The following is a 57,671-nucleotide window of genomic DNA, read 5'->3' on the forward strand; positions in this document are numbered from 1 at the left end:
GTTTCGACGCAGAAAGCACCGAAGCGTTACTAGTAGAGGAAGAAACAGGATACTACGGAGCGTTACATCGTCCGTAATCATCGTGAGAAACATCATTGATTATACTACATGCGCTCTTAGCTCAGCTACGAGCAACACATCTTCGAATAACTACGAGTTGTTTCGACGCAGAAAGCACCGAAGCGTTACTAGTAGAGGAAGAAACAGGATACTACGGAGCGTTACATCGTCCGTAATCATCGTGAGAAACATCATTGATTATACTACATGCGCTCTTAGCTCAGCTGGATAGAGCATGGCACTTCTAATGCCAGGGTCGGGAGTTCGAATCTCTCAGGGCGCGCCATTTAAAATATTGGAAAATCGTCTGAGCATTTAAGAGAACTAACAATTTGTTAGTTCTCTTTTTATCTATATTTATATAAAAAACTAATATTTTTAACAGGTACGCTACCACCTAGGTAACGTATCTTTTTTTATACCTAAAAAGAAAACACTATGAATATGTTGCAAAACAATAACCATACTAAAAAGGGAAATATATTCATAGTGAGGTGTTTTTTTTGAAAAGTGAAGATATTCATTCGGTCTACATCGGAATTGATGTGGGATCAACAACCGTAAAAGCTACAGTTGTAGATCCTTCGACTAAGCAAATTCTTTGGTCGGATTACCAACGTCATCATACGAAACAGGCAGAAATGGTCCAAGAGTTTTTAGTTCGGATTGGAAATGAATTCTCTCATATAAAACGAGATCAAATTCGAGTCTTTATCACAGGATCCGGTGGTGGACCAATTGCCGAACATATTGGGGCAAAATTTGTCCAAGAAGTAAACGCAGTTACGATGACCGTGGAAGAATTACACCCTGATGTTGGTAGTGTTATTGAGTTAGGTGGCCAAGATGCAAAAATCATCATTTTTAAAGAGAATGAAGAAACAGGCGGTAAACAAGCGATCACCTCTATGAATGATAAGTGCGCATCAGGTACAGGGGCAACAATTGATAAATGTATGATCAAGGTTGGCTTACCTGAGAGTGAAGTTGCGAAGTTACAATTTGATGATACAAAGCTACATCACGTGGCTGCAAAATGTGGAGTATTTGCCGAAACTGATATTGTAAATTTAGTGAAAAGTAGCATTCCTTCAGCGGAAATCATGTGCTCACTTGCTGATGCGATTGTTATGCAAAATCTATCAGTGTTAACTAGAGGAAATACGTTGCGTCATAAAGTGTTATTACTTGGTGGCCCTAATACATATTTACCTTTTTTACAGCAATGCTGGCGTAAACGTATTCCTGAGGGCTGGGAAGAACGCGGCTACAATTATCCAAAAGATGTGCCAATTGAAGAACTTATTTTTATACCGGAAAATGCCCAGTTCTATGCTGCATTTGGGGCTGTAATGTATGGAATGCATGAACCTGCTGACGTTGGTATTTATAAAGGAATTGAAGATCTAAAAACGTTTATTATGCACGGTCGTAAAGCAAAGCTTGGTGAAAAAGCGGGTAAACCACTAGTAAACAGTGAAGAAGAATTAGAGCAATTTCGTATTCAATATAGTATTCCGAAATTTACTCCTGTTCAATTTAAAGAAGGAGAAAAAATTCAAGCTGTTATCGGACTTGATGGAGGTTCTACTTCCTCAAAAGCTGTCTTAGTAGATATGGATGGAAATATTCTATTAAAAGAATATCAACTATCCAAAGGAAACCCGATTCAGGATACTCGTGAACTACTAGGGAAAATAAGAGATAGAATTCACGAAAGTGGAGCAAAGCTCGAAGTAATGGGATTTGGTGCAACTGGTTATGCGGCTGACGTACTGGAGAAAACGTTAAATGCAGATGTAAACATAGTTGAAACCGTTGCCCATATGATGAGTGCTGTTCACTTCTTCGGTGATATTGATGTCATCTGCGATATAGGTGGTCAAGACATTAAAGTCTTATTTTTAAAGAATGGAGATATTCGAAATTTCCGTTTATCAAATCAGTGTTCAGCTGGTAATGGCATGCTTCTACAAGCGATGGCTGATCAGTTTGGAATTCCAATTCAAGAGTATGCGGATACTGCATTTAGTGCTGACCTGTCACCGAAGTTTTCTTATGGATGTGCTGTATTTTTAGATTCAGACCGAGTTAACTTCCAGAAAGAGGGTTATTCCAAAGAAGAATTGTTAGCTGGATTAGCTCTTGTGTTACCTAAAAACGTTTGGCAATATGTTGTCCAAGTTCCTAGGATGGCAGAGCTTGGTCGTAAATTTGTACTTCAGGGTGGAACTCAGCACAATCTAGCTGCTGTAAAAGCACAAGTAGATTACATAAAAGAGCGTGTTCCAGATGCTGAAGTGTATGTTCACCCACATACAGGTGAAGCGGGTGCGATTGGTGCCGCGATGGAAACGATCCGTGTTGTAAAACGAAAAGGGTTTTCAACATTCTTAGGTTTAGACTCAGCAATTGGTATGTCTTATGAGTCACGTAATGACGAGTCTACCCGTTGTAATTTCTGTCCGAACCTCTGTAGTCGAACATTTATTGATACGAAAACGCCAGAGGGACAAACGGCTCGTTATATCTCAGGGTTTAGTTGTGAAAAAGGAACGGTAGAAGATAAAGATGCATTAATAACATTAACGAGAGAACGTAACCAACTAAAGAAACACTATCCTAATTTAGTTGACTATGAAGCGAAGAAAATGTTTAAACGTTTTTATGATCAAAAGCCACTACCAGAAGCAACGACAGTTATTGAAGATGTGCAAGTAAAGCCTGGCCTCCTAGGGTTCGGTACGAAAAAGGTGAAATACACAAGAACCTTCCAGCGTTCTTCTGATGAAGCGTTAGAGCATCGTCAAAATTTACGAATAGGGATTCCGAAGGTACTTAATATTTGGTCAACAGCGCCATTTTGGCGGACCTACTTTGAGACTTTGGGCATACCAGAAAAACAGGTAGTGTTTAGTGATTATACAAGCGAAGAGATGTGGCAAGCTGGCGGAAAATATGGTTCGATTGATCCTTGTTATCCTTCAAAGGTTGCACAAGCCCATATTCATAACTTGTTATTTAAACATCACAAAGAAGAAAAACCGCTACATGCAGTTTTCTTTCCTTGTATTACCCATATAGAGGCTCATATGAAAAATGTAATTGACTCAGCAAGTTGTCCAATCGTCGCTGGGGCTCCTAACGTCATAAAAGCAGCCTTTACAAAAGAAACTGACTTTTTTAAAGAGAGAGATATTCAGTATTTTGATCCTGCTGTAACGTTTACTGAGCCTAATTTACTTAAAAAACAAATGTTTGAAGCTTTTCAGGATTTCCTTCAAGTTACTGAAGACGAAAGTGATTTTGCCGTTGACGAAGCTTGGCAGGCAATGCGAATGTTTGACGCTGAAATGCAGCAAAAAGGAAAAGAAATCCTCGAACAGGTGGAAGAGGAAAATCGCGTAGCGATCCTTATGATTGGTAGACCTTATCATTCTGATCCTGGTTTAAATCACAGTGTTTTAGATGAGTTTCAGGTATTAGGTTACCCGATTTTATCAATGCGCTCGATACCGAAAGATGAAGTATGGTTACGAAGGTTTTTTAAAGAGGATATTGAAAGCGGAAAAGTAGAACATGCCCTTGAAGTTACCGATGTTTGGCCAGAGAACTTTAGTTCAAATAGTGTACAGAAAGTGTGGGCTGCTAAATTTGCGGCACGTCATCCACATATAGCAGTTCTTGATCTATCAAGCTTTAAGTGCGGTCATGATGCTCCGACATATGGATTAATTGACTCAATTATCTCAACTGCGGGTACACCATACTCGGCATTGCATGATATTGATGCGAACAAACCGAGTGGTTCAATAAAAATTCGTGTAAAAACGTATGCTCACAGCTTAAGTCTAAATGAAGAAAGGCTCCAAGATTTAGCTCGTAAAAAGGCAGAACTTGAAAAATTAATTGAAAAGAAACGGAAATCACTAGAACGAAACCAACTACTTGAAGAAATGGACGAGCTATCTAGTCGCAAAGCTCAGTCATAAAGGAGGAATTGTGATGGATAAAGTTGCTGATAAGTTTGAACAGGAATTACAACGGTATCGTGAGGAACAAGAAGCAAAGCTTGGATTAAATGAGACAAAAAGTCAATGGTTTGATCCAGTACCGAGACAATTTTTTGCCAAAGACAAAGCTTCGACAACTATTTTGTTTGGTGGTTTGACGATGGCTCACGACTACTTGATCTCAGGCGGCTTAAAAGGAATTGGTTACAATGTGGCTCATTTAGAGTGTCCTGATACAGATGCATTGCGGTTTGGGAAAGAATTTGGAAATCGTGGTCAGTGTAATCCTACGTATTTTACAGTTGGAAATTTAATTAAGCACCTTACACACCTGCGTGATGTCGAAGGAAAATCAAAAGATGAAATTGTAAAAAACTACTTATTTGTTACAAGTGGCTCTTGTGGCCCATGTCGTTTTGGTACGTATGTAACAGAGTATCGCAAGGCTCTTCGTGATGCTGGATTTGATGGGTTTCGAGTACTTCTATTCCAACAACAAAGTGGTTTGAAGCAAGCAACGGGAGAAGAATCCGCGCTTAAACTAGACAGTTCATTTTTCATGACATTCTTAAAGGGTGTATTAATTGGTGATATTCTTAATGCAATTGGATATCGAATTCGCCCTTATGAAGTAGTTGAAGGAGCAACAAATGAGGCTCTGGAACGCTGTAAAAAGATATTATTTGATGCCTTTAGTGAAAGGAAGTCAATTATTAAGGCGATGTACCGTTGCCGTAGAATTTTAGCATCTGTTAAGGTGGATCGAACAATTGTCAAGCCAAAGGTAAGCATTATTGGGGAGTTTTGGGCGATGACAACTGAAGGCGATGGGAACTATCAATTGCAGAAGTTTTTGGAAAGTGAAGGAGCTGAAGTTGATGTTCAGTCGCTAACTGCCTGGATTTTGTTCCTGATATGGGAAGGTCGCTATGACACGAAGAAGCGGATGCAGCTTCGAAAAGATGATAGTGGGCGCTTTGGCTTAAAAGGGAAAAATCCAATGAAACGCCTTGCAATGTTGAAAGTAGCAGACTTTACTGTCAAAGCTTGGTTCCAAACTTATGCAAAAATTATGGGTTTACATGATTACCATTTGCCGGATATGGATGAAGTTGCTGAAGTAGCAAACAAACATTACAACAACCAGCTTCGAGGTGGCGAAGGGCATATGGAAGTGGGGAAACTTATTTTAAACGTGATGAAAAAGAAGGTCAATATGACTGTCTCTGTAAAACCGTTTGGTTGTATGCCATCTTCTGGGGTGTCCGATGGAGTTCAATCGTTAATTACGGAAAGGTATCCTGAAGCGATCTTCTTACCAATTGAGACAACAGGGGATGGAGCAATAAATGTATATAGCCGTATACAAATGATGCTCTTTAAAGCAAAACAAGCAGCACAAAAAGAATTTGCGGATGCACTAGCTATGAAAGGATTAACAGAAGAAGACTTGCGTTCATTTGAAACGAAAGAAACTTCTCACCCATTAGCAACAAGTAATCATGTAGTTGGCTGTACAGCTGCTAACATGGTTTATGGGGTTAATAAGTTTATCAAACGATTTCCTTTTAGAAAAACAAAACTAGAAGGAGCAAACTAACGATGAATAAAAAAGCAACTAGTTAAGCTGAAATCCTTAATTAGTTGCTTTTTATTTTGATTTATAGGTAGTTGTCCATTATAAAACTAGGCTTTCCTTTTAATTATTACCGTCTAACCTTTCAAGCAGGTCTTTAATTTGAGTAAGGTTAATTAGATTTAAAATAAATTTTAAAAGTCGTCGTTTTAAATCTCTCAAAGCAAGAGGATCAAGGTTGCTCGAATTCTTCCTCTGTTTTTGAAGTTGTTTTAATAAGCATAAGATTTTCTCTATCAGTGCCTCTATTTTTGCTTCAATCTTCTTAAGAAGGCATCTAAGAGTCTCAGCATCAACGAGAGTAGGCAATCGTAAATCTAATAAATTTTCGGATCTATTTATCGGTAATAAAGATTGTAGATTGAGTTGATCACCGAACCCCAAACTTCTAAAATTAACTTCACTTACCTCATCCTCTAATATAGATTGCAGCAAGCTTTTCAGTTTTTTATCAGACTGAAGTCCAAGTAGTTTTAATAGGTCTTGAAGAGTTGTCTTTTTCATCACATAATCTCCTTTCTTGTTTGATTTCCTTCTGTAACAGTATATTCAAGCTGCAATTACCTGTTCGAAAAATGAATTGAACGCTGAGGTTAAGAAAATCTTAATAGGATATAACGACAGTTAGTAATGAAGAAACTAGATGTTAAACTGACTTTATTGGTTTACAAATTTACAAATACGAAAAAAAACCACTAGTGGACTAGTGATTTTTAATACATTATCTATCCTTTATTAATAAGCTTATTCCATGTTTTGGTCTCAAGGTAATAAGTGGCTGTGGTTTCACATCATGGTGATCATCGGGTAAAGTCACTTGATATTGTTGAACAATACAAGCCAGGACTAACACGATTTCCATTAGAGCAAAGTGATTTCCGATACACACTCTAGGGCCACCTCCAAAAGGAAAGAAAGCATAAGTCGGTAAGGTTTTCATAAAGTCATTCTCAAATCGTTCAGGAACAAACTTTGTCGGGTCTTTAAAATACGTTTCGTCGCGGTGCATGACATATTGGCTGATCATCACTGTATCCCCTTTTTTTAACGAATAATCACCAATGACGACATCTTCATCGACTTCCCTTCCAATGACGTAGGCAGGGGGATATAACCGAAGAGCTTCCCAAACAATGTTCTGAGTATATAGTAATCTAGAAAAATGTTCAGGCTTTGGCAAACTAGAACCTACAACATTGTTTAACTCATCAAATAGCTTTGTATCAACCTCTGGGTGTGTCGCAAGCAAATAAAGCGTCCACGTTAGTGCATTTGCGGTCGTTTCATGTCCAGCGAGAAAAATTGTCATTAACTCATCCTTGAGTTGCTTATCGCTCATATGAGTATCGTCTGTTTCATCCTTGGCATCCATGAGTACACCTAGCAAATCTTCATGCTTTTCGTTGCATGCTCTTCGTTTCTTAATAATTTCATTGAGGACATCATCAAGTGCATGAATGGCTTTTTTTAATTTGCGGTTCTGTTTCGTCGGAACCCATAGTGGTAGCTTTACAATTTTCCTCATTCTCTTAATGCCGAGCTTCATGACGGCTTCCATCGGTTCACCGATGACATCTGCTCCTTCTTTAAACTCCATATTAAACATTGTTTTACTAATAATCCCCAAGGTGATGTTTAACATATCCTCTGATATAAGCCTTTCCTCGCCATTTTTCCATTTGAAAATATAATTTAGAGTGGTGTTAATCATATCTTCGCCGTAGCTTAAGATGTTTGATCTTTTAAACGATGGTTGTATTAGTTTTCGTTGCCTTCTATGAAATTCCTTTTCACTGGTTAATAGACCCTCTCCTACAACTGTTTTTAATGTTTGGATATCTTCTGACTTAATAAATGACTTTTGCTTTGTCACAAGTACTTCCTTAATTAATTCTGGGTCGTTAATAAAATAAAACTTTTGAAATGGACCTAAACGAAATTGTACAAAATCACCATATTCCTTTCTGAGATTGAGTAAAAACTTGAGAGGATTTGATTGAAATTCTTGTAAATTTCCTAATAGAAAGTTCCCTTTTGGCCCAGGAGGAGTTAACTTGGTCTGCGACATTCTCTTATACCCTCCAATGAATTTTTTTGATATCTATAAATCTACGAAATTGAACGTTCAGATAACCAGTCATCAAGTGATTTTGGTAAACGACCTTTTATTGCTAAGGTAGCGTGCCCACCTTTCTCTAGTTGGTAGGTCTTATCACGGCTTGAGACAAGCTCCATAATTGAAACTGTCAACTCTTCAGGGACTAAGTCGTCATCAGTGGTTGAAACGACTAATAAATTAGCATTAATATTTTTAAGATTGACTCTAGTTTTGTTAATGAGTAGCTCATTATTTACGAGCTTATTATCTAATGCTAGGTCAAAAATTAGTTGTTTCAAGGTTGCTCCAACAAAGGGGACATGGTCACTTGTCCATTTTTGAAATCTTTTCCACCTATCAACGTATTGTGTGTTGTCGGCATGTTCTAGCAAAGCTAGATAGGGTTTAATTGGAAGAGGTGAGGTTGCTAGTTTAATCCCTTTATCTATGAATGTTGGGGGAATAATACCGTAGTGATCAATAATCTTCTCAATTGTTCCCCTTTCCTCTTTTAACATGTTTCTCCAAGAAGCTGTTAAAGGTAATTGTTGAAAATCTACCGGTGTAACAAAGAGAATTAAGTTTTTAATTGGTTCATCGGCTACTGCGGCATAAATGGTTGCTAAGGTTCCACCTAGACAATAGCCAACGACTGTAATTTCGTTAGCTTTGGAATGTCTCAGTGTATGTTGTACAGCCTTTTTGATGTACTTGCTTATATAATCATCAAGAGTTAAATCCTTGTCTTCGTATCCAGCAACACCGAAATCTAATAAATAGACATCATAGCCATTCTTTGTAAATGCCTGTATCATACTTGAATTATGGCTTAAATCGAGAATATAAGGTTTGCTCACTAAAGAATAGATAAGGAACAATGGTACCTCGAATTTTCGTTCTTTGGCAGGATAATACCAGACTACTGCCTTGTTCTTTTTCCAAATGGCAGTTTTAGGCGTTTGCCCAACTTTTATTTCTGTGTCTTCAGATGTTAGCCCAAACTGTTGTTTTACGATTTTTTTAAACTCATTGCTTCTGTTAGTCACGTTTATCGCCTCTGCTATTTATGGAGTTTAACAACTCTATGATAGTATCCTGATTTGTAATGTTTCCTAATAGTAAGTTTGTTTTAAGGAGACGCCTTAATTCTTTTCGATCATTTCTTAGTTGATGATCTTCATTTGTTGTTTCTGGTAGCTTAGATGTAGTAGAAACATCTTGGTTTTGCAGTTGTTCTGTTAAGTGATAGATTTTTTCTTCTAATGCATCTATTTTTTCTTCAATTTGTAGTCCTATTTTTGCTATATTACTTACATCATTTTTCGTTGGTAAATTTAATTGTTGAGAGATTGTTTCAGTATTTTTTCTAAGTGATTGCAACGTGTTAGAGTGTTTATTTAATCCATGTTTGATTAACTCAACTGTTTTCTCATCTTCTAATATTGAGTGTAGACATTTTCGAATTTTTTTCTCGGAACGTTCACCGACAACTTTGACTAAATCCAAAAAAGATACCTCTTTTTTACTAGACATAATGCCTCTCCTTTCTAAACTTTTGTAACAGTATATTCAAGCTGTAATTACCCGTTCAAAAAATGAATAGAACGCCTGCATTAGGCTTAAGAAATAGAGGCATAGATTAATGGAGTTTGAAGATAATATAATTGAATTAGATGTTGTTAAGGAGCGATGGAAATGGATCATAGGCAATTAGAGCAGTTAGGTGAAGAACTACGGGGGATAGGACACAAACGAAGACAATTAGTGGAGCAAATCTATCAGGAAGTAAGTGATGGTGACCAACAAACTTCAAAAGAATTGTACCAGCAGTTAAGTAGTATATCTGATAAAGCAATAGAAATTATGGAAAAGCAAAAGGAAATGTTCGATGAAGAAGTTAAAAAGATGTAGTGTGGGATCCCATACTACATCTTTTTTGGAATTAAGAAAAAAATGAACAACCCCTAATCCTCATGAAAAGCTTTTTCCATTCATAAATCGAGATAAGGACAGAACTGTCCGAGACAAGTGAAAAAGTAAAATATGATTTCTAAGTACAATATATTGGCGACTTATGTAATAATAATCACCATATTCAGTAAGTGTTCAATACTTATACAATTATTTATAGACCTTTCAACAGTTGCAATTCTTCCCTATGTTTCCAGATCTCATTGAACTATAGTAAGAATTCGGTGGTTGTGATAAATTTAAGAGAATAGGACATAAGAAAAAGATAAAAAGCCATTTCCATAGGAGGAAATATGTTTTTTTCGTTACGTAATCGAATGTTTGTCATTTTTACACTTATATTAACGATACCATTTCTTGTTTTATCCATAATTATTCCAAGTTGGTTTACAACTATAATTGAGGATGAAACAATAAGCTCAACAGAGGATATGATGGATCAATACTCTTTTTACATTGATGCGATTACTGTACAAGCTGAAGATCTGGGAAAGCAGGTACTCGTCAATCAATCTACTCAACAATGGTTAAAATATGAAAAGAAAAATATTGAGGCCAATAGTTCTGATCGCTATTTACTGAGAAATGAGTTAAGAAACCAGTTAAATTCAATGGTCTTAAATAATTCTCATACAATGTCTGTATCGATTTTTTTGAATGATGGGACAGGAATATGGGGGGATCATCCGTTGCTAGAGGAAACAGAGTGGTTCAAAGACTTTTCAAATCATGATCAGCGTTGGGTAAAAGCACATACAGACTCGTATGGCCACAACGATATGGATGTCATCAATAGTTTTCTTATCCCTTTATTTGATATGAATACGCTAGACCTTTCTGGAGTTATAAAAGTTAACTTTCCTTCATTATTATTAAAGACTGCTTTGGGTAAAATTAAGCTTGGCGAAACAGGGCGTGCTCATTTATTAACTAGGCATGGTGAAAATGTATTATCAGGTGAGATTGAAACTCCTCAATACGTGTTGGAGCATAGCTTAACTCAAATAAATGAAAGTAAGCAAAGCAAAGGCTTAATTGAAACCGCTTATGATGGGGAAGAATATTACGTATTTTTTCAAAAGCTAACAGTTGGTGACTGGGTGTTATTTACTGAAATTACGAAATCTGAGTTGTTTTTTAAGGTAGATCAAATACAAAAGAGATTGTTAATGACAAGTGGTATCATTTTTATTCTAACCTTGATCGCTGCTTATTTACTCTCTACTAATATTGTAGGTCCCCTGGGAAAGTTAGCGAAAGCGATGGGATTCCTTGAAAGAGGAGAATTTTCTGAAGCGAAAGGTTTAATGCCAACGATTAAGTCAGATAACCATGAAGTTGGTTATTTAATTAAAGTTTTTCATCAAACGATTGATCGTCTAAACCATTTAATCAAAATTGAGTATGAAGCGAATCTTCGTAGGAAAGATGCAGAATACAAAGCCTTGTTGCTACAAATTAACCCGCATTTTTTGAATAATACGTTGGAAATTATTGGAGGTCTTGCGGCACAAGGTAAAAATAAGGACGTTATAAATGTAAGTGTTTACTTAGGTCGAATGATGAGATATTCGTTGAATACTCATAGTGATGAGGTGAAATTAGGTGAAGAAATCAATTATATTCGTAATTTCACGGATATTTTGAAGTTGAGATACGAAGACTCTATTTCTATTGAAATTGAGGAAGATCTAGAAACGAAACATGTGCAGATCATAAAGTTTGTAATCCAACCACTTGTTGAAAATGCTGTTAAATATAGTTTTATTGAAAATACCTTTGCTAAAATCAACATTCGAACAGAAAAGTGTGGCAATAAAACTTTGATTATCGTCGAAGATAATGGAATGGGCATGTCTAGTGAGGTTATTTTAGAGTTGATGAATGTAGATATCTACAATGAAACAAATGATGTTTTAGCTAGTAAAGGGACTAGCATCGGGTTGAAGAATGTCCTCGGTAGATTGAAGTTATATTATGGACAGAACTTTTCATTTAACATAGACTCTGAAAAAAATCGAGGTACAAAAATTACATTGTGTATTAAAACAGGGGGGGCTATACATGATGAAGGTATTAATTACAGACGATGAAATTCAAATTCGTAAAGGATTACGCATGAAGCTTGATTGGGAAAAGGAAGGTTTCCAAGTTGTAGCAGAGGCTGCAAATGGAAAAGATGCGCTAAATATTTTGAACGAAAATGAGATCGATATCGTTATTACCGATGTGCGAATGCCCATCATGGATGGAATTGAGTTTGTGAAGCAATGTCAGCTAAAATACCCCCATGTAAAAATGATCGTTTTATCAGGATACTCTGATTTTGACTACGCTAAATCAGCGTTACAAGCAGGAGTTAGAGACTACCTTTTAAAGCCTGTTGCTCCTGACGAACTACTAGATGCATTATCTAGAATTCGTGGAGAAATTGAAGAAGAAAAAAAAACTCAAATGGAATCGGAGCGAATCAATCGGCTAGTTCACAATCAGTTTGAGGAAATACGTGAACAATATCTACTTTATTTAGTTAAAGAGGATTGGTCTGAATTAAATATAACAAAAGATAGGTTACAACAGTTAGGGTTGGAAGATTTCTCGAATGACCATGTTAAAGTTCAATTTGTGACCGTGGAAATTCGAGATACAGAAAAAAATGAAAAAGAATTATGGCTTCCGTTTAAAATGCTCTGTAAGGAAATTGCCGAAGGGGCAAAAGGAACATATTCATTTTATGATACAAACTACGCAAATATGGTTCATTTTATTAGGCATCTAGATGAAGAGCCTTTAACTGCCTCATCGAGCTTTATTCAAGACTTACAAAGGAAAGTGAAACAGTTTTTAAAATTAGAAACGGTCATTGGTATTGGTAAGGTTGCAGTAGGATTATCCCAGTTTAAGAACGGATATATTTCAGCATTACTTTCTTGGAGTCAAAGTGAATTAGGTTCACATTCACAGGTGATCGATGGTTCAGCGACAAATGAGATGTTTGATTTTTCAATGGAATTGGAAAAAAGATTAATGAACACGATAGAAAACGTTGATCATAAGACTTTCGAAACAAACCTGAGTGTCATTCTAGGGGAAACCACGAACCAATCGATGATGAAATATTCTTTTGTTGCGAACCGGGTGTTATTTTTGTTAGGTTCCCTGACCAGAAAATACGATATCGATTCAGTTGAAATCAATAACTTGATTTGGAATTGCCAGCAAAGTATCTGGGAGCTCAATTCACAAAATAAAGTAAACGAACAGCTTGTTGATTTAGCTGGTTTGATTATTGAGAATGTGATAAAAATTCGAGCGTCATCTAATGGCGCAGAAATCGTTGAAAATGTCCGACGTTTTTTGGAGCAACATTACGGAAGCGAAATTTCCTTATCTCTATTAGCGGAACACTTCCATATAAATAGTGCATATTTATCGGAAATTTTTAAATCACAAGTAGGACAAACCTTTAGTGATTATTTAATTAATTTACGTATGGAAAATGCGAGGCAATTTTTAAAAGATCCACAATTAAAAATTATTGATGTGGCACATTTAGTCGGTTTTTCAAATTCCGGATACTTCAGTACAGTATTTAAAAAATACTTTGATCAAACGCCCGTTGAATATCGGAAATCGTTAAATCATGTTAAGTAACTTGAAGGAAAGGACAATTATATGAAAAATAAGCTTGTTTTGATCATAGTTACCTCCATTGTACTTATTTTCACAGGATATACATTGTCTTTTTTCTCAGTCATTTTCACCGATTCGAATGACGAAAATGCAAATGAAAATCTAGAAGTAACTCAAATAGAGTTAACCTTTTGGAGAGCTAATGGGACGAATTTAGAAAATCGTGCCTACAGTGAGCTGATCTCGAACTTTGAAAAAGCGCATCCTAATATTAAAATTAAGATGGAATTAATTCCTTATGGTAATTATGAATTGAAATTAAGAACGGAAATTGCTGCTGGTAATCCCCCTGATATTATGGCTATCGATAGTCCAAACTTGGCTTTGTATGTAAATTCAGGATCGCTTTTATCCATTGACGAAAAGATGAGACAAGAAGGGAATATTATAGATATACCAGCAACAACTCTTAATGGTATGATCTTTAATAATGAGATTTATTTAGCCCCAATTGTAGAATCTGGTTTAGCGCTTTTTTACAGTATGCAATTATTCAGAGATGCGGATCTGCCATTTCCACCAAACGATCCATATCAACCGATGACCTGGGAGGAAGTCTTAGAGATTGCTAAGAAAATTAATCAACCAGAGAATGGCGTATATGGAATTGACCCAGCACAAGGTTTTGCTGATGGAGAAGCACCAGCTTATTTTAAATTACCGATCCTTTGGCAATTTGGGGCTGAAGTGTTAAATTCGGAGGCAACTACTGCAGACGGATTTTTAAATTCCAATGAGGCATTGGCAGCATTACAATTTTATCAAGATTTATATCACAAATATCAAGTTGCACCGATTGAATCACTTCCAAATCCATTAGTAAATGGAAAAGTTGGTATGACAGTTCTAGGTTCTTGGTATTTAGAAGACTTAAAAAGGAACTTTCCTGACTTTAAATTAGGCGAGGATTTTGGAATTGCCCCTTTACCGATTGGTAAAAATCAAGTTGCACCAAATGGGGGCTGGGCGCTCGGAATATCCTCAAAAACAAAATATCCTGAAGAAGCGTGGCAATTTATTCACTATTTGACGAATGTTGATGGAGCTAAGAAGTATGTGGAAATTACTGGGGATTTACCTGCTAGATACTCAGTAGCTAATCAATTTCCTGAACTGAATGAATACCCTAAAAATATCTTTGTGATCCAAGCTCAAAACTTTGCGAAAAACCGCCCGATTACTCCGGTCTATCCTGTCGTCAGTGAGGCAATTAAGACACTGTTTGAAGATGTTGGGATAGGTAAAAAAGATGTTAAAATCTCTGCAGATGAAGCAGTAGAAAAAATTAATGCTAGCTTAAATGATATTAGCAGATAATCCTCTAGGTTAAATCTAGAGGATTTTTTTGTGTTTTTAGAACCTTTAATTTTTATATGTATGAATCCAAAAATATTAAACTCTAAAATTACGACCATTTGTTATAGTGAAAAGTAATTTATGTGTTACTAAAATGAATTAAGGGGTGACGATCTTGTTTTTTTCTTCTAAAAAAATCTTACTTTGTTTAGCAATTACTTTAGCTGGGATGGTTGGATGCAGTCAGACGATAAGTTTAGATTACGAGGCAAATGATGATTATTATACTGAAAGATATCGGCCACAGTATCATTTTTCAACTTTAGCAGGAAATTTAGCTGATCCGAATGGATTGATCTATTTTAAAGGAGAATACCATTTATTTCATCAAAAAAACGGTCACTGGGCCCATGCTATTAGTAAGGATTTATTGCATTGGGAGCATCAACCGATTGCATTGGAACATGATGAACTAGGACAGGCTTTATCTGGCAGTGCTGTCGTGGATTGGAATGATTCAACAGGCTTTTTTGACGGTAAAGATGGTTTAGTCGCGATCTATACGAGTACGGTTGGTGGCGAAGCTCAAAGTATCGCTTATAGTAAAGATAGAGGGAGAACATGGGAGCGTTATGAGGGGAATCCAGTGATTAAAAACCCTGGGATTAAAGACTTTAGAGACCCTAAAGTTTTTTGGCATGATGAGACAGAAAAATGGGTGATGGTTGTCTCAACTGATAAAAGTGTTACATTTTTCGGTTCAGATAACTTAATTAATTGGCACTACCTTAGCCGATTTGGAGATGGGCAAGGTTCACATGTAGCTGTTTGGGAGTGTCCTGATCTTTTTCGTTTAGCAGTTGATGGGGACGAAGGTAACGAAAAATGGGTTTTGCACGTTAGCATTGGTGATAACAATAAAACAAATGGCTCAACTGCTCAATATTTTGTTGGTGAGTTTGATGGCGAGCAGTTTATAAATGATCATTCACCTGAAACAGTCTTAATTACTGATTATGGTCAAGATTTTTATGCTGCACAATCATTTTCCGATATTCCGAAAAAAGATGGGAGGAGAATTTGGTTAGCTTGGATGGCAAATTGGAGATATCCATATCAAAGTCCAACAGACCCATGGATGGGAGCAATGTCTATTCCTCGAGAATTATCTTTAAAAACGATGGAGGATGGTAGTGTTCGATTGTTTCAGGAACCGATTAAAGAAATAAAAAAATTGAGAGCAAATGAGTATTCTATCAAAGAGTTAGAAATTGAAGGGGATTATCGTATTACTGATTTTTCTGGAACAACATTTGAATTTGAGGGTATCATTCAATGGGAGGATGTCGAGGAGATTGGCATTCGTGTCCGTCAGTCAGATGAAGAAGAAACAGTCGTTGGACTAAATACCATCACAGAAACAGCTTTTGTTGATCGAACGAACTCAGGATTAGATAGAATCATTGATCGTAATGGTGAATTTTTTCAATTTGGTTCTCGATATGAAGCCAATTATCCAGCCTTTAAAAAACAGTTGAAACTGCGAGGATTTATTGATGAATCATCTATAGAGATATTTGTAAATGATGGCGAATTGGTCTTTACAAATTTAATTTATACTAACTCAACAAACAGTGGGATTGAACTTTACACAAAAGGTGGGAAAGCTAAGGTAGTATCCTTAAATTTCTTTCATCTTCACTCGACCTGGAGAAACCCTCCAAAAGAAGATGAAATAACACAAATTGTTGTAAATGAAGATCGTATTCATATAAAAGTAGAAGAAGAGACCACCCTAAAAGGACAAGTAAAACCTGACTGGTTACATGGAAATGGAGCTCAACTACTTTGGTTTGTAGAGGATCCTGAGATCATTGAATTAGCGAATGATGGAAGTAGCGCTATCATCAAAGGGAAAAAAGTGGGAACAACCCAAGTGGTGGTAACAGATATAAACCAGACAGTTGAGAAGAAAGTTAGTGTAAGAGTAACTAGTAAATAAAATGATGAATGGATAGGTAATCCCCTAGTTAAATAACTAGGGGATTTTTCTATTTTTCAGGGTCAGAAAAATATTATCTAAAAAGGCATGTTTTCATGTGCGAAACATCCAAAAATATTAGATGTTCAGAACCAATAATATTGAACTATTTCTTGTATTAATTTTGTTAAATTTGTAATAGATCAAGAATTACTTGATAAATTGTGAAAGCGCTTTTCATGGGGGCACTTATCTTATCAAAAGGAGGTTACTAGCTTGCAAATAAAAACGGAGAAAGAAACAGTGCTTGATATAAAACCTAAAAGAAACCTAGTTTCAAAATTGAAGCATCAAATCGATTATATAAAGAAGAATTATATCCTTTATTTGCTTATTGCTCCAGCTATTATTCTTACAATTATTTTTAAGTATATTCCTATGTATGGGGCAACAATTGCATTTAAGGATTTTAGCCCAATGAGAGGAATTATGGGCAGTGAGTGGGTGGGCTTTAAGCACTTTACAACCTTTTTAGAGTCACCAAATTTTTTAAATATTTTTATGAATACGCTTAAATTAAGCTCTTTTGAATTGTTGATAGGTTTTCCGATCCCGATCATCTTAGCGTTGATGCTTAATCAGTTGAGGAGAGCAAAGGTTAAAAAGAATATTCAATTAGTTTTATATGCACCGCATTTTATTTCCGTAGTAGTAGTTTCAGGGATGGTATTTCTTTTTCTATCACCGGCAGGTCCAATTAATGCGATATTAACGATTTTTATGGATAAGCCAGTTTCGTTCATGTCCAACCCAGATTCGTTTAGGTCGATTTACATTTTGTCTGGAGTATGGCAAGGGGCAGGCTGGGCATCAATCATTTATGTTGCAGCACTCGCCAATGTTGACCCTCAGTTACATGACGCAGCAACCGTTGATGGTGCCTCCTTATTACAACGTATTTGGCATATAGACATACCAACGCTGAAGCCCGTGATGGCAGTACTTTTTATTTTGGCAGCAGGTGGGATCATGGCAATTGGTTTTGAAAAAGCATATTTATTGCAAACATCAATGAACATCCCTACATCTGAGATTATTCCAACTTATGTTTATAAAAGAGGTTTACTTGCAGGGGATTATTCATTCGCTACGGCTGTTGGTATATTTAACGCTATTATAAACGTGTTTTTATTACTGTTTGTTAACCAAGTAGTTAAGAAGTTAAATGAAGGTGAAGGTCTGTTATAGGAAGGAGGAAACCGAATGAACAACTCAAAAGGCGACCGTATGCTGTTATTAATCAATAATGTGTTATTAGGTATCATAGTACTTGTTGTTCTAGCCCCACTTTTATACGTATTACTGGCATCATTTTTACAACCAAATGTGTTAATTTCAAAAGGGTTTTCTTTCAATGCAACTGACTGGACCCTCGAAGGCTACAAACGAATTTTTAGTGATGGGACGATACTGAGAGGGTTCTTTAATTCATTATTGTATGCGACTACCTTTACGATTGTAACGGTAACAGTCTCGGTTCTAGCAGGATATTCGTTGTCGAATGATGATCTAGTTGGTAAAAAGGCGTTTATGATCTTTTTTCTAATTACGATGTTCTTTAATGGGGGACTAATCCCAACATATTTAGTTATTAGAGATTTAGGAATGCTTAACACGATTTGGGCAATTGTACTTCCAAACGCGATTTCTGTTTGGTTCATCATTTTAGCAAGAACGTATTTTAAAGCTATTCCGAAAGAATTGAAGGAAGCAGCTAGAATTGATGGAGCATCAGAGTTTGGCATCTTCTTAAAAATTATTTTACCTTTATCAAAACCGATCATTTTTGTGTTAGCTTTATATGCCTTCATTGGACAATGGAATGCATATTTTGATGCAATGATTTATCTTGATGATCGGGAACTTTTCCCGTTGCAATTAGTTCTTCGTTCAATACTCATACAAAATGAAGTGCAACCTGGTATGATTAGCGATCAGCTAGCAATGGCAGAATTACAAAAGATTTCAGAGATGATTAAATACTCTTCCATCGTAATTGCCAGCTTACCATTATTAATTATGTATCCTTTTTTCCAAAAGTATTTTGAGAAAGGCGTTATGGTAGGTTCATTAAAATAATATAAAAAATCAAAGTGAGGAGAATTACAATGAGAAAAATTTTAAAAACCATGTCAGCATTGCTACTTTCAGGAATGTTACTTGCAACAGGTTGTAGCAGTAAAACCACTCAATCTTCTTCTGCTGAAGACTATGGTCTTTCAGGCGTAGAGTTACCGTTAGAGGACAAAGTAACATTGAACTTTATGTCACAAAGTTCACCATTAGCACCAACAGATCCTAATGAAAAATTAATTTTTAAAAGGTTAGAAGAAAAGACGAATGTTCATATTAATTGGCGTAATTTTACATGGGATAACTTTGCAGAAAGAAGAAACTTAGCTTTTGCAAGTGGTGAGCTTCCAGATGCAATCTTTGATGCAGCTTTAGGTGATTATGATCTATTAAGACTAGCAAAAGACGGTTCTATTATTCCTGTAGAGGATTTAATTGACCAATATATGCCTAACTTACAGAAAGTATTAGAGAAAGCTCCTCAGTATCGAGCGATGATGACAGCTCCAGATGGTCATATTTATTCATTTCCATGGATTGAAGAATTAGGTGCTGATAAAGAAAGTATTCACTCTGTAGACGTATTTCCATGGATTAACGTGAGCTGGTTAGCTGAACTTGGATTAGAAATGCCAACAACGACAGAAGAATTAAAAGAGGTACTGATTGCCTTTAAAGAAAATGATCCAGCTGGAGATGGTAAAACAATTCCAATGTCATTTATTTATGGTCATGGCGGAGAAGATTTAACTTTCTTGTTTGGCTCATTTGGATTAGGTGATAACTGGGATCATACAGTTGTAACAGATGATGGGAAAGTTGTATTTACAGTAGCGGAAGAAGGATATAAAGAAGGTATAAAATATTTTAACGAGCTATATGAAGCAGGTTTGATTGATATTGAGGCATTTGAGCAAGATTGGAATACGTATATTTCAAAAGGTAAAGAAAATCGTTATGGTTTATATTTCACATGGGATAAAGGTAACATTACAGGAATGAATGACACATATGATCTTATGCCAGCTTTAGCAGGTCCTGATGGACACAAAAATGTTACGAGAACAAATGGGATGGGCTTTGATCGAAATCGAATGGTTATTACAAGTGCAAATAAAAACCTAGAATTAACAGCAAAATGGATTGATGCCCTTTATGAACCACTACAATCAGTTCAAAACAACTGGGGTACTTATGGTGATAATGAGCAACAAAACATTTTTGAATTTGATGAAGCAGCAGCTATGTTAAAGCATTTACCATTAGGAGATGCGTCACCTTGGGAATTAAGACAAAGAACATTTACAGCAGGACCACTAGCTATTTTAGATAGTTATTATGGAAATGTTACGACCAAACCAGATGATGCAGCTTGGAGATTGAATTTAATGAAAGATGTAATGGTTCCTGACATGAAAGCTGAAAATATTTATCCGAGAGTATTCTTCTCAATTGAGGAGCTTGATAGACTTTCTACGATCGAAACAGACTTATTTCCTTACGTAAAAAGAAAACGTGCAGAATGGATTACTAATGGTAAAGTTGAAGCTGAATGGGCAGAATATTTAACCGAACTTGATCGTCTAGGTTATCCAGAATGGTTAGAAATCAAGCAAGAAGGATATGATCGTTCTACAAATTAAGTAACGGTGCCTGCCACCACCCGGATATTGAAGTCTTGGTGGTGACTGGCATTTTGTTTAAAAGTAAGAACTTATAATAGCGCACTTTATTGAACTGCTGCCTCTAGGGTCCATATGGTTCTCGAGGCAAAGCTGTATGAGGTAACTCTAAGGAGTATTTCATGATGTGATTGAGATCAGTTGCTTTTGTTGCCGAGAGGCAGGTGCCTGGAGCTTTTATTGTTAACATATGTAAAGGAGAGGTTTAAATGACTATGAAATATAAAGAGAAACATCGACCACAATTTCATTTTTCTCCCGAAGAAAAATGGATGAATGATCCGAACGGCATGGTATTTTTTAATGATGAATACCACCTTTTTTATCAATATCATCCACATGGAACCACATGGGGACCGATGCACTGGGGACATGCGGTTAGTCGAGATTTAATTTGTTGGGAACAGCTTCCAATTGCGTTATACCCTGACGAGCATGGGGCAATTTTTTCAGGTAGTGCGGTTGTAGACTGGGATAATACTTCAGGCTTTTTTGAAGAGGGGCCAGGTTTAGTAGCTATTTATACGAGCGCTGATCACTATCCTGAATCAGACAGACCACTCCAACGCCAAAGCTTAGCTTTTAGCAAGGATAACGGGAGAACATGGGTCACTTATGAAGGAAATCCAGTTCTTTCTGATGAAAACATTCCAGATTATCGTGATCCGAAAGTGTTTTGGCATCATGAAACAAAAAAATGGGTGATGATATTAGCAACTGGTCAAACAGTCATGATTTATACCTCACTAAACCTAAAGAATTGGGAATTTGCCAGTGAATTTGGTCATAACGCAGGCTCACATGATGGCGTTTGGGAATGCCCTGACTTATTTAAATTACCTATAGATGGTGATGAAAACAATCAAAAGTGGGCCATGCTCGTAAGTATTGGTGATAACGGAAAGAGTAAAGAAGGTTCTAGAACTCAATATTTTATCGGAGATTTTGATGGAACTACTTTTGTCAACGAAAATCCCGACGAAACAATTCTATGGTTAGATTACGGCAGAGATAATTATGCAGGAGTGAGCTGGTCGGACATTCCAAAAGAAGATGGCAGACGAATATATATCGGGTGGATGAGCAATTGGCGTTATGCAAATTTAGTGCCAACAGAGGTATGGAGAAGTGCGATGACGTTACCAAGGGAACTTTCTTTAACTTCAGGTGAAGAGGGAGTCCGTTTGGTACAAAATCCAGTAGCTGAAATTGAAGGTATACGTAAGGAAACAAAAGTCCATGAAGATCTTGTGATTAGAGACACAGGTACTTCTTATCCTATTAGTGAGTTAACAGAAGTAAATCTTAAATTTAAAAAGGAAAATGGAACCTCATTTGGGCTTGTTATTCAAAGTTCTCAAGAGGGAAAGACAATTATTCATTTTGATGTAGCCAAAGAAATGTTATTTGTGGATCGGACTAATTCTGGAGATAATAGCTTTTCAGATTCATTTCCTACAGTTCAAGAAGCTCCTTTGAAATTAAAAGATGGTATTCTCAAACTCCAAGTGTTTATTGATACTTCTTCAATTGAAATTTTTGCAAACGATGGAGAAGTAGCTATTACTAGCTTAATTTTCCCGAATGAGGCAGTGAATCAACTTCAGTTTTTTTCAAATGAAGGAATAACAAACGTGCCGATATTAAAAGTAACTGAACTTAACTCAATTTGGAGTAAATAATTTGAAAGCTCTAATCAATGTATTGGTTAGAGCTTTCTTCTTAAGGTAAGAAAGGTGGAGAGTAAACTTGAAAAATCGTTCAGTTATCTGTATTGGAGAATTGTTAATCGATTTTTTCTGTACTGATGTGGATATTGATTTAGTAGAAGGGAAGAATTTTCAAAAGCAGGCAGGTGGAGCCCCAGCGAATGTATGTGCAACACTTGTCAAGTTAGGAGGAACTGCTTTATTTAGTGGAAAAGTTGGAAATGATCCTTTTGGCCATTTTTTAATACGTACTTTAGATGAAGCGAACGTTGATACATCGATGGTTGTATTAGATGATAAGAAACCAACGACTATGGCTTTTGTATCCTTACAAAAAAATGGCGAAAGGGATTTTGTCTTTAATAGAGGTGCTGATGCGTTTTTATCAGAGGGTGACCTCGATAAAGAAAAACTAAAAGAAGCTAGCATATTACATTTCGGTTCAGCTACTGCGCTATTATCTGATCCCTTTCAATCTCTATATTTAAATACGATGAAATCTGCAAAAACTGAAGGCAAATTTATTTCATTTGACCCTAATTATCGATCAGCCCTTTGGGGTAGTAAAGAAACAATTTTTTGCGATTTAGTTAAGCAAGGCGTCGCTCTAGCGGACTTTGTTAAGGTTAGTGATGAAGAACTCAAAATCATCACAGGTGAAAGTGAATTGAAGAAAGGTATTCTAGTGCTTCATCAACTAGGAGCAAAATTAGTAGCCGTTACCTTAGGAAAAGAAGGAACAATGATTTCAAATGGAATGAATTCAGAAATAGTGCCTAGTATTTCAGTTGTTTCCGTCGATTCAACAGGTGCTGGAGATGCATTTGTAGGCGCTACTCTTTTCCAATTGGCTAAAGAAGAGAATCCTAAAGAGGTTATTAAAGATTTTGAAGTTCTTAAAAAAATCATTTTCTTTAGTAATATTGTAGGCGCCTTAGTATGCACTAAAGTAGGTGCAATCTCTGCAATACCAACCATTGAGGAGATTGAAGGGCAGCGATTTTTTTGAAGTAAGGGGACTGTTCTTGAAAGAGATAATCGGAAGTTTTGCGCGAAAAAAGCACGTTAAGCAGGTTTAAGCTGCTTAATGTGTTTCTTTGTGTTTTGGTGTATGCATTACACGCAAAATTTTAGATTGCGCACGAAGCATGAATTCGCGGACCCTTTACAGTATTCAAAAATAAGGGCTTTCTCAATTGAATATTTAATGTAAGTATAGGTCATAAATTCTAATTTTATGTTTTACTTTCTCATGAAAAGCAACCTCCAATCATAAATTGAGTTAAGGACATCTGAGGAGGGATTACTGATGACAAATGATCGTGAATTAGTAAAGGCAATTGACGAAATTACAGAAATTGCTGAAGGATTTGGCTTAGATTTTTACCCAATGCGTTATGAAATTTGTCCTGCAGATATTATATATACGTTTGGGGCTTATGGGATGCCAACCCGTTTTTCGCATTGGAGCTTTGGAAAGCAATTTCATAAAATGAAAATACACTATGATCTTGGATTGAGCAAAATATATGAGCTAGTCATTAACTCAAACCCTTGCTACGCATTTTTATTAGACACCAATTCACTGATTCAAAATAAGTTAATCATTGCCCATGTTCTAGCTCATTGTGATTTTTTTAAGAATAATGTTAGATTTTCAAATACTAGAAGAGATATGGTTGAAAGTATGACCGCAACAGCAGAGCGTATCGCTCATTATGAAATGATCCATGGAAAAGAGGAGGTTGAAACCTTCTTAGATGCAGTGCTTTCTATTCAAGAACATATTGACCCGAGTCTAGTGCGACCTAAATTAGCTTGGACACTAGAGGATCTAGAGGAGGAAGATGACAAACGAAAGTCAAGCTCACCATATGATGATCTGTGGAATTTAGGGAAAAGAGATGATGAACCAAAACCAAGAAAAAAGAAAAAGCATTTTCCACCACAACCTGAAAAGGACATTCTGTTATTTATCGAAGAATATAGCCGTGAACTCGAACCTTGGCAAAGGGACATCCTCACAATGATGCGGGAAGAAATGCTGTATTTCTGGCCACAATTAGAAACAAAGATCATGAACGAAGGCTGGGCTTCGTATTGGCATCAACGGATCATCCGTGAAATGGATCTTACATCTGACGAAGCCATTGAGTTCGCCAAACTAAATGCAGGTGTCGTACAACCGTCAAAAACGTCGATTAATCCTTACTACCTTGGTTTAAAGATCTTTGAAGACATTGAAGAACGCTACAATAATCCAACAGAGGATATGAAAAAACGGGGAGTAAAGCCAAACAGTGGTCGTGAGAAAATGTTTGAGGTTAGAGAGATTGAGTCCGATATCTCATTTCTTCGAAACTATTTAACCAAGGACCTTGTCCTTCGCGAAGATATGTATCTTTTTCAAAAGCAAGGTCGTGACTACAAAATCATCGATAAAGAATGGCAGGCAGTGCGGGATCAATTAGTAAGTATGCGAGTAAATGGAGGGTTTCCGTTTATCTCAGTAACTGATGGAGACTATCTAAAAAATAACGAGTTATACCTAACCCATTATTATGAGGGTATTGAGCTTGATGTGAAGTATTTAGAAAAAGTAATGCCGTATATTCATCAACTTTGGGGAAGACCTATTCACATGGAAACACAAGTGTCAGATAAGCCAATTGTATTTACGTATGATGGGAAGAAGGTTCATCGAAGGTATTTATAGGAAGAAGGGGCTGTCTCGTTGGAGGCAGTCTTTTTTTAATTTATTTAGAACCTTAGTTTGCAGTTATAAGAATAGACTAGTTACAACCAAACTACATGATATTAAATCAGTAGCAATAATATTAAAAAAAATTCATTATGAAATAAATATAAATAACCATGGAGAACTTCACTATAAAAATACTAATACGGAAATATAAGATAGAGAAAAAGTTAATAATTGAAGATGGTCCTAAATACTTGTCTTTCAGAACTTATTTATGTTTTCCCTCAATTACTTACTAACCAATACTCCTTCAAAAAAATAACCCTCTATAAAGAGGGCTACTTAAATAATTTTCCTATACCTTTTCCAGTCGCTTTACCTACCACTCTTCGGCCAGCTCTTTTAGCCATTGCTTTTGGCCCTTTCCTAACAGCTTGAAAATCACCTAAAAACCTTGCAAGTTTGTATAAAAAGCCTCTAGATTTATTAATAGACAATTGAGCACCACCTAAAACTTAATAATACCTTGTGCTTTTATTTCCTTTGCTCTAACTTCTCCTATTCCTTTTATACGTGTTAAATCTTCATAAGAGGCAAAAGGTCTTGTTTTTCGTAATTCTACTATCAACGCAGCTCTTTCATCATCAATATGAAGAATTCGTTTTAATTGTTCGATAGTAGCCGTGTTTATTTTTACATAATTAGATTGGTAGGTAACCTGAGAGCCGTCACTGCTAATTGAAACAATTCTGTCAGTGCCGTTCCAGTGTACGTAAGCCCCCAATGCTTGAGATACAAAGCGTAATGGAACAAGTGTAGATCCATTTATTACTGTTCCTGGAGTTGTTAATTCTTGAGATTTATTATTTACGTAAGCTGTTTTTTTCCCGATTGTAAGAACAACTGTAGTATCAGCCTTTTTAGCTGTTACTGTTTGTGTTTTTTGATCCCATTTTACGTCAGCTCCCAATGCTTCGAAAATTGACCGAAGAGGTACCATGGTGCTTCCATCAATCACTCTAGGATCTACAGAGAATTGCATTGTATCTCCATCAAGAATAACTTCAATGTCATTAGCAAAAGTGACGCCAGTAAAGAGTAGTAAAAAAAGTGTTGTAGTAAAAATTAGCTTTTTAATCATGTTAAACACCCTTTCATAATTATTATCAATGAGTTATTCTCCAACTAATCATTAATTTCCTTTATTTAGGACAAAAGTTTCATATATTACTTGTTCAATACATAAGCTATCACCTTAAGTAGTTCAGCTAACTAAAATAGTTTATCGAAACGCGGATATGATTTGTCAATTCTCCATTTCGGGATAATTTCTTCTGTAACCCTATTTAATAGGCATCAAATTTGTTTTCAAGTCTCTTGCCTATGATAGGAAGAAGGTCTATAAGTAGATGAAAAGTCTGTCTCGGCAGTCTTTTTTATTAGATATCTTATTTTTGGTCATACTAAACTTCAAATGTAAAAACTTGAAAAATAGGAGGATCACAATGCCACGAAAAGCTACTACCAATACCGAAGAAGCTGAAATCGATTTAGATGGATTAGTTTCAGACAATGGTAATGATGAAAATAAAATTGAAAACCTAAACCGGATGTTAGCTGCCGTATTGAATTATTTATCTGATGATGAAGTAGAGGAAATTGATATTGAATACCTCCTTGCAAACACGGAAGGATTGCGGGATTGGTGGGACCATTACCGAGAAAGCAACCGAAAACAAATTGAAGAAGAGATTAAAAACTCACTAGCTGAGCTTTCCCTAGAAGAACTAGAGAGTATCCGTGAAAAGATAAAAGAAAAAGTCTAGAAAAAAAATTAACCTAAGAATAGGTTATTTTTTTTTTTTCTAGACATAAATCCCATGTAAAACCTCTTGAAATATTTCCCCCATCGTTGAGATAGCGTTCTCCATCTCTTCATAGTCAAAGCTTGAAAAGCCAAAAATAGCAGCTGGTCGAGGAGGTTTTTCTGTGAAACCAGCAATGTCACTAATCCAGTAAATACCATGGGCATTACAACGTTCAATAAAAACCAAATATTTCCCTTCCGAATATCGCCACCAACCAAATACATGCATTCCTGATTCAGAACTAATCCATTCAAATGCGTTGGGTAAGTATTTTTCAAATAAAAAGATGAATTTTTCATACTTGGCTGAATAGATACGATTCATTTTTCGTAAATGCTTTTCGTAGTTCCCATTTCTTAGAAATAGCGTGATAGCCATCTGTTCTAAGGCAGAGGTTGTATATGGCTGAAAGATATGCTTGGCAGCTTGGAAATAAGGTTTAACATGCTTGGGTAAAATCGTATAACCAATCCTAAGCCCAGGGAGAATTGTTTTAGAAAAGGTCCCAAGGAAGATGACACGATCTTCATAATCCAATACTTTTAAAGGCTCTATCGGACGCCCCTTTCGTCGAAACTCACTGTCGTAGTCATCCTCAATAATTAAACTATCATTTTGATTAGCCCACTCTAACAAGGCTATCCTTTGTTCGAGTGGCATAATTCTTCCAGTGGGAAATTGATGACTTGGTGTAACATAGGCAAGACTACTCTCCCAGTTTTCTACGAGAAAATCATCTGTATGTACAGGAACGGTAATTAAGTGTGCTTCCAGGGCATAAAGAGTTTCCTTCATACTTCCAAAGGTAGGATCTTCAATGACAATTCTATCTCCTGGACTAATCAGAAGCTGAGCTAAGAGAGAAAATGCATGCATCGTTCCGTTGGTAATAAAGATATCTTCTGGTTCACAAGTTATTCCTCTCGTTCTCATTAAATAACTAGAAATAGCTTCTCTTAATTCATATAAGCCTTGATCTGGAAGATCTTTCTTTACTAAATAGTTTAGCTCTTTCGCTGCAAGGTTAATGGCTCTTTTCCAATCCGAGACAGGAAAATTTTCATAATCTGGAGAAAAGCCAATTCCGAAATGGAATGGAACCTTTTTTTCTTCATTATAAAGATAGGGGAGTTTCTTTCCCCATTGAGAAAGTTTAACCGATTTTTCCTTAACCGTTTTAGGCTCTAATTTTTGTGGTGTATAAGAGACATAAGTACCGCTACCAGTCTTTGTATGAATGTAGCCATCAGCTAATAACATCTCATACACTTGTTTCACGGTGTTTCGATTTATTTCATAGTTGGCTGATAACTCTCTAGTAGAAGGTAATTTATAACCTTGTTTTAATTTACCTTCTAAAATAGCTTCTCTTAAACCGTGATACAACGCGAGGTACTTAAATCTGTACTTGTTAACGTTAATTGAAATGGGAAGGTGTGAGTTCATTACTGTAAAATTCCTCTCTGGAATGAAAGTGGGCTAGTGAAAATATCATAAATTGGGTCTTTTTTGCTGTCAATGTATTTTGTATGATAATGATAATTTCATAGTTGAGAGGATGGTTAAAAATGAAGATACACGTACTAATCTATAATGAATTTGCAAATTTTGAGGTTATGTTAATTGGCTGGATGAAGTCAAATGGGCATGAAATAGTGACAGTTTCTCTAGAAGAAAACTATGTAACAAGCGTAGAGGGATTTAAGATCATTGCTGATACAAAACTACAGGAAGTGAATGTTGCTGATGTAGAATTATTATTAATTCCTGGGGGAGACGCTCCTTCTCTATTAGGTTCTAGTCTTCTTCCCGAGTTCATTCGTGAAGTAGCAGCTGCTGGTAAAGGAATTGGTGCTATCTGTTATGGACCGATTTTATTAGGTGAGTCAGGAATTTTAGAGGGTAAGAACTTCACAACAAGCGTCGATGTGGATGATGAATTATTTACACATTTTAAGAATGGAAAATTTCTAAATGAAGACGTTGTCGTTGATGGAAATATTATTACCGCAAAAGGAAACGCGTATGTTGAGTTTGCCGTTGAGGTTTGTAAACAAATGGAACTAGTTCACCCAGAAACTCTTGATTTTTATGCTAAATTTCTTAAAAATAGGAAAGAGACAATTGTATAGAAATATATATACAGCGGGGGTTCGTAATGAACAGTAGTCTACCTATTAGAGTTGGTATTATTGGGTTAGGTGCCATTGGTGAGGGAATGACGCAGGTTTTTACAGAACATCAATCAACAGAGGTGGTTGCTGTATGTGATGTTGTGGAAGAAAGGGCTAGGCAAAGAGCTACGGATTTAGGAAACATTTTCTGGACAACAAATTATCAAGAATTGGTTAATCACCCTGAGCTCGATTTAGTTTATGTTGCTGTTCCACCAGTCTTGCATTATCCAATTGTGATGGATTTGCTTAAGACGAAAAAGCATATTCTCTGTGAAAAACCTTTAGCTAACTCACTGTCAGAAGCAAAAGAAATGTTGGAAAAAGCAGAAGAAGCTGGTATTGTCCATGCCATTCATTTTCCATTAAGCTATATTAATAACATGAAAGAACTTACGGCTAGAATGGAATCTGGATATCTTGGAAAGCTTCGTAGAATAGAATTAGAGATGCGTTTCCCCGAATGGCCTCGTAAGTGGCAGAAAAATGATTGGATAGCTTCTAGGGAACAAGGTGGCTTTGTTTTCGAAGTAGCAGGGCATTTCGTCCAAATTATTCAGCAATTGTTTGGGAAAATAACTCCTATCGAAACAGAACTTGAATATCCGGAAGATCCTACGTCTTGTGAAATTGGTATTCTAGCTAAGTTGAAATTGGAGGATGGAACACCAATTTTAATTAATGGAATTAGTCAAATCCCTGGGCTACAAGAGCAGAGCATTTCTCTTACTATGTATGGTACCAAGGGAACGCTTTCTTTAGTCGATTTGGTAAAACTGTATGGTGGCCAACTAGGGCAGGAATTTGCAGAAATAACCATTGAAAAAGACATGTCCTTTTGGGAAGAGTTTATCAACCAATTAGTAAACGCTATTGAAGGAAAACCCTCTTCGATGATAGATTTTCACCAGGGTTATGAGGTTCAACTAATTTTAGAAGCACTTCGCACCCCACGAAACTAGGGGTGTTTTTTCACCATTGAAAGAAAAACTTTAGTGACATGGTAATTGAGGTGTATGCGACGACTCCAATCGCAAACGTAGGAAAGTGAGCTTCGTCATCAGGGGGTAACTCGTATTTTAGTACGTTTAAAATCATCGCCCCTGAGATGAAGGCAAAAATAATAGACTCAGTTAAAGGTGAGAGGTGAACTTTCACCCCAAGGATCCAGCCTGCGATGATACCGAGAGCAAGTACATATCTTCCGATGGAATTATAGATATCTGAGTACTCTCTCCACAAATCGTGGGCAACTGCAACAAAATGAAGACCAACGGCAAGACCGTAAAAGACGGCTTGGATACCTAGGACGTTATGTGAAATAACCGTATAGGCAACTAGCATATTGTAGATGCCAAAAAATAAAATTTGTAGCCAAAAAAGTGCTCTTGCTTTACTTTGGTTGCCTTTTAACTGAGCTTTGCGTACTACCTTTTGAATACCGTAAAATAGCAGTACCCCTAGAAGTCCCACAAAATATAATTCAGATTCCATTGTAAAAAAATCATTGTATTTCTTAACAATCATTTGTTCTTTATGTAAGGTAGGTAGAACATATACAAAAACATAGGAGACTGCTAAGCCACCAGAAAAAGAGAACCACTTTAAGCGTTGAATTCTCCCAGAAGGTATAAGTTCGTTGGCAAGTAAATGAATCAAAATAAAAGCAAACCCCATGATAAACGCATCGAGTGACATAGAAATTCTCCTTAATTGAAATTCTTGACTTAGGTTATCCAACCGAAAGAAAAACAATCAATTTAAACCAGAATGAACAAAAAAAAACAGAGAAACATTCTCTGTTTAAAAAAATAGGCTGTTTTCGCAAAGTTTGTTGCTTGTGTAAAAATCCCAAAAGCCGGATTTTTACACAAAATACTAAGAACTCACAACAAATTTAGTAAGTATTGCTCTTTTCTTACTTAATTTATTAGATGATATCTTCATCTAAGGTATGTTTCCAAATTAATTTAGGGTATAAGTAACATTGTTTAAGAAAAGAGCCTAAAAATAGAATAATGCGCCAAATACCCAAGTAAGGACGGCAATTGTTCCGATTGTAAAGGAAATAATGGCTGTCTTTTTCTTGTTTTTTATCGCACTAAAAAATCCGATTGTGGCGCAAATTGCAGCAATCGTCCAACAAACTAGTGCAAGAATAACGATAATCATAAATTTTTCTCCTTTTTCAAATGACTGATTACCGTTATCATGGCATATTTTTAGTTGTTTTGCACGTGAATGTAAGGTAATGATCAGATAAAAAAAGGACAAGTTTAGCTGTCCTTTGTAAGTTACTATTAAACTGCTGTTTTTTCTTTTGAGAGAGTTATACTTAAATTTCGTAAACTTGGAAGGAAGAAAGCTGAGACTGCAACAGATATCATTAGAAACCCGACAAGTGAAAATAGAAGATTTATCCCCCATACTTCGGCAACAACTCCCCCGAATAGTGCACCTAGAGGTGTGGCTATTGTAGTTAACAAGATACGAACCGCAAATACTCTTCCTAACAAATGAGGCTCTACAAACTTTTGATATAATGTCGTGTTATTAATGGTGATAATAGGCATACAAAACCCTGATATAACAATAAACAGAATAGCTAGTGAATATAAAGGTGTTAGACCTAATCCAATTGTAAAAATTCCATCAATTATTACTGACCCTAATAATACATTTCTTAATTTTAAGGGGTTCGTTTTCTTAAAGCCGACCCATAAAGATCCAAGGACCATCCCGAGCCCTAGTGAAGCTTCAAAAAAGCCAAAATGGAACTCGGTTCTCCCAAGTGTTTCTGTTATATAGGGTAAAAACATTGGGAAAAGTGCTCCTTTGCAAAAGTTAAGAATGACTAGTAAAAGAGCCAAACCTAGTAAAAATGAATGTTGTCGATAGACTGAAATCCCTTCTTTGAACTTTGTACTCCAACTATCCTGTTTGCTTACTTCGGTAAACTCAGGATTTTCAATAAGGGTCAAGAGTAGACCGGCAGTACCTAATAGGCCGACTAAAGATAGAAGCACGACTTCTACTCCAAATGTATATAGAAAAATCCCCCCTAATGCAGGACCTGCTAATAACATGAGTTGTGCTGTACTATCAATTACCGAATTAGCTTTTTGTAATTTTTCCTTCGGGAGTATTTGAGAGATATAGGCCATACAAGAAGGAAGGTATAGAGGAACTGTTAAACCAGTAATCGCTAATACCAATACTAAATTCCAAATGGCAAAGGACCCTAACGTGTAGGTAATTAAAGGGAAAGTAAAGGTAATGGCACCGGACCATTGAGCCATTATCATTACTTTTTTCCGGTTCCACCCATCTAAAAACGGACCGAACCATAGTAAACTTATTGAACGTGATAGTAAGAAAACCACCATAATACTCCCCATTGCAAGCTTAGATCCTGTAGTATCATAGACTAACCATGCTATGGCAAAGGCTGAAAACGTGTTTCCTAAACTTGCTGACGCATGACCCAACCAAACAATAAAAAATGATTTTTGTTTTAATAAATCTAACATTGCGATAACCTCCTATAAATTTGTTCAAAAATAACTGAACATATTAATAGTTCAATAATTTTTGAACTTGAATATAGTTCAATTATATTTTATACTTTGGATATGTCAACAATCTTTTCCATAATAAGGAGCCTAAAAATGTCACTTAAGGTTGAATTTGATTATGCTACTTCATATGAGTATGCAAGTAGCCTTACTGTCTTTTTAAATAAAAAAAGTAAACATGATCTTGAAAAGACTTGGTATAAAGAAGTTGAAAAAGTGTTATCAAGCGAATTTTTTGAGTGCATAGATAAAGAAAATTTACTACCGTTTACAAGTTATCTTCAGCTATTAATTTATTTTAGTCCTGCAAAAGGTGATATTAATGCATTTATTAAATGGCTAGAACATCTTACACCTGGCCAAATATATGAGCTTTTATCTAGCCATTTAGGAGAGGAAATCCCAGAAAGTTTCGAGACATTCCGGAATTACTACGTCAATCTGCTAACTTCTTGGAAGAATTCTTATCAGTTGAGCGCTGATATTGAGGAATTGCTACAAGAGGAGGTAGTAACTAGGCGTAAACAATCAGTGGGCAAAAATTCACTTGATATAATTGAGGAAGTAACAAACGGAATTCGACTTCACCCGGATAATAGAATTGAAAAAGTCATCTTAGTTCCTTCTTATCACTTCAAACCATTGAACCGTATATACATTTTAAAGGAAACAATCATCATCTTATATGCTATTGAAATCGAAAATTCTCATTCGGGTTTGCCAGGTCCTTCATTACTTCGTAAAACTAAGGCTCTAGCGGATGAAAAAAGATTATTGATCTTAAAATTAGTTGCAAGCAAGCCGAGAACGTTTACAGAAATATCTAAAGCAACAAAAATCTCGAAAAGTAACCTTCATTACCATTTAACGCTACTTAGAACAGCAGGTTTAATTCGAATTAACAATTATATGTTAGCTCAACCAGACTTATATGAGGTTAGGCTAGATATGTTTGTTTCTTTAAAGGAAGATTTGGAGCATTACGTATTTAAATAGAACCGATTTCCTTGTTTTAAAGTGTTACATCTAACTCCAAAATTCTTTTTGATTCTCCCTAATAACGAAAAAAATAATTAAGAAATTCCTAAAAATATATGGTAAGATGTTTTCATAAAAAATATATTTAGGGTCTCTAATAAAATTGAATATAGTGGGAGAAAAAACCATGTGGAAAAATAGGAATGTATGGATTTTATTATGTGGTGAATTAATTGCAGGTATAGGTTTATGGACAGGGATTATCGGAAATCTTGAATTCCTACAACAGCACGTACCTTCAGATTTTATGAAATCATTAATCTTATTTACGGGTTTGTTGGCAGGGGTAATGGTAGCGCCATTAGCAGGTAGAATTATAGACTCATATAGTAAAAAGAAAGTAATGATTTATGCAAGTTTTGGTAGAATGCTCAGTGTATTATTTATGTTTCTCGCCATCGAGTTTGGTTCTGTTTTTTGGATGATCTGTTTCATGATAGCCATCCAGTTGTCGGCTGCCTTCTATTTTCCAGCATTACAAGCACTCATTCCTGTCGTTGTCGGAGAAAAGGATTTACTACAGATGAATGGTGCTCATATGAATATGACAACGATCGCAAGGATTATTGGGACTGCTTTAGCTGGCGTGATGCTTGTTTTCGTTAGCTTATACTCACTATACTTAGCATCTTTTGTAGCGTACGGATTACTACTCCTCTCAACGTTTCTGTTAGTAGTCGAGGAAGATGAGAAGATAGTACCAGGTGTAAAAAAGGATAAAAAAGCTGCTAGTTTTAAGGAAGTTCTCCCTCTCTTAAGGGGAGTTCCAATTGCAATGATGGCCTTAATTTTAACGCTTATTCCTATGTTCTTCTTAGGTGGTTTTAATTTAATGGTTATTTCCATCAGTGATCTTCAGCAAGATGCAACGATTAAAGGGTTAATCTATACGGTTGAAGGTTGTTGCTTTATGTTAGGAGCATTTCTTGTAAAGCGTGTTTCTGAAAAAGTAGATCAAGTGAAGTTTATGTTTATTATTACAACAGTAGTTGCTATCACACATCTCTCTTTATATTTTGCCGAATTTAAGTGGTTGGCACTTTCATCGTTCGGAATTTTTGGCTTTGCGATTGGCTTTTTCTTTCCGATTACAGCCACGATATTCCAAACGAAAATTCCAAAAGAATACCATGGTCGTTTTTTCTCGTTTAGAAGTATGTTAGATCGGGTTATGTTCCAAGTAGTCTTATTAGCTACCGGATTATTTTTAGATACGATAGGGTTTCAGTATATGGTATTAGTCTTTGGGGTTATATCACTAAGTATGATTGCCTTTTTTGGATTACGGTATATAAAGACACCTTTTCAAGATCAGCCATTACCAACCGAACAAAAAGCCGGTTCAATTTAAATGAAAGGCTCTTTTCGTAATGTGAATTCTTAGTGTTTTTAAGCAACAAACTTTGCGAAAACAGCCAAATAAAAAATAGAGACTGTCTCAATTTAATTGAGACCAGTCTCTATTTTTGTTATTGGTCCATCTGCTGTTTTAAAAGTTCATCCAACTTTTTTCTACGCTTCTTTTCTTTTCGTTTTTCTTCTCTAACTTCTTCATTCAATGCTTTTGTAATTGAAAGGATCATGAACACCATGATCACAGCAAATGGTAGGGCGGCGACGATAGAAGCGGTTTGAAGACCGTTTAGCCCACCACTCCATAGTAGGACAGCAGCTACTGATGATTGTAGTACGCCCCAGGTTAACTTTGTCGAGTTGGCAGGATTTAATACCCCTCTTGAGGTGATCATCCCAAGAACAAATGTGGCAGAGTCAGCAGATGTGATAAAAAAGGTTATGATTAGAAATGTAGCTAATAGCGCCAACACCATGCCTAATGGGAATTGTTCGAGTGTTATAAATAAAGCTGTCGTTACATCTGAACTGACTGCATCTGATATTCCACGGTTTTCAAATATATCGAAATAAATTGCAGACCCACCGAAAGTGGCGAACCAAATTGCGCCAAAAATGGATGGTACAAGTAAAACACCTAATACGAATTCTTTGATTGTTCTACCTCTTGAAACTCGCGCAATAAACGTTCCTACGAAAGGAGCCCAAGCAACCCACCATGCCCAGTAAAATAATGTCCATGCTCCGACCCAAGTTCCTTGTGAAAAGGGTGTCATTCGAAAACTCATGGGAATGATGTTACCGAGATATGCACCAATAGTAGTTGTAAAAGCTTCAAGAATAAAAGCAGACGGTCCCATAATTAAAACGAAAGCCAATAATCCGATCGCAAGACCAAGGTTAAGATTACTTAAATATCTAATCCCCCGATTTAAGCCTGTTGTAGAAGAGATCATGTATAAGATTGTGACAATGAAAATAATGGTTAGTTGAATAGAGACATTATTAGGTATACCAAAGATATAAGATAGACCACCATTAATTTGTAATGTACCAAGACCGAGTGATGTTGCAACTCCTGCAGCAGTTGCTATTGCTGCTAATGTATCAATCCCTTTTCCGATAGGACCATCAACCCGATCGCCAATTAAAGGTCTAAAAGTCGCACTAATTAACCCGGACTCTCCTTTTCGATACTGTGAATAGGCAAGTGCTAAAGCGATGATGGTGTAGATCGCCCAAGGGTGTAAACCCCAGTGGAAGAAAGAATATCTTAGAGCGTAACGGGCTGCATCAGGCGTAAATCCCTCTGCTAAATTCAGTGGAGGTGTTATGAAATGATAAATAGGTTCAGCTACTCCCCAGAATACTAGTCCAATCCCCATTCCGGCAGAAAATAGCATCGCAAACCAGGTAAAAAACGAGTATTCAGGTTCATCATCATCATCACCAAGTTTGATTTTCCCATATGGACCAAACGCTAAATAAAAGGCAAATGCTAAAAAGAAGAACGTAGCCATTAAATAAAACCATCCAAATGCATTAGTAGTGAAGGCAAGCGCATTTGCAGCTTGTTCCTCTAAATGATTAGGAAAGATAAACCCCCATAAAACAAATAAGATAATAACTGAAACTGAGATATAAAAAACTGATCCAACTCTTTTTTCCTTCATAGTATCAATCCTTCTTTTATATTTTCCAAGGTATTAAGGCATTTCTTATTATAGGGAATTAACCTATTTTCATACAAAAATCATTCTTAAGATGTAGAGGAATTACTTCCGCCGACTGTTATCCGAGGAATTGTTTTTGGCTAAACTGTAAGTGAGAAAGGGAATAACCATATTGTTCCAACACTAGGAGGTAAAAGTCATGACATTTAAATTTTTATTCTTTACAATAAAATTACCTAAGCGTAACAACATAACAAGAGCAACAGACGTTGAAGCGATTGAGGAAAATTTTGAGGATATTAAGAGACGCTACTTATATACACAACGACTTCTTTAATAATGATAAAAGGTACACACTCTTCTGAGTTGTGTCCTTTTTTATTTTGGGAACCATTAAAAAGGAGACTGCAATAAAATTAACAAACTTGGTGTACAAGGTATGGATTTAGCTAGGCTGTGAAACAATGGTAGTACCTATCAAATAAAACTTGTTTTTACAAGGAGTAGCAATGGAAGATATTTTACGAGTTGTTATCCAGTTTGTGCGGAGTTTATCTTATTTTGGAATTGTTTTAGCTCTTTCCTGTGAGTTAATTCCAGCAGAGATCGTTCTTCCGTTAGCAGGGTTTTGGGTGTATGAGGGTGATATGAAGTTCTGGCTTGTAGTAATGGCCGGGACTGTCGGGGGAACTCTAGGTCCAATAGTTCTTTATATTGTTGGAAGATTTGGTGGAAGACCTTTTTTACGAAAATATGGAAAGTACATATTCATTAAAGAAAAACAAATTAAATCCGTTGATTACTTTTTTGAGAAATATGGTGGAGGAGTAGCTTTTTTGGGGAGATTTATCCCTGGGGTCAGGACGTTCATTCCAATTCCCTGTGGGATTGCAAAGATGAATATTGGTCTATTTGTCTTGTATACATTTGTTGCAATGTTTCCAATATCATTTCTCTATGTTTGGTTAGGTGTAAAATTTGGACCAAGATGGCAAGCAGTAGCACCTTTAGCAAATGAATTCTTTTTAGAGATTATCCTCATTGTTGTTGGTTTAGTAAGTGCATTTCTTGGTTTTAAGCACATGTTTAAAAATGAAACAATTCTAAATAAGTGAAAAGACCACAGCAAAAATTTGTTGTGGTCTTTTCAAACTTTAAATTGACGTTTGTACAAATAGTTAAAATTCAACAATTATAAAAAGATAATCCAGTAATTTTAAATAAAACCTTCTAATTATGGAACAAAACATCCAAACGGTGAACGTTTCAGAAAGAAAAAGTGAAAGTTTTTGATTGTTTTTGATAGAAAGTGATTGAAAAATGAAAAGGCTTACGTTAAGATAATGACATAAAGAGTTTGAAGTACTTTTTGAGGAGGGTTAGAATGCTAACTCCTGAAAGACATCGGATTATTTTAGACTTGTTAGCTAATAAAGAAGTTGTAAAACTTCAAGAATTTGTAGATGCAACAGAATCATCCGAATCTACAATTCGTCGCGATCTAAGTCAGCTAGAAAGTGAAAAAAAATTAAAGCGTGTTCATGGTGGTGCTTCTTTACTTCAACAAAAAGGTGAAGAACTAAGTGTTCTTGAAAAGTCTACAAAAAATGTAGAAGAGAAGGAACTAATCGCTAGGTATGCCGCTTCACTAATACGTGATAATGATTGTATTTATCTAGATGCAGGAACCACTGCGTTCCTAATGATACCTCATATTCAAGCTAATAAAGTCAAAGTAGTAACTAATGGACTTACACACCTAGAGTCGTTACTCGAACATGACATAGAAACCTATATTACAGGTGGATTAATTAAGCCGAAGACTCGTGCATTAATTGGACGAGGAGCAATTGAAGGAATAGAGCAATATCGTTTCGATAAATGTTTCATTGGTGTAAATGGAATTCATAACGAATTTGGGTATACGACTCCAGACCCAGAGGAAGCAACTGTGAAAAAACGGGTAATGAACTTATCTCAGCAATGCTTCATTTTAGCTGACCATTCGAAATTTAATGAAATCACTTTCTCGAAGATTGCTGATCTACAGCATGCAACGATCCTGACTAACGAGAACGAGGAAGACATCCTGAAGGATTATCTAACGAAAACGACAATAAAGGTAGTGACAACATGATCTATACTTGCACATTAAATCCATCGATTGATTATATAGTTGAGGTTGAAGATGTGAAGCTCGGTTCATTAAATCGCGCAACGAAAACGGCCTATTATCCAGGTGGTAAAGGTATTAATGTTTCTAGAGTATTATCGAGATTGGGTAGCTCTAGTACTGCATTAGGTTATATCGGAGGTTTTACTGGTGCCTTTATCCGTGATGTTCTCGCCAAATCTGGAATAGCTAATGATTTCATCGAAGTAAATGAACCCACAAGAATTAACATCAAATTAAAGACTGGCAAAGAAACTGAAATTAATGGTCTCGGAGCATCAATTACCAAAGAAGAGGAAAGTAAACTATTCGAAAAAATCTCTGCCTTATCAACTGAAGATTTTCTAGTTTTAGCAGGTAGCCTTCCACCAAACGTTTCAGCAGACTTTTACAGTTTAATTGCAAAGCTATGTTTTGAAAAAAATATTCCTTTTATCGTAGATACCTCAGGTGTAGCACTTGAAGGAATTTTACACTATGAACCTTTCCTAGTGAAACCAAATGAACATGAACTAGGTGAGTTGTTCGGTGTAGCGATTACTAGTTTAGAAGAAGCAGTTAATTACGGTAAAAAACTCCATGAAAAAGGTCCGAAAAACGTGATTGTTTCTTTAGGAAGCAAAGGAGCGGTCCTTATAAATGATAGAGTAATAGCTCATGCCAACGTCCCAAAGGGAGAGTTGAAAAATTCTGTTGGTGCAGGAGACTCTTTAGTTGCTGGATTTGTTTTGGCTTCTGTCTCTAAGAAGAATGATCTTGAAGCACTTAAGTATGGGATTGCTTGTGGAAGTGCGACCGCATTCTCGTTAGATTTATGCGAAAAGTTGGATGTTGAAAAGCTTTTACCAGAAATAAAAATAAATATTTTAAGTTAAGGGGGAAGAAAAATGAAGATAACAGATTTACTAACAAGAGAAACAATCGAATTAAACCTTCATGAAACTCAGAAGGAAGCTGTTATTGATGAGTTAATTCGTAAGCTGGACTCTGCTGGGAAACTAGTAGATACAAAGAAGTTTAAAGAAGCAATATTGGCACGTGAAGCGCAAAGCACAACGGGAATTGGTGAAGGTATTGCAATTCCACATGCTAAGACAAGCGCTGTCCGTACACCTGCGATCGTTTTTGGACGTTCAAAAGCTGGTGTTAACTATGAAGCGTTAGATGGGCAACCTAGTCATTTGTTCTTCATGATTGCTGCTAGTGAAGGAGCGAATAACGAGCACTTGCAAACATTATCACGTTTATCAACGTTCTTAATGGATGTTAACTTCCGTACGAAGCTTGAGAAGGCTACAACAGTAGATGAAGTGCTAGAAGCAATTAACCAGAAAGAAGCAGAAGTTTTAGAAGAAGAGAAACCAGTCGCGAAAAAAGGTTCAATTCTAGCCGTTACAGCTTGTCCAACTGGAATTGCACATACATTTATGGCGGCAGACGCCCTAAAAGGGAAAGCAAAAGAATTAGGATTTACAATTAAAGTAGAGACGAATGGTTCTGCTGGAGTTGAGAACGAGTTAACAGATGCAGAAATTCAAGATGCGGTTGCAATTATTGTTGCTGCTGATACGGCGGTTGAAATGGATCGCTTTCATGGCAAGCATGTCATTCAAGTACCAGTTGCCCAAGCAATTAAAACTCCAAAAGAATTAATTGAAAAAGCAAGTAAACAAGACGCACCTGTTTACAAAGGAACTGGTGGATCGAAAAAAGCAGATGCGAAGAACGAAAGAGGCGGTTTCTACAAGCATATTATGAACGGTGTTTCTAACATGCTACCGTTTGTTGTTGGTGGAGGTATACTAATTGCTCTTTCTTTCATCTTTGGGATTGAAGCATTTGATCCTGACCACGAATCTTATCATCCGATTGCTGAAGCATTAATGACAATTGGTGGTGGAAATGCATTTGGATTAATGATCCCAGTATTAGCTGGTTTTATTGCAATGAGTATTGCAAATCGTCCAGGTTTTGCTCCAGGTATGGTTGGGGGATTAATGGCTGCTAGTGGTGGCGCAGGATTTTTAGGTGGCTTAATTGCCGGTTTCCTTGCTGGGTATCTAGTACTAGGATTACGCAAAGTGTTCAGTGGATTACCGAAATCGTTAGAAGGTATAAAGCCAGTTTTACTTTACCCTGTATTTGGTATCCTAATTACCGGTTTGGTTATGCTTTACATCGTTATTGAGCCAGTTGTAGCTTTAAATACAGCGCTTGAAAATTGGTTAGGAAATATGGGTACTGGAAATCTTGTATTATTAGGATTAATTCTTGGTGGTATGATGGCGATTGATATGGGTGGCCCAATTAATAAAGCAGCCTTTACATTTGGTATTGCCATGATTGATGCTGGAAACTTAGCCCCACATGCTGCGGTTATGGCAGGTGGAATGGTTCCACCACTAGGAATTGCTCTAGCGACAACATTCTTCAAAAAGAAATTTACAAAAGCAGAAAAAGATGCGGGGAAAACAAACTATGTCATGGGGATGTCGTTTATTACTGAAGGCGCTATTCCGTTTGCAGCAGCAGACCCAGGCCGTGTTATCCCATCAGTAATTGTTGGTTCTGCAATTGCCGGTGCTTTGACAATGATGTTTGGAATTGGCTTACCAGCTCCTCACGGCGGTTTCTTCGTAATCCCGTTAGTGAACGGTAATCCACTGATGTATCTAGTAGCAATTTTAGTAGGTGCAGCCGTAACTGCTGTAATGCTAGGCTTCCTAAAGAAAGACGCAAAAGAATAATAGGTAGGTGTCAGTTACCAATAATAACTGGCACTTTACATAAACATATTGGAGGAAAGAATTATGATTGAAAAAGTGTTTGAGATTACAAGTGATGCGGGCCTTCATGCACGACCTGCAACGGTTTTGGTTCATTCTGTTAATGCTTTTGAAAGTGATGTTAACGTTGAATATAATGGTCGTTCGGTTAATCTGAAATCAATTATGGGGGTTATGTCTTTAGGAGTTCCAAAGGGCGCAGAGATCAAGATCTCGGCAGAAGGTAGCGATGAGACTGAAGCGATTCAAGCTGTAGTTGAAGCTATTCAAAACGAATCGTTAGGTGTAGCAAAATAATTTACAAAAGGTTGTTTTCGCAAAGTTTGTTGCTTTCGTAAAAATCCCAAAAGCCGGATTTTTACACAAAATACTAAGAATTCCTAACTAAGTTAGTAAGTATTGCTCTTTTCTTACATAATTTATTGGCTGATATCTTCATCTAGGGTATTTATCCGATTATTTTAGGGTGAAAAAGCCACAATGTTTACGAAAAGAGCCTTACAAAAACACTAGGTCGCATATGGACCTGGTGTTTTTTTATCGCCTAAAAATAAATTTTTAGCATCAAACACAGACTAAACTAATGTAAGCAAAGGAAGCATAATCTGATCGTATAGAAATGTAGGAGGGAAATTATGAACTATCTTTTACTACTTGTTGGATTTGGACTTTTAATTAAAGGTGCTGATTATTTTGTTACTGGTTCTTCAAACATTGCCAGTTTGCTGCGTGTCCCACCTATATTAATTGGTTTAACGATTGTTGCTTTTGGAACAAGTTCACCAGAGGCGACAGTTAGTATTATAGCTGCACTTGAGGGGAGTAGCGGTGTAGCTTTGGGAAATGTCGTAGGGAGTAATATATTTAATATTACTCTTGTCATTGGATTGACTGCCTTGATAAATCCTCTAAAAGTGGAAAGCGAAACAATACGTAAAGAAATTCCATTCGCCCTTTTGGGGAGTGTAGTTCTACTAGTCCTCATTAGTGATGTTGTCCTGCAAACGCTAAGTTCTAACCTGTTGACCCGTTCTGATGGGTTTATCTTGTTATTATTTTTTGCTGTATTTATGTATTACATTTTTGAAGTTGTTCGGAAAAGCCGTGATAAAAGCACTGTTGTTCCGCAACAACCAAATGTAACATGGCGAAAAAATGTTGTTTTTACTCTAGTTGGTCTTGGAGCAATTATTTTTGGTGGTGATCTTGTTGTAAGGAATAGCACAGAAATTGCGTTTTCACTAGGAATGAGTGAAACATTGGTGGGATTAACGATTGTAGCTATTGGAACTTCTTTACCTGAGTTAGTCACCTCAATTACTGCTGCTATTAAAAAACAAAGTGAAATTGCTCTTGGGAATATTGTGGGTAGTAACATTTTTAATATCTTCTTTGTTCTTGGTACTTCTGCAGCCATATCCCCATTGCTTGTTAGTAGCAAGATCTTTATCGATGTTTTGTTAATGATTATTTTAACAATTTTACTCTTACTATTTTCGAGAACAAGATACGCAGTTGGTAAATATGAAGGCGCAATACTAGCAGCATCATACCTATTATATTTGGTTTATATCATCATTCGAAATTGAGGTTTATTAAGATGTAATATTCAATGAATTTCATAATTCATTAGTAAGATAATAATGAAATGAAATTCATTCTATTGGGTAATCTAAGAAAAAATAATGGAGGTTTTTCATATGAGAAATGTTTTAGAAAAAGGATTGCTACTAGGAATAGGGTTGGCGGTTAAAAGCAAAGAACAAATTGAAATGTTTGTCGAGGATCTTGTAAAAAAGGGCGAAATAAAAAAAGAAGAGTCAAATGATCTGATAAGTGAACTTATTCAAAAAGGTCAACAAACGCAAGGTCAAGTAGATGACATGATTAAAGAGCGAATGAAAATAATCTTAAATGATCTTAATCTTGCGACAAAAGCGGAGGTTGACCAATTAGAAAAGCGTGTTAGGCAACTAGAACAACAAAAGCAAGAGTAGTAGGTAGGGGGTGGTTCTCATTTTCCGAAAGAGAATTAGGCATTTACAACGTTATCAAGAAATTGTAACCGCCTTTACTCGCAATGGTTTCGGTTTCATTATGCGAGAACTAGGATTACTTGAATTGCTAAGCATGCCAAAACGCCTTTTTATTGAAGGGAAAGAAATTGACAGACGCTCAGTAGGAGAACGCTTACGACTATTTTTAGAAGAGTTAGGACCAACCTTCATTAAAATTGGTCAAATTGCTAGTACTCGATCTGATCTATTTCCACCTGACATAATAGCTGAATTAGAAAAACTACAAGATAATGTCCCTCCTTTTTCGTATGAAGAGGTCAAAAAAGTTTTTCATTCAGAATTTGGTATTGCAGTTGAGGAGATGTTTGATGAGTTTCAGGAAAAACCTGTTGCTGCAGCTTCCATTGGACAAGTTCATGTAGCGGTATTAAAAACAGGCGAAAAGGTAGCTGTCAAAATTCAGCGACCGAATATTCGAAAAATCATTGAAACCGATTTGGAAATTTTACAGGAGATAGCTACGTTAGCAGAACGTCGATTAGACTGGGCAGCTAAATACCAGTTAAAAGAAATTGTCCATGAATTTTCTAAGTCATTAAAGGATGAAATCGATTATGCTAATGAGGGCAGAAATTCAGAAAAGATTGCAAAGCAATTTATCCATAGTCATAAGGTCTATATCCCAAAAGTGTATTGGCAGTATTCTAGTTCGAAAATATTAACCATGGAGTTTGTGGAAGGTGTTAAGTTAACAAATATTGAAAAAGTTGACCTTTTAGGCTTTGATCGAAAAGTAATTGCTGAACGAATTGTGCAGACAATATTTCAGCAAATCCTCCTTGACGGTTTTTTTCATGGTGATCCTCATCCTGGAAATTTGTTGGTGACTGGAAAAAATAAGATAATACTTATGGACTTCGGTATGGTTGGGCGACTAAGTCCACAAATGCGTGACCATTTTGGATCGTTTATTATCGCGATGATGCTTCAAAGTACAGATGGTGTCATTAAGGCAATTATTAAGATGGGACTGGTTCCGGAAGAAGCAAATCTATCTTTATTGAAATCAGATGTCGATACTCTTCGTGAAAAGTATTATGATGTTCCTTTCAGTCAATTAAGCTTAGGCGAAGCTGTTAATGATCTTTTTACCGTAGCATCAAAGCACGGGATTCGTATCCCTACCGATCTGTCACTTGTAGGTAAAGCTCTGCTTACAATGGAAGGTTTGGTTGAAAGGCTAGATCCTGAATTAAGTATCATAAGAATTGCAGAGCCATTTGGTCGACAATTATTGATAGAACGGTATCATCCAAAACAGATTGCAGGTAGAGTTTGGGGAAACCTTTTGGAATATGGTGAAGTAGTTACGGAATTACCGAAAAGTTTAAAAGAGTTTTCTTCCATTATGAAACAAGGGAAAATGAGAGTAGAGGTATCCCTCTCAGATCCTGATCGACTTCTTACTAGAATGGAACGAGTTAGTAACCGTTTATCGTTTAGTATCGTATTGCTTTCCTTTAGTATTATTATGGTAGGTTTGATCGTTGGTTCAGCACTAGCAGGAGATACAACAACAGCGATTTGGCAGTTGCCAACAGTTGAAATTGGTTTTGCTGTGGCACTAGTGATGTTTATCTGGTTGTTTTATGCAATTTTAAAATCGGGTAGATTTTAAGCACAAAAATCTTTTAATAGAAAAGGTTTATGTGCTTTTTTGGCACTAAAGTAACTATTAGTAATAGTCCAAAAGGATGTATACTTTAAACATAAGCTGACTTTATGTAGGAGAGTGTACGAATATGGAAGAATTATTGGAGATCTCTTTTGATCTCGTGGGTAAATCATTAGAGCAGGATATCTATTCAGAACTTAATATTTTATTGTTAAAAAAGGGGACAGTCTTAACCGAAGCTACCATCGTTCTTTTGAAAAAACATAATTTTAAAACTGTTATTGTATCCAAAAAATTATTATTTGAGGACTTGTATAAGAAGAATTTAAACTTTCTGAAGGAAGTCTTCTCAGATTTAAGCTACTTCCATACTCAGCCCTTCCCAAGTTGGTTTGAAGAAGATGAGAAATTGTTTCGATTTATCAATCAAAACACTAGTTTAACAGAAGAAATATATTCTTTAAAAAATATAGAAAGAAACATCTTTACCCATAGCGCCAACGTCGGGATCATTTCTGTCATTATTGGGAAAATATTAGGCTACTCTAACAAAAACCTTAAGTTGTTATGGAAGATGGGAATGATTCATGATATTGGTAAAATGAAAACGGATACGGATCAGCATGGGGAAGTTGGTTATGAAATTTTACAAAACATAACTGGTATTCACCCTGTTATGTTGGATGTAGTGAGGTATCACCATGAAAAAATTGATGGTTCTGGTTTTCCAAAACGGTTAAAAGGAAATGAAATCCCGATCATGGTTCAGATTGTCTCAGTGGCAAATGAAGTTGAACACCTGTTTAGCAATTCAAATGAGGTGAACCCTTTTCATGTCATGAATCGTTTAATTGAAGATACTCATAAATTAAACCCAGCGATTGTTATCCCTTTTGTGAAGGCCAAGTACTCACAAAATATAGGTAACCAAATAAAGTTAAATGATGGTCGAAAGGCAAAAATTATTTTTATCCATGATAATGAACCATCACAACCCCTAATACAACTTGAGGAAGATAGTCAATACATAGATATGAGGAAGCATCATTCACTAAAGGTTATCAGTTTAACTAGATAGAAACAAAAAAGCTTTGGTACAAGCCTGTACCAAAGCTTTTCTTACGGAAAGAAACCGTCCTTTTCCTCAATTGAGAAATAATAACGGAACTGTTGAACAGCAGTTATGAATGACTCTGGAGCGTCTGCATTTCTAGTAAGTTGATCTAGTTCATCATAGCAAGAATGGAGTAAGTATTCAGGAGAATTCATCTCTATTTTCTGCTCAGTTGCAGGTTTAGAAAAAACTTTATCTGTCAGCTGTTCCACTTCAGTTTCTTCTAAAGCAGTTAATTTCTCTTTTGCCTGTTCTAGCTGTAATTTTACATTTTGTGAAAGAAAATCTTCATTTTCCTCTAGTTGTGTAATGATATGAAGCATTCGTTCTTTTCTAGAGATTGTCAACGGATTCATCCTTTCTAAAACGAATGTGTGTATTTGTTATTCTGCATAAATTTGCAATTAATTATTTACCAAATAGAATATCTTTTGCTATTTAAGAAAATTTAATAAGGAGGAAAGTATGGAGGTTATTAAATGCTTAAGCGAAAAATGTGGTTTGTTACTTTTTGTATACTTCTAGTTAGCATTGTTTTTTTGTATGTAGCTGAGTTTGAGATTGCTTATCTGCCGCCGGAAGAGAAAATCATCAATAATAAAGGAGCAACTATGCTTACAGGCTTAGCGAATACTCATCGAACAGGTAAGCTTCTATTACACGAAGACATTCTTCCAATTGATGAGAGCTATTTAGAGCTTAAGACCACCGCAAGTTACAAAAAAGCCACAAAACTTAGAACTAGGAGAGCGGGTTTTTGAAAGAGCTAATTGCTTGAGCTGTCATTCTGGTGCAGCATTTACAAATAATCAAATCATACCAGTCAACGAAATAGGTACAGAACCATCTAGAGCAAAGGCTTTGAGGAGGCAAGCAGAAATTTTCTCTAAAACAAGAATGTATGCCCCACAAACACCAGTTCCAATACCAAAGGAACATGAAATAATTGGGGTCCATTTTAATAATAGAACAGAGCAGGATCTAAAGTTGGCATATGAACATGGAGATTCGCCTGGAGTTTTTAAGGTTAAAGGATTAATTGGCTTACAGTGGTCAGCTCCTTATTTACATGATGGTGGAGTAGCGGTTGGACCTAATATATATAAGGATCTTGGAATTCCTGGTACGTTATCAAAGGGAGTCGTACCGGACCCGTATAACAGTCTATTGGCATTGATTGATAGAAATTTACGACAGAAAGTACTGGATGCTAACAGGATACCAGAATTAAAAGATGTACATGTAACCGGAGAAGGTCATGAGTTTTGGGTTGATGAGGAAGCTGGTTTTACAATTGAGGAACAAGACGCATTGGTGAATTATTTACTTTCCCTGCAAATTGAACAAAAAAATAACTGATTGGGTTATCAGTTGTTTTTTTAGGTTAATTAATAGGTTTTTCTTACTTTATCAATGACAAATTGAGAACCGTACAAAAGTATAGATTTAACAAAGAATAGTAACAACAATTCATAACGCTTCAACCTTACAGTCGAAGCTATTCCCATCTTCTTAAATAGGTCCATGACAGGAAATGAAAATAGTAAATGAATGATTGTATTGAGCAAGACAAATAATGAGAATTTGCCAAAAGTAGCTTTCAATACCCATAATGAACCAATGAAAAATGGCCCAATAATGAGTGGGATTTCACCAATCGTTTTTGGGAATAGATTTTTATAAACCCACCACCAGGTTCTGTTTCGTGCAAGAAAACTTTCGAAGACCACGACAACAGACATAATTAATGCAGCTGGGAAGAACCTTTTAAAAGAACGCTTACCAATCAGTGGAATACTGAACCACGGCACTATCATCACAGCAATCAGAAACGGCTTCCAATTTTTCATATGTTTTCCCCCTCTTTTTGTTATAGGTTGTGCAACTTAAACTGAAAATATCTCAACTTTTCGCAAATTGCAGAGCATAGATAAAAATATGTAAAAAGTAACTTAAAAATATCGTTGATTCTACTATATACTATTAGTAGATAGAACCATGAAAAAACTACGTTAAGTGGGAGAGTAGGTCCATATGGAGGAAATTAGCTTTGAACTTGTTGGAAAAGTACTAGAGCAAGATATTACATCCGACTTAAATATTTTGTTACTAAAAAAAGGGACTGTGTTAACTGAAACGAATATATTACTTCTCAAAAAACATAATTATAAAGCAGTAAAGGTATCAGAAGACGGATCATTTAAAACATTGTACCTAAGACATCTTAAGCAGGTAGAAGATTTATTTACTGATTTTCATACTAGTAGAGAATGGTTTGATAAAGAAGAGTATATTGTCAGAAAGGTTCAAAGAGATGTTTTTTATTTAGAGGAACTCTATCTGTTTGAAGATAAATCAAACCTATATCGTCATAGTGCTAACGTTGGCTTACTTGCTTTTTTTCTTGGAAAGCTCTTAAGATATTCATATAAAAACAAATTGCTTTTGTGGCAGATGGGGCTTTTACACGACATTGGAAAGTTAAAATTGAAAGTGGACATCGTTAATAAAAAAGTTGAAGAGTTAACAGTTGAAGAATTTCAGGAATATAGACAACATCCAGAGTTTGGTTGGAATTTGCTAAAAGGAATGAACGGTGTAAATGTCATGATGTTAAATGCAGCTAGACATCACCACGAACATATAGATGGATCAGGTTTTCCAAAGGGAATAAATGTTAAATACCTTCCTGTAATGGTGCAAATTATAACTGTAGCTAACAAAATTGATCATGTCATGAGCACCAATACCAATATTTTTAACCTATTAAACGAGTTAATGGAAGAAGTAAGGGGAAATAAACTAAACCCAGCAATTGTTGTTCCATTTGTTAAATATCTTCTTCGTAGTCAATTAGGAAGAAAGGTACTTCTAAATGATGGGACAAAATGCGAGATCGTTTATATCTTCGAGCAGGAACCCTCACAACCACTTCTTTCCATCGAAGACGAAAATTCATATCTTGATTTACGTAAGCATCATAAGTTGAAGATAGTCAGCTCTGTGTAGTTGAAAACAAATGCACGTATCCTCCTAACTTAGAGCATACGTGCATTACCCTATTTCTTCGGTTGGTACTCTAATTCTTTAAACAATTCATTTAACTCTGCTTTTGTTAAGTCGCGCCACTGGCCTTTCGCTAGTCCATCTAAATGTATGTTCATAATTCTGACTCGCTGTAAACGTCGAACTTGGTATCCCAGTGCTGAGCACATCCGGCGTATTTGACGATTTAAACCTTGTGTTAAGATAATTCTAAAGACATTTTGAGAAATTTTTGTTACTTTACAAGGGAGTGTCTTCGTATTTAATATTTCTACACCTTCTGACATCTTCCTTAAGAAAGAGTCAGTAATGGGTTTGTCTACGGTAACGATATATTCTTTTTCATGCTTATTCTCTACTCGTAAAATCTCATTGACGATGTCTCCATCATTTGTAAGAAGGATGAGTCCCTCTGATTCTTTATCAAGTCTACCAATGTGAAAGATACGTAGTGGGTGGTTAACAAAATCGACGATATTTCCTTTCACTTGCCTTTCCGTTGTACTAGTAATCCCCACCGGTTTATTCAACGCTATGTATACTAGTTGTTCTTCTTTTGATATCGGCTTATTATCAACACGTACGTCATCGCCTGGCTCCACTTTACTCCCTAACTCAGCGACTATACCATTAATCGTCACTCGTTTGTCCTGAATCCATTTGTCTGCCTCGCGTCTTGAGGTAATCCCAGACTCACTAATAAATTTATTTATCCGCAAAAGTAACACACCTTACTATCAATAGTTTTTCTTACTATTTAATGTAACTCATTTATATATCCATATTCAAGGTTAAGAGAGTTTTGGATTGTACCATTATGGAGAAGATGATAAGAGATTTATACATCGGAGGTAAAGATATGAATGTTGCAATTATGGGGGCCGGGTTATCTGGATTAACTTGTGCAATCATGTTAGAACGACATGGGATACAACCGACAATATTTGAACATCGGAGCCAAGTAGGTGATCGTTTTGTAAATGGTGAGGCCTTTTTAAACTTATTAACGAGACCTGTAAATGATGTGTTTCAATACTTATCTGATGAGCATCAGTTATACCTTAAGCCGACTAGCTCGATTCAGCAGATAAACATTCATTCGCAAAAGGAAAAAGCTATTATCAATGAGCATATTGGTTTTTTAAGCATCAGAGGTCGACATGAGTTTTCATTAGAGAAACAACTAGCAAACCAAGTGAAATCAAAGATAGTTTTTAATTCGACTCACTCTTATGAAGAACTTTTAAGAGAATTTACCCATGTTATCATGGCTACTGGTGATGCAGCGTACTCAAATAAGCTTTTTAACTTTCGAGAGGCACTTTCAGCTACGTTAAAAGGAGCTACTGTTGAGGGGAAGTTCGAGCGTTGTGCTGTCCACGTTTGGTTGGATAATACATTAGCGCCAAAAGGGTATGGATATCTTCTACCTTTTTCTGACACAGAAGCTAATATAGTCATCGCGTACCCTGACCTTCCAGAAAATCAACAACAACAAATCATAAAGTACTGGGATCGTTTTTACGAGTGTGTTTGCCGTGAATTATCTCAATCGCTAAAAATAACTGATCAATTTCAAATTAAAAATTATCAAATGGGAATATGTAAATCAGCGAGAATTGGCAACACGTTTTTTACCGGCAATTGCTTTGGTACAGCGATGCCGTTTTTAGGATTTGGTCAATTTGAAGCGATTATGACGGGAATTTATGCAGCTAATGACCTGTGTGGATTTAGCAAATACGAAGAGTCTACAATGGATTTAAAAAATAGCTACGAGCATTCATTAACTCTACGACGCGGACTAGAAAAATTCAACAACGAAATGTATGATTTTGTTGTTAAGCATTTAGATGGCTATCTTGGTAAAAGGTTATTTCAACCAAGTCAACAAAATCCGTTGAAACTTGCGAGTTATTTGGTTCGGCCATTTATAAATAAAGATGGGTAATGAGTTGTAAAGAACTATCAATTAGCGATAGAATTTGTAAGAGGTGAATATATGGAAATGATTCGAGTAAAAGAATTAAAAAAATCTTACGGTTCCTTAAAAGCAGTCGATGGAGTCAGTTTAACTGTAAGTGAGGGCGAAATCTTTGGTCTATTAGGACCAAATGGGGCTGGAAAAACAACAACAATGGAAATGATGGAAGGTCTAAGAGATTTTGATGAAGGTGAAGTTATTATCAGTGGCCTCTCTGTAAAAAAGGACCGTAAAAAAGTAACGGAACATATCGGTGTTCAGCTTCAATCTACATCTATGTTTGATCTTTTAAAAGTAGAAGAAATTCTTAGGATGTATGCTAGCTTTTATAAAAAGAGAAAACCAGTTGACGAAATACTCGAGCAGATGAATCTGACAGAAAAAAGAAAAGCTGCTATCAAAGGTTTATCAGGTGGACAAAAGCAGAGACTAGCCATCGGATTAGCACTTATACATGATCCGAAAGTAATCTTTTTGGACGAGCCTACAACTGGTTTGGATCCACAAGCTAGAAGGGCATTATGGGATATTGTACTTAATTTAAAGCAGCAAGGGAAGACAATTGTGTTGTCTACCCACTACATGGAAGAGGCTTACGTACTGTGTGACCGTTTAGCGATTATGGATCAGGGGAAAATTATGGCTTTGGATACCCCGGATAATTTAATTGCTTCCCTTGAAATGGAATCGGCCATTCAATTCAAATGGGAGAATGAAGTACAACCATTAGAGTCGCTCCACCATATTACAAAGGTTACAACAATAAAAGACCAAGCTGTTCTTTATACGACTAATTTACAAGAAAGTTTAATTGCTTTGATTAAATTTACTGAATTAGAAAACATACAACTTCAGGACCTGCAAACAAGAAGAGCTACGTTAGAAGATGTATTCTTACAGTTGACAGGAAGGAGCCTACGAGAAGAATGAGTGCATACTGGCAGTTAACGTTAGCTCAATTAAAGCTATTTGCTCGTAATAAAGCAGTAATTTTTTGGACTACTTTTTTTCCATTATTCTTAATGATTGTGTTAGGATTATTCCTTGGTGGTGGAACTGGAACAACGATTAATGTCGCTTGGGTGGATCATGATAAGAGTGACTATTCTTTGATAATGAAAGATGTTTTTCTAGACGTAGAAGCTATCAACTTAAGTGAATGGAATGACATAGGTGATGCGAAGCGTGAAGTTGAAGATGGAAACATTTCGTTTGTTATTGAAATACAGCAAGGTTTTGCTCAGTTGATTGAGACAGAAGCAGAACTTCCAATTTTATCAGTCTACTATGATGAAACGAACCAATCGATTGCTCAATTAGGGTTTGCTATTATTGATCAAGCGGTTGATCAATTAAATAAACAGTTAACGAATTACCAAGAAGTTGTCTTTGTTGAACGTGAGGGATTAAAGTCTCTAGATCTCACCTACTTAGACTTCTTAGTTCCAGGAATTGCAGCGTTGATGATCTTATCTAGTAACTTAAATGGAGTTGCAGCGCAAATTTCATCTTGGCGTGAACGTGGTGTATTACGTAGAATGAAGTTAACAGGTTTGCCCGCAAGTACATTTGTGGGTGCACAAATTACAGCAAGGGCAATCTTAAATATTACTCAATCAATCTTAGTTATTAGCGTTGGGATTTTTCTCTTAGGTGCTCAGATGAATGGGAGTTGGTTCTTGTTATTGTTTTATCTTATTTTAGGAATTCTTGTGTTTATGTCATTAGGATTTTTAGTTGCCAACTTAGCAAAGACTCCTGAACATGCATCGCCAATCGCAGGATTTATTTCGTTTCCAATGTTTTTTTTAGGTGGGATTTTCTTTCCAATCACAAATATGCCTGATATCTTACAGCCTGTGATTGCGCTTATCCCGATCTCACATCTAGCAAATGTCTTAAGAGAAGTAATGAACGTGGGAGCAACGATGGGTGACCTGTTTCTACCAACAACTATTTTACTTGCTTGGTTCCTCGTTTGTTTTACAATTGCTTCAAAGACGTTTAAGTGGGAGTAAGTGAATGGAAAGAAGGTTTGATAATAGAGATCAAACCTTCTTTTACGAGATAAAAGAGAACTTTTACTCAATATATTCAAATACGGGGTTTGTAATTAACCCGGAACGTCTTATTTTAAGTTTAACGTCTACATTAATCTTGGCTCTAGCGAATTCCTGATTCCAATTGTCTTCATTTTTCTTGAAATTTTTATAATCTTGACGTTCCATATCTTCTCCAAAACCAAAGATATCAAGCTGGTATTCGTTTTGAAGAACTTCAATTGTTTGTTCAATTTCTCCCTCAAAAGCCTTAGCAATTTTGTTTTCAATGTCCAAATACGTATCCAACATAGTAACATCAACAGAACATTGTATTAGATCCATCCGACCTTCGAGGTCAATGTCAATATTAATATGTGGGATATCTTGTTTATAAGCAGCTTTTATCTTTCTCTTTGAACTAGTAATCCTTGCTGTCATGACCTTGTCGTTTGCACAGGCAGCTGTGATGGAAGTATTGTTTAATTTATCTTGAAGCAGAAGGAAGTTACGTATATCTTTGATAGGAAGAGTTCCTTTATACTCTAACTTCTCAAAGATTGCAAGGCCTTCTATTACAACAATTGTATCAATTTCTACTTTTTCCATATTCTCAAGCCTATTCCCCTTTTCAACTTCCCCTTCTACTTTATACATTGTAAGAACAGGCTCGCGACCGGTAGAGGAAAGTGCTCTTATAAGGTCTTTTAAACGATTATCCACATCTCCTCCCCATTCTTGGACCATTGTATCTGCTTGTGTATTAATTTTTAACGAGGAACTACGTTGAATTGGATACGTAACTTTTAACACATCATGGGCTTGTACATTATCAACTACTAAAACGTTAAAATCATTTCGGATTTCTCGGTCAGCCTCGAAAAAATCGATAAATTCGAGCATACCTTCTTCAACAATTTGTTTACTAAAAACCGCAATTCTCATATGTGAATACTTTAACTTACGTGTAAAACCTATGTTCATTTTTCGGGCTAGTTCGCCAACACTATCACCTTCTAAAGAAAAAATAATTGACGCTGATTGATCTCCCACATTCTCTGTTTGAAGTGCAGGTGGATTTAATACCTCAACGGTTAATTTATATTTATAGTTTTCCCCTTTGTCAATGGCGATCCCTGTCACTAGTGATATTTCATTTAGTTCTTCAGAATCCCAGCACCCAGTTAACAAAAGTAATATTGACAATAAAACCAAATACCACTTCAACTAGCGCCACCTCGTTTTTTCGGAGGTGTTGGAGTATTGTAGTCAGGTTGCTTTGAAGGTTTTTCAGTTTGTAGGTAAGAAGGGCGTTTCTTTGAAGCCCATGCAGGTACACGTACAAAAATATCGCCATGATCTTGTAGTTTAAAGGGGGCGATTGGTGATAAATAGGGAACACTAAACGAACGAAGACTAGTTAAATGAGCAACTAGGAAAATCATTCCCAGAAATACTCCATATAAACCTAAGATTGATGCTAGAATAATGTAGCCGAAACGTAGGATCCGTGTTGAAACTGCAAAAGAATATACAGGTGCTACAAAGCTTGAAATGGCCGTTAAAGCTACAACGATAACCATGATATTGGAAACTATTCCAGCTTCAACAGCAGCTTGACCGATTACTAAACCGCCTACAATTGAGATCGTTCCACCAACTGCTCGGGGCATTCGGATTCCGGCTTCTCTTAGCACCTCAAACGTAATTTCCATTAATAAAGCTTCAATCACAGCAGGAAATGGGATTCCTTCTCTTTGTGTAATGATACTAATTAGCAATTGAGTTGGTATCATTTCATGATGAAAGGTGATAACGGCAACATAAAATGACGGTAAGAGTAATGCGATCAAAAAAGATAAATATCGTATCATACGTATGAAACTTCCCATTAAAAATGGTTGATAATAGTCCTCGCTTACTGAGAGGAAATCACTAAATGTAGTGGGTGCTGTTAAAACAAATGGACTGCCATCAACAATAATGGCAAATTTACCCGTTATTAAATGGGATGCGATTGTGTCTGGTCTTTCTGTATTGTAGAGTAATGGAAACGGAGTAAATGTTTTATCTACGAGATATTCTTCTAACATCCCAGAATCAAAGATTGCATTTGTCTGAATGTCGTTCAATCTCTTTCGGATTTCTTGCAATATTTTTTTATTTATGATTCCATCCATGTAGGCTAGGTAAACACTAGTGGAGGTCTCACTCCCAACAGTAAAAGCTTCAAAGCGAAGTGCAGGGTTTTTAATTTTTTTTCTTATTAGACTGAGGTTTACTTGAATATTTTCAATAAATCCTTCTTTAGGTCCACGGACAATTGTTTGGGTTGTTGGCTCTTCAATCCCCCTATTTTCAAAGGATAGAACTTTTATTGATAAGACAGAAATGAAGCCTTCAATTAATATGACTGCCTGTCCATTAATGATATCGTCAATAATCTTTTGCTCTTCCTTGATAAATGTATGCTCTGCCCCAGAAAATGTTTCTTGGCCAAAATCTACCCAATCAGACTCAGTAAAAACCTGTTCTTGTTGATTTGCAGCTTCGGTTAAAGGTAGCAAAATCTTGCTAGAAATAACCTGCCAATCAGTAAGTGTGTTTAAATAAACGAGTAGCCCTTGCTTTTGACCAAATTGGATATTTTCAATAATTAGATCTGCTGTATTACCAAAAGCCTGCTTCAGTTTTTGCTCGATTATTTGTAAGTCACCGTTAAACTGTTGGTGAAATACTTTTTGTTCTGGCTCATTTTGAAATGGTGAATTTTTAGTTGAGAGAAACTTTTTCATCATTTTTTTTATCATTGGACTCCCCTCCTTTTTTACTATGCTTTTTCCAAAAGACTACAATAGCTACTATAGTTGGGATTCCTATTTGAAGTGGCATATGCATGTACATTGGAACGAATCTAATTCCCTCTTCAATATGCTCGGCATAGTTAGCCGATATTAAAATTGAAAAAATAGCAATAGATAATCCGAGTGGAATACAGAAATAACGGTAAGGAACTTGAAAAACATATTCAAGAGCTTTCACCCCACCAAAAAAAAACAAGCTAACTTTAATAAAAATACCTAACATCATGACAAAGATGACAATAGGATCTATACGCTCAATAAACTGTGCAAAGGAAATTTCACGAGCCGCATTCAGAAGCGGGAAGGTTGCACGTTCTGCTAACATTGGCCCTAACACCGATAATTTAAATATTTTTATGACTGCTAACAGTAAACCAGTAGAGATAACTGCAGCTACGCTTACTTTTGATACGTGTTGAAATTTATGGGTTAAAGCCATAATTGTTGTGAGAACGATTGCTTCACCAAAAGGGAAACCTATTAGACCAGGAAATAGGGCCTCTATAACTCGTCCAAATCCTTCGGGTAGTATGGGCTGAAGATTTGAGAATAGAACATCACCCCCTGCTAACAAAAAGATACATGTAGCAACTAGAAATAAGGCGATATAAGGAACGAATGTTTCGGCAATACGACCAATTACTTCAGGTCCTAGATACACACCATAGATTACGACTAGCATAAAGATAATGCCTAACACTTCAATCGGTGTGGTTGGAAATATTGTTGTTATTAATAACTCAAGAAAATCCCTCAGTACACGGCAAGAGATATAAAAAAAATAAATAGCGTACACGATCGTAATTGGCACGGCAATATATCTTCCGAATAGTTGTCCCATAATTTCAAATAAATTCTTCCCGATATTATATGAGAGGATAAATGAGTATACGAAGATAATACCAGCACCGATAAGACTTGCAATTAAAATTGCAATCCATGCATCTTGCATCGCCTCTCTTGCTACACCAACAACAACGGCAGAACCAATCTGAAAGATGATAATGAGTATGTATAATTGAAAGAGACTTATTTTTTCAAATTGTGCTTGCAATTGTTATTCCTCTTTTCTAAAAAGTGGACCTCTTATCCGGCGGATATCAATAAATATAGCTGAAGCAATCATAAAGATAGTGGCCAAAAACAGATATATTTTCCCCATGCTCATATGAATAGTAAAAAGCAGGTAAATGGAAGTGAAAAAGGAGACTTTATACAATATTGTATCGATAGTTATGATCATGATAAAAAGTAAAACATTAATAATTAGTGTTGCTAGCGTAACCATAGTTGTCACTCCCAGATAATTACTCTCTTAC

At 36.1% G+C, this 57,671-nt stretch carries 53 protein-coding genes and 1 tRNA gene; 36 read left to right on the plus strand and 18 right to left on the minus strand.

From position 1 onward, the window contains the following. Window positions 1-95: 95 nt before the first annotated feature. The 4 genes from DS745_RS24595 to DS745_RS12905 all read left to right on the plus strand — a co-directional run bounded on the left by DS745_RS24595 (window position 96) and on the right by DS745_RS12905 (window position 5,673). Window positions 96-236, plus strand: a complete 141-nt coding sequence (locus tag DS745_RS24595; protein ID WP_161568258.1) for a hypothetical protein — start codon at window positions 96-98, stop codon at window positions 234-236. A gap of 33 nt (window positions 237-269) precedes the next feature. Beyond that, a tRNA-Arg gene (locus DS745_RS12895) sits at window positions 270-346 on the plus strand. A gap of 217 nt (window positions 347-563) precedes the next feature. Then, on the plus strand, window positions 564-4,052 hold the full coding sequence (locus tag DS745_RS12900) for a BadF/BadG/BcrA/BcrD ATPase family protein (protein WP_129078654.1): 3,489 nt from the start codon (window positions 564-566) through the stop codon (window positions 4,050-4,052). A gap of 13 nt (window positions 4,053-4,065) precedes the next feature. Further along, a complete protein-coding gene (locus DS745_RS12905; RefSeq protein WP_129078655.1) occupies window positions 4,066-5,673 on the plus strand; it encodes a 2-hydroxyglutaryl-CoA dehydratase in 1,608 nt (535 codons plus the stop codon). Between the two features lie 99 nt (window positions 5,674-5,772). On the opposite strand, the gene DS745_RS12910 is transcribed toward DS745_RS12905, so the two are convergent. The 4 genes from DS745_RS12910 to DS745_RS12925 form a co-directional block, all read right to left on the minus strand. Then, on the minus strand, window positions 5,773-6,213 hold the full coding sequence (locus DS745_RS12910) for a hypothetical protein (protein ID WP_129078656.1): 441 nt from the start codon (window positions 6,211-6,213) through the stop codon (window positions 5,773-5,775). A 217-nt stretch (window positions 6,214-6,430) separates the two neighbouring features. Further along, window positions 6,431-7,777, minus strand: coding sequence for a cytochrome P450 (locus tag DS745_RS12915; protein ID WP_129078657.1), 1,347 nt, complete (start codon window positions 7,775-7,777; stop codon window positions 6,431-6,433). Window positions 7,778-7,818: 41 nt separating this feature from the next. Beyond that, window positions 7,819-8,853: an alpha/beta fold hydrolase gene (locus DS745_RS12920; RefSeq protein ID WP_241657811.1), complete on the minus strand. Its 1,035-nt coding sequence runs from the start codon at window positions 8,851-8,853 to the stop codon at window positions 7,819-7,821. Beyond that, complete coding sequence (locus DS745_RS12925; RefSeq protein ID WP_129078658.1) at window positions 8,846-9,340, minus strand: hypothetical protein; 495 nt, start codon at window positions 9,338-9,340, stop codon at window positions 8,846-8,848. Before DS745_RS12925 ends, DS745_RS12920 begins: the two co-directional genes overlap by 8 nt. A 162-nt stretch (window positions 9,341-9,502) precedes the next feature. Here DS745_RS12925 and DS745_RS12930 point away from each other — a divergent pair, with 162 nt between their 5' ends. The 11 genes from DS745_RS12930 to DS745_RS12985 all read left to right on the plus strand — a co-directional run bounded on the left by DS745_RS12930 (window position 9,503) and on the right by DS745_RS12985 (window position 24,988). Continuing rightward, window positions 9,503-9,718, plus strand: coding sequence for a hypothetical protein (locus DS745_RS12930; RefSeq protein WP_129078659.1), 216 nt, complete (start codon window positions 9,503-9,505; stop codon window positions 9,716-9,718). 353 nt (window positions 9,719-10,071) lie between these two features. Further along, window positions 10,072-11,871 carry a cache domain-containing sensor histidine kinase gene (locus DS745_RS12935; protein WP_129078660.1) on the plus strand — a complete coding sequence of 600 codons (1,800 nt, stop codon included), beginning with the start codon at window positions 10,072-10,074 and terminating at the stop codon, window positions 11,869-11,871. Next, the gene (locus DS745_RS12940; protein ID WP_241657812.1) at window positions 11,843-13,432 is read left to right on the plus strand and encodes a response regulator transcription factor; all 1,590 of its coding nucleotides are present in this window, start codon (window positions 11,843-11,845) and stop codon (window positions 13,430-13,432) included. Before DS745_RS12935 ends, DS745_RS12940 begins: the two co-directional genes overlap by 29 nt. A gap of 21 nt (window positions 13,433-13,453) precedes the next feature. Then, on the plus strand, window positions 13,454-14,788 hold the full coding sequence (locus tag DS745_RS12945; protein ID WP_129078661.1) for an ABC transporter substrate-binding protein: 1,335 nt from the start codon (window positions 13,454-13,456) through the stop codon (window positions 14,786-14,788). 154 nt (window positions 14,789-14,942) lie between these two features. After that, window positions 14,943-16,769: a GH32 C-terminal domain-containing protein gene (locus tag DS745_RS12950; protein ID WP_241657813.1), complete on the plus strand. Its 1,827-nt coding sequence runs from the start codon at window positions 14,943-14,945 to the stop codon at window positions 16,767-16,769. A 291-nt stretch (window positions 16,770-17,060) separates the two neighbouring features. After that, the gene (locus tag DS745_RS12955; RefSeq protein WP_241657824.1) at window positions 17,061-17,996 is read left to right on the plus strand and encodes an ABC transporter permease; all 936 of its coding nucleotides are present in this window, start codon (window positions 17,061-17,063) and stop codon (window positions 17,994-17,996) included. Between the two features lie 15 nt (window positions 17,997-18,011). Beyond that, window positions 18,012-18,887 carry a carbohydrate ABC transporter permease gene (locus DS745_RS12960; protein WP_129078662.1) on the plus strand — a complete coding sequence of 292 codons (876 nt, stop codon included), beginning with the start codon at window positions 18,012-18,014 and terminating at the stop codon, window positions 18,885-18,887. A 29-nt stretch (window positions 18,888-18,916) separates the two neighbouring features. Then, a complete protein-coding gene (locus tag DS745_RS12965) occupies window positions 18,917-20,524 on the plus strand; it encodes an ABC transporter substrate-binding protein (RefSeq protein WP_129078663.1) in 1,608 nt (535 codons plus the stop codon). A gap of 248 nt (window positions 20,525-20,772) precedes the next feature. Continuing rightward, on the plus strand, window positions 20,773-22,245 hold the full coding sequence (locus DS745_RS12975) for a glycoside hydrolase family 32 protein (protein WP_129078664.1): 1,473 nt from the start codon (window positions 20,773-20,775) through the stop codon (window positions 22,243-22,245). A gap of 67 nt (window positions 22,246-22,312) precedes the next feature. Further along, on the plus strand, window positions 22,313-23,281 hold the full coding sequence (locus DS745_RS12980) for a carbohydrate kinase family protein (RefSeq protein WP_129078665.1): 969 nt from the start codon (window positions 22,313-22,315) through the stop codon (window positions 23,279-23,281). Between the two features lie 300 nt (window positions 23,282-23,581). Next, the gene (locus tag DS745_RS12985) at window positions 23,582-24,988 is read left to right on the plus strand and encodes a SpoVR family protein (protein WP_129078666.1); all 1,407 of its coding nucleotides are present in this window, start codon (window positions 23,582-23,584) and stop codon (window positions 24,986-24,988) included. Between the two features lie 323 nt (window positions 24,989-25,311). Here the strand turns inward: DS745_RS12985 and DS745_RS24920 are convergent, their stop codons facing one another. Beyond that, window positions 25,312-25,470 carry a hypothetical protein gene (locus tag DS745_RS24920; protein WP_196121257.1) on the minus strand — a complete coding sequence of 53 codons (159 nt, stop codon included), beginning with the start codon at window positions 25,468-25,470 and terminating at the stop codon, window positions 25,312-25,314. An 11-nt stretch (window positions 25,471-25,481) separates the two neighbouring features. Beyond that, a complete protein-coding gene (locus tag DS745_RS12990) occupies window positions 25,482-26,114 on the minus strand; it encodes a stalk domain-containing protein (protein WP_129078667.1) in 633 nt (210 codons plus the stop codon). Between the two features lie 364 nt (window positions 26,115-26,478). On the opposite strand from DS745_RS12990, the gene DS745_RS12995 reads away from it, so the two are divergent. Continuing rightward, window positions 26,479-26,799 carry a hypothetical protein gene (locus DS745_RS12995; RefSeq protein ID WP_129078668.1) on the plus strand — a complete coding sequence of 107 codons (321 nt, stop codon included), beginning with the start codon at window positions 26,479-26,481 and terminating at the stop codon, window positions 26,797-26,799. Window positions 26,800-26,838: 39 nt separating this feature from the next. Here DS745_RS12995 and pdxR read toward each other — a convergent pair whose 3' ends face one another. Then, window positions 26,839-28,287: a MocR-like pyridoxine biosynthesis transcription factor PdxR gene (gene pdxR / locus DS745_RS13000; RefSeq protein ID WP_129078669.1), complete on the minus strand. Its 1,449-nt coding sequence runs from the start codon at window positions 28,285-28,287 to the stop codon at window positions 26,839-26,841. 122 nt (window positions 28,288-28,409) lie between these two features. Between pdxR and DS745_RS13005 the strand changes: the two genes are divergently transcribed. Continuing rightward, entirely contained in the window at window positions 28,410-28,973 is a 564-nt protein-coding gene (locus DS745_RS13005) for a DJ-1/PfpI family protein (protein ID WP_129078670.1), read from the plus strand. Window positions 28,974-28,999: 26 nt separating this feature from the next. Continuing rightward, entirely contained in the window at window positions 29,000-29,977 is a 978-nt protein-coding gene (locus tag DS745_RS13010; RefSeq protein ID WP_129078671.1) for a Gfo/Idh/MocA family protein, read from the plus strand. Between the two features lie 10 nt (window positions 29,978-29,987). On the opposite strand, the gene DS745_RS13015 is transcribed toward DS745_RS13010, so the two are convergent. From DS745_RS13015 to DS745_RS13020, 3 genes are all read right to left on the minus strand, one after another. After that, window positions 29,988-30,713 (minus strand): hypothetical protein, encoded by a 726-nt coding sequence (locus DS745_RS13015; protein WP_129078672.1) that lies wholly within the window; start codon window positions 30,711-30,713, stop codon window positions 29,988-29,990. Window positions 30,714-31,019: 306 nt separating this feature from the next. Beyond that, window positions 31,020-31,187, minus strand: a complete 168-nt coding sequence (locus tag DS745_RS24600) for a hypothetical protein (RefSeq protein WP_161568259.1) — start codon at window positions 31,185-31,187, stop codon at window positions 31,020-31,022. A gap of 128 nt (window positions 31,188-31,315) precedes the next feature. Beyond that, entirely contained in the window at window positions 31,316-32,545 is a 1,230-nt protein-coding gene (locus DS745_RS13020) for an MFS transporter (protein ID WP_129078673.1), read from the minus strand. Between the two features lie 138 nt (window positions 32,546-32,683). Here DS745_RS13020 and DS745_RS13025 point away from each other — a divergent pair, with 138 nt between their 5' ends. Then, a complete protein-coding gene (locus DS745_RS13025; protein WP_161568260.1) occupies window positions 32,684-33,586 on the plus strand; it encodes an ArsR/SmtB family transcription factor in 903 nt (300 codons plus the stop codon). A 169-nt stretch (window positions 33,587-33,755) separates the two neighbouring features. Beyond that, complete coding sequence (locus DS745_RS13030; RefSeq protein ID WP_129078675.1) at window positions 33,756-34,979, plus strand: MFS transporter; 1,224 nt, start codon at window positions 33,756-33,758, stop codon at window positions 34,977-34,979. A 118-nt stretch (window positions 34,980-35,097) separates the two neighbouring features. On the opposite strand, the gene DS745_RS13035 is transcribed toward DS745_RS13030, so the two are convergent. Beyond that, window positions 35,098-36,654, minus strand: coding sequence for a glycine betaine uptake BCCT transporter (locus DS745_RS13035; protein ID WP_129078676.1), 1,557 nt, complete (start codon window positions 36,652-36,654; stop codon window positions 35,098-35,100). A gap of 199 nt (window positions 36,655-36,853) precedes the next feature. On the opposite strand from DS745_RS13035, the gene DS745_RS24605 reads away from it, so the two are divergent. The 10 genes from DS745_RS24605 (at window position 36,854) to DS745_RS13080 (ending at window position 46,384) form a co-directional block, all read left to right on the plus strand. Next, window positions 36,854-36,991 carry a hypothetical protein gene (locus DS745_RS24605; RefSeq protein ID WP_161568261.1) on the plus strand — a complete coding sequence of 46 codons (138 nt, stop codon included), beginning with the start codon at window positions 36,854-36,856 and terminating at the stop codon, window positions 36,989-36,991. 172 nt (window positions 36,992-37,163) lie between these two features. Continuing rightward, window positions 37,164-37,769 (plus strand): DedA family protein, encoded by a 606-nt coding sequence (locus DS745_RS13040; RefSeq protein WP_129078677.1) that lies wholly within the window; start codon window positions 37,164-37,166, stop codon window positions 37,767-37,769. 269 nt (window positions 37,770-38,038) lie between these two features. Further along, entirely contained in the window at window positions 38,039-38,791 is a 753-nt protein-coding gene (locus tag DS745_RS13045; RefSeq protein WP_129078678.1) for a DeoR/GlpR family DNA-binding transcription regulator, read from the plus strand. After that, entirely contained in the window at window positions 38,788-39,702 is a 915-nt protein-coding gene (gene pfkB, locus DS745_RS13050) for a 1-phosphofructokinase (protein ID WP_129078679.1), read from the plus strand. Before DS745_RS13045 ends, pfkB begins: the two co-directional genes overlap by 4 nt. 12 nt (window positions 39,703-39,714) lie before the next feature. After that, complete coding sequence (locus DS745_RS13055) at window positions 39,715-41,574, plus strand: PTS fructose transporter subunit IIABC (RefSeq protein WP_129078680.1); 1,860 nt, start codon at window positions 39,715-39,717, stop codon at window positions 41,572-41,574. Between the two features lie 66 nt (window positions 41,575-41,640). Next, a complete protein-coding gene (locus DS745_RS13060; RefSeq protein WP_129078869.1) occupies window positions 41,641-41,910 on the plus strand; it encodes a phosphocarrier protein HPr in 270 nt (89 codons plus the stop codon). Window positions 41,911-42,248: 338 nt separating this feature from the next. Next, window positions 42,249-43,202: a calcium/sodium antiporter gene (locus DS745_RS13065; RefSeq protein ID WP_129078681.1), complete on the plus strand. Its 954-nt coding sequence runs from the start codon at window positions 42,249-42,251 to the stop codon at window positions 43,200-43,202. Between the two features lie 111 nt (window positions 43,203-43,313). Then, entirely contained in the window at window positions 43,314-43,610 is a 297-nt protein-coding gene (locus DS745_RS13070) for a phasin family protein (protein ID WP_129078682.1), read from the plus strand. 19 nt (window positions 43,611-43,629) lie between these two features. Then, a complete protein-coding gene (locus DS745_RS13075; RefSeq protein ID WP_196121267.1) occupies window positions 43,630-45,309 on the plus strand; it encodes an ABC1 kinase family protein in 1,680 nt (559 codons plus the stop codon). 124 nt (window positions 45,310-45,433) lie between these two features. Next, window positions 45,434-46,384 (plus strand): HD-GYP domain-containing protein, encoded by a 951-nt coding sequence (locus DS745_RS13080; protein ID WP_129078683.1) that lies wholly within the window; start codon window positions 45,434-45,436, stop codon window positions 46,382-46,384. A gap of 41 nt (window positions 46,385-46,425) precedes the next feature. Here the strand turns inward: DS745_RS13080 and DS745_RS13085 are convergent, their stop codons facing one another. Next, on the minus strand, window positions 46,426-46,767 hold the full coding sequence (locus DS745_RS13085) for a hypothetical protein (RefSeq protein WP_129078684.1): 342 nt from the start codon (window positions 46,765-46,767) through the stop codon (window positions 46,426-46,428). Window positions 46,768-46,899: 132 nt separating this feature from the next. On the opposite strand from DS745_RS13085, the gene DS745_RS13090 reads away from it, so the two are divergent. Together DS745_RS13090 and DS745_RS13095 are read left to right on the plus strand one after the other, a co-directional pair. Then, window positions 46,900-47,181 carry a hypothetical protein gene (locus DS745_RS13090; protein ID WP_129078685.1) on the plus strand — a complete coding sequence of 94 codons (282 nt, stop codon included), beginning with the start codon at window positions 46,900-46,902 and terminating at the stop codon, window positions 47,179-47,181. Between the two features lie 13 nt (window positions 47,182-47,194). After that, entirely contained in the window at window positions 47,195-47,779 is a 585-nt protein-coding gene (locus DS745_RS13095; RefSeq protein ID WP_129078686.1) for a hypothetical protein, read from the plus strand. A gap of 29 nt (window positions 47,780-47,808) precedes the next feature. On the opposite strand, the gene DS745_RS13100 is transcribed toward DS745_RS13095, so the two are convergent. After that, window positions 47,809-48,270: a hypothetical protein gene (locus DS745_RS13100; protein ID WP_129078687.1), complete on the minus strand. Its 462-nt coding sequence runs from the start codon at window positions 48,268-48,270 to the stop codon at window positions 47,809-47,811. A 184-nt stretch (window positions 48,271-48,454) separates the two neighbouring features. Between DS745_RS13100 and DS745_RS13105 the strand changes: the two genes are divergently transcribed. Further along, the gene (locus DS745_RS13105; protein ID WP_129078688.1) at window positions 48,455-49,429 is read left to right on the plus strand and encodes an HD-GYP domain-containing protein; all 975 of its coding nucleotides are present in this window, start codon (window positions 48,455-48,457) and stop codon (window positions 49,427-49,429) included. Between the two features lie 50 nt (window positions 49,430-49,479). On the opposite strand, the gene rluF is transcribed toward DS745_RS13105, so the two are convergent. Next, window positions 49,480-50,184 (minus strand): 23S rRNA pseudouridine(2604) synthase RluF, encoded by a 705-nt coding sequence (rluF, locus tag DS745_RS13110; protein ID WP_129078689.1) that lies wholly within the window; start codon window positions 50,182-50,184, stop codon window positions 49,480-49,482. Window positions 50,185-50,324: 140 nt separating this feature from the next. Between rluF and DS745_RS13115 the strand changes: the two genes are divergently transcribed. Genes DS745_RS13115 through DS745_RS13125 form a run of 3 tightly spaced genes read left to right on the plus strand, consistent with a single transcriptional unit; the run spans window position 50,325 to window position 53,467 of the window. Further along, complete coding sequence (locus DS745_RS13115) at window positions 50,325-51,416, plus strand: NAD(P)-binding protein (RefSeq protein WP_129078690.1); 1,092 nt, start codon at window positions 50,325-50,327, stop codon at window positions 51,414-51,416. Window positions 51,417-51,467: 51 nt separating this feature from the next. Further along, window positions 51,468-52,379 (plus strand): ABC transporter ATP-binding protein, encoded by a 912-nt coding sequence (locus DS745_RS13120; RefSeq protein WP_129078691.1) that lies wholly within the window; start codon window positions 51,468-51,470, stop codon window positions 52,377-52,379. After that, window positions 52,376-53,467, plus strand: a complete 1,092-nt coding sequence (locus DS745_RS13125; RefSeq protein WP_129078692.1) for an ABC transporter permease — start codon at window positions 52,376-52,378, stop codon at window positions 53,465-53,467. The genes DS745_RS13120 and DS745_RS13125 overlap by 4 nt, the downstream gene beginning before the upstream one ends. Window positions 53,468-53,530: 63 nt before the next feature. On the opposite strand, the gene DS745_RS13130 is transcribed toward DS745_RS13125, so the two are convergent. From DS745_RS13130 to DS745_RS13145, 4 genes are read right to left on the minus strand one after another with little or no spacing between them, the layout of a single operon-like run. Then, window positions 53,531-54,715: a Ger(x)C family spore germination protein gene (locus DS745_RS13130; RefSeq protein ID WP_129078693.1), complete on the minus strand. Its 1,185-nt coding sequence runs from the start codon at window positions 54,713-54,715 to the stop codon at window positions 53,531-53,533. Next, window positions 54,712-56,298 carry a spore germination protein gene (locus tag DS745_RS13135; protein ID WP_129078694.1) on the minus strand — a complete coding sequence of 529 codons (1,587 nt, stop codon included), beginning with the start codon at window positions 56,296-56,298 and terminating at the stop codon, window positions 54,712-54,714. The genes DS745_RS13130 and DS745_RS13135 overlap by 4 nt, the downstream gene beginning before the upstream one ends. After that, entirely contained in the window at window positions 56,261-57,406 is a 1,146-nt protein-coding gene (locus DS745_RS13140) for a GerAB/ArcD/ProY family transporter (RefSeq protein ID WP_129078695.1), read from the minus strand. Before DS745_RS13140 ends, DS745_RS13135 begins: the two co-directional genes overlap by 38 nt. 3 nt (window positions 57,407-57,409) lie before the next feature. Then, complete coding sequence (locus tag DS745_RS13145; protein ID WP_129078696.1) at window positions 57,410-57,640, minus strand: hypothetical protein; 231 nt, start codon at window positions 57,638-57,640, stop codon at window positions 57,410-57,412. Window positions 57,641-57,671 lie beyond the last annotated feature (31 nt).

Origin of the sequence: Anaerobacillus alkaliphilus (assembly GCF_004116265.1) — a bacterium.
In the GTDB taxonomy this organism is placed as follows: domain Bacteria; phylum Bacillota; class Bacilli; order Bacillales; family Anaerobacillaceae; genus Anaerobacillus; species Anaerobacillus alkaliphilus.

Excerpts from the sequence above, each read along its gene's own strand:
- DS745_RS24605 (WP_161568261.1), top strand. The coding sequence starts at position 36,854 with ATGACATTTAAATTTTTATTCTTTACAATAAAATTACCTAAGCGTAAC.
- DS745_RS12915 (WP_129078657.1), bottom strand. The coding sequence starts at position 7,777 with ATGTCGCAGACCAAGTTAACTCCTCCTGGGCCAAAAGGGAACTTTCTA.
- DS745_RS12985 (WP_129078666.1), top strand. The coding sequence starts at position 23,582 with ATGACAAATGATCGTGAATTAGTAAAGGCAATTGACGAAATTACAGAA.
- pfkB (WP_129078679.1), top strand. The coding sequence starts at position 38,788 with ATGATCTATACTTGCACATTAAATCCATCGATTGATTATATAGTTGAG.
- DS745_RS13115 (WP_129078690.1), top strand. The coding sequence starts at position 50,325 with ATGAATGTTGCAATTATGGGGGCCGGGTTATCTGGATTAACTTGTGCA.
- DS745_RS13005 (WP_129078670.1), top strand. The coding sequence starts at position 28,410 with ATGAAGATACACGTACTAATCTATAATGAATTTGCAAATTTTGAGGTT.
- DS745_RS13125 (WP_129078692.1), top strand. The coding sequence starts at position 52,376 with ATGAGTGCATACTGGCAGTTAACGTTAGCTCAATTAAAGCTATTTGCT.
- DS745_RS13080 (WP_129078683.1), top strand. The coding sequence starts at position 45,434 with ATGGAAGAATTATTGGAGATCTCTTTTGATCTCGTGGGTAAATCATTA.
- DS745_RS12995 (WP_129078668.1), top strand. The coding sequence starts at position 26,479 with ATGCCACGAAAAGCTACTACCAATACCGAAGAAGCTGAAATCGATTTA.
- DS745_RS13105 (WP_129078688.1), top strand. The coding sequence starts at position 48,455 with ATGGAGGAAATTAGCTTTGAACTTGTTGGAAAAGTACTAGAGCAAGAT.
- DS745_RS13100 (WP_129078687.1), bottom strand. The coding sequence starts at position 48,270 with ATGAAAAATTGGAAGCCGTTTCTGATTGCTGTGATGATAGTGCCGTGG.
- DS745_RS13055 (WP_129078680.1), top strand. The coding sequence starts at position 39,715 with ATGAAGATAACAGATTTACTAACAAGAGAAACAATCGAATTAAACCTT.
- DS745_RS12935 (WP_129078660.1), top strand. The coding sequence starts at position 10,072 with ATGTTTTTTTCGTTACGTAATCGAATGTTTGTCATTTTTACACTTATA.
- DS745_RS13040 (WP_129078677.1), top strand. The coding sequence starts at position 37,164 with ATGGAAGATATTTTACGAGTTGTTATCCAGTTTGTGCGGAGTTTATCT.
- DS745_RS13090 (WP_129078685.1), top strand. The coding sequence starts at position 46,900 with ATGCTTAAGCGAAAAATGTGGTTTGTTACTTTTTGTATACTTCTAGTT.
- DS745_RS13035 (WP_129078676.1), bottom strand. The coding sequence starts at position 36,654 with ATGAAGGAAAAAAGAGTTGGATCAGTTTTTTATATCTCAGTTTCAGTT.
- DS745_RS13070 (WP_129078682.1), top strand. The coding sequence starts at position 43,314 with ATGAGAAATGTTTTAGAAAAAGGATTGCTACTAGGAATAGGGTTGGCG.
- DS745_RS12940 (WP_241657812.1), top strand. The coding sequence starts at position 11,843 with ATGATGAAGGTATTAATTACAGACGATGAAATTCAAATTCGTAAAGGA.
- DS745_RS12960 (WP_129078662.1), top strand. The coding sequence starts at position 18,012 with ATGAACAACTCAAAAGGCGACCGTATGCTGTTATTAATCAATAATGTG.
- DS745_RS13045 (WP_129078678.1), top strand. The coding sequence starts at position 38,039 with ATGCTAACTCCTGAAAGACATCGGATTATTTTAGACTTGTTAGCTAAT.
- DS745_RS13030 (WP_129078675.1), top strand. The coding sequence starts at position 33,756 with ATGTGGAAAAATAGGAATGTATGGATTTTATTATGTGGTGAATTAATT.
- DS745_RS12975 (WP_129078664.1), top strand. The coding sequence starts at position 20,773 with ATGACTATGAAATATAAAGAGAAACATCGACCACAATTTCATTTTTCT.
- DS745_RS12910 (WP_129078656.1), bottom strand. The coding sequence starts at position 6,213 with ATGAAAAAGACAACTCTTCAAGACCTATTAAAACTACTTGGACTTCAG.
- DS745_RS13065 (WP_129078681.1), top strand. The coding sequence starts at position 42,249 with ATGAACTATCTTTTACTACTTGTTGGATTTGGACTTTTAATTAAAGGT.
- pdxR (WP_129078669.1), bottom strand. The coding sequence starts at position 28,287 with ATGAACTCACACCTTCCCATTTCAATTAACGTTAACAAGTACAGATTT.
- DS745_RS13025 (WP_161568260.1), top strand. The coding sequence starts at position 32,684 with ATGTCACTTAAGGTTGAATTTGATTATGCTACTTCATATGAGTATGCA.
- DS745_RS12925 (WP_129078658.1), bottom strand. The coding sequence starts at position 9,340 with ATGTCTAGTAAAAAAGAGGTATCTTTTTTGGATTTAGTCAAAGTTGTC.
- DS745_RS13145 (WP_129078696.1), bottom strand. The coding sequence starts at position 57,640 with ATGGTTACGCTAGCAACACTAATTATTAATGTTTTACTTTTTATCATG.
- DS745_RS13120 (WP_129078691.1), top strand. The coding sequence starts at position 51,468 with ATGGAAATGATTCGAGTAAAAGAATTAAAAAAATCTTACGGTTCCTTA.
- DS745_RS13135 (WP_129078694.1), bottom strand. The coding sequence starts at position 56,298 with ATGATAAAAAAAATGATGAAAAAGTTTCTCTCAACTAAAAATTCACCA.
- DS745_RS13010 (WP_129078671.1), top strand. The coding sequence starts at position 29,000 with ATGAACAGTAGTCTACCTATTAGAGTTGGTATTATTGGGTTAGGTGCC.
- DS745_RS12945 (WP_129078661.1), top strand. The coding sequence starts at position 13,454 with ATGAAAAATAAGCTTGTTTTGATCATAGTTACCTCCATTGTACTTATT.
- DS745_RS12990 (WP_129078667.1), bottom strand. The coding sequence starts at position 26,114 with ATGATTAAAAAGCTAATTTTTACTACAACACTTTTTTTACTACTCTTT.
- DS745_RS12965 (WP_129078663.1), top strand. The coding sequence starts at position 18,917 with ATGAGAAAAATTTTAAAAACCATGTCAGCATTGCTACTTTCAGGAATG.
- DS745_RS12905 (WP_129078655.1), top strand. The coding sequence starts at position 4,066 with ATGGATAAAGTTGCTGATAAGTTTGAACAGGAATTACAACGGTATCGT.
- DS745_RS12930 (WP_129078659.1), top strand. The coding sequence starts at position 9,503 with ATGGATCATAGGCAATTAGAGCAGTTAGGTGAAGAACTACGGGGGATA.
- DS745_RS13020 (WP_129078673.1), bottom strand. The coding sequence starts at position 32,545 with ATGTTAGATTTATTAAAACAAAAATCATTTTTTATTGTTTGGTTGGGT.
- DS745_RS13015 (WP_129078672.1), bottom strand. The coding sequence starts at position 30,713 with ATGTCACTCGATGCGTTTATCATGGGGTTTGCTTTTATTTTGATTCAT.
- DS745_RS24600 (WP_161568259.1), bottom strand. The coding sequence starts at position 31,187 with ATGATTATCGTTATTCTTGCACTAGTTTGTTGGACGATTGCTGCAATT.